The 55453-nt window shown below is 60.0% G+C and carries 55 protein-coding genes, 1 tRNA gene, 1 pseudogene and 1 riboswitch (2 of these 58 cut by a window edge); of the genes and pseudogenes, 32 read left to right on the top strand and 25 right to left on the bottom strand.

Annotation, left to right across the window (positions count from 1 at the left end; all coding sequences use genetic code 11):
* The 3 genes from ACTG27_RS18525 to ACTG27_RS18515 all read left to right on the top strand — a co-directional run.
* Positions 1 to 653: the 3' portion of a DgaE family pyridoxal phosphate-dependent ammonia lyase gene (locus ACTG27_RS18525; protein WP_439980154.1), read on the top strand. It extends 463 nt beyond the left edge of the window; only the last 653 of its 1116 coding nucleotides appear in the window; its start codon lies off the left edge, out of view; it ends in the stop codon at positions 651 to 653.
* Positions 653 to 1393 carry a 2-dehydro-3-deoxy-phosphogluconate aldolase gene (gene dagF / locus ACTG27_RS18520; RefSeq protein WP_330124684.1) on the top strand — a complete coding sequence of 247 codons (741 nt, stop codon included), beginning with the start codon at positions 653 to 655 and terminating at the stop codon, positions 1391 to 1393. The genes ACTG27_RS18525 and dagF overlap by 1 nt, the downstream gene beginning before the upstream one ends.
* Positions 1394 to 1500: 107 nt before the next feature.
* Entirely contained in the window at positions 1501 to 3405 is a 1905-nt protein-coding gene (locus ACTG27_RS18515; RefSeq protein ID WP_439980153.1) for a BglG family transcription antiterminator, read from the top strand.
* Positions 3406 to 3422: 17 nt separating this feature from the next.
* Here the strand turns inward: ACTG27_RS18515 and npr are convergent, their stop codons facing one another.
* The 10 genes from npr to ACTG27_RS18465 form a co-directional block, all read right to left on the bottom strand.
* Positions 3423 to 3695: a PTS phosphocarrier protein NPr gene (npr, locus tag ACTG27_RS18510; RefSeq protein WP_005336318.1), complete on the bottom strand. Its 273-nt coding sequence runs from the start codon at positions 3693 to 3695 to the stop codon at positions 3423 to 3425.
* 20 nt (positions 3696 to 3715) lie between these two features.
* Positions 3716 to 4582: an RNase adapter RapZ gene (gene rapZ / locus ACTG27_RS18505; RefSeq protein ID WP_005336320.1), complete on the bottom strand. Its 867-nt coding sequence runs from the start codon at positions 4580 to 4582 to the stop codon at positions 3716 to 3718.
* 45 nt (positions 4583 to 4627) lie between these two features.
* A complete protein-coding gene (gene ptsN, locus ACTG27_RS18500; RefSeq protein ID WP_005336322.1) occupies positions 4628 to 5074 on the bottom strand; it encodes a PTS IIA-like nitrogen regulatory protein PtsN in 447 nt (148 codons plus the stop codon).
* A 2-nt stretch (positions 5075 to 5076) separates the two neighbouring features.
* Positions 5077 to 5364 (bottom strand): ribosome hibernation promoting factor, encoded by a 288-nt coding sequence (gene hpf / locus ACTG27_RS18495; protein ID WP_005336323.1) that lies wholly within the window; start codon positions 5362 to 5364, stop codon positions 5077 to 5079.
* Positions 5365 to 5384: 20 nt separating this feature from the next.
* Positions 5385 to 6824: an RNA polymerase factor sigma-54 gene (locus ACTG27_RS18490; RefSeq protein WP_005336331.1), complete on the bottom strand. Its 1440-nt coding sequence runs from the start codon at positions 6822 to 6824 to the stop codon at positions 5385 to 5387.
* Positions 6825 to 6889: 65 nt separating this feature from the next.
* Positions 6890 to 7615: an LPS export ABC transporter ATP-binding protein gene (lptB, locus tag ACTG27_RS18485; RefSeq protein ID WP_005336333.1), complete on the bottom strand. Its 726-nt coding sequence runs from the start codon at positions 7613 to 7615 to the stop codon at positions 6890 to 6892.
* Between the two features lie 3 nt (positions 7616 to 7618).
* The gene (gene lptA / locus ACTG27_RS18480) at positions 7619 to 8146 is read right to left on the bottom strand and encodes a lipopolysaccharide transport periplasmic protein LptA (RefSeq protein WP_040068817.1); all 528 of its coding nucleotides are present in this window, start codon (positions 8144 to 8146) and stop codon (positions 7619 to 7621) included.
* The gene (lptC, locus tag ACTG27_RS18475; protein WP_005336338.1) at positions 8133 to 8693 is read right to left on the bottom strand and encodes an LPS export ABC transporter periplasmic protein LptC; all 561 of its coding nucleotides are present in this window, start codon (positions 8691 to 8693) and stop codon (positions 8133 to 8135) included. The genes lptA and lptC overlap by 14 nt, the downstream gene beginning before the upstream one ends.
* Complete coding sequence (gene kdsC / locus ACTG27_RS18470) at positions 8690 to 9244, bottom strand: 3-deoxy-manno-octulosonate-8-phosphatase KdsC (protein ID WP_088868289.1); 555 nt, start codon at positions 9242 to 9244, stop codon at positions 8690 to 8692. The genes lptC and kdsC overlap by 4 nt, the downstream gene beginning before the upstream one ends.
* Positions 9244 to 10239, bottom strand: coding sequence for a KpsF/GutQ family sugar-phosphate isomerase (locus ACTG27_RS18465; RefSeq protein WP_439980151.1), 996 nt, complete (start codon positions 10237 to 10239; stop codon positions 9244 to 9246). The genes kdsC and ACTG27_RS18465 overlap by 1 nt, the downstream gene beginning before the upstream one ends.
* Before the next feature lie 207 nt (positions 10240 to 10446).
* Between ACTG27_RS18465 and mlaF the strand changes: the two genes are divergently transcribed.
* Genes mlaF through murA form a run of 7 tightly spaced genes read left to right on the top strand, consistent with a single transcriptional unit; the run spans position 10447 to position 14967 of the window.
* The gene (gene mlaF, locus ACTG27_RS18460; RefSeq protein ID WP_005336343.1) at positions 10447 to 11247 is read left to right on the top strand and encodes a phospholipid ABC transporter ATP-binding protein MlaF; all 801 of its coding nucleotides are present in this window, start codon (positions 10447 to 10449) and stop codon (positions 11245 to 11247) included.
* Positions 11247 to 12026, top strand: a complete 780-nt coding sequence (gene mlaE, locus ACTG27_RS18455; RefSeq protein WP_005355158.1) for a lipid asymmetry maintenance ABC transporter permease subunit MlaE — start codon at positions 11247 to 11249, stop codon at positions 12024 to 12026. The genes mlaF and mlaE overlap by 1 nt, the downstream gene beginning before the upstream one ends.
* 7 nt (positions 12027 to 12033) lie before the next feature.
* Positions 12034 to 12531, top strand: coding sequence for an outer membrane lipid asymmetry maintenance protein MlaD (gene mlaD, locus ACTG27_RS18450; RefSeq protein ID WP_005336348.1), 498 nt, complete (start codon positions 12034 to 12036; stop codon positions 12529 to 12531).
* A gap of 2 nt (positions 12532 to 12533) precedes the next feature.
* On the top strand, positions 12534 to 13166 hold the full coding sequence (locus tag ACTG27_RS18445; protein ID WP_439980149.1) for an ABC transporter substrate-binding protein: 633 nt from the start codon (positions 12534 to 12536) through the stop codon (positions 13164 to 13166).
* On the top strand, positions 13163 to 13435 hold the full coding sequence (locus ACTG27_RS18440) for an STAS domain-containing protein (RefSeq protein WP_005336352.1): 273 nt from the start codon (positions 13163 to 13165) through the stop codon (positions 13433 to 13435). The genes ACTG27_RS18445 and ACTG27_RS18440 overlap by 4 nt, the downstream gene beginning before the upstream one ends.
* Positions 13435 to 13692, top strand: coding sequence for a BolA family iron metabolism protein IbaG (ibaG, locus tag ACTG27_RS18435; protein WP_005306001.1), 258 nt, complete (start codon positions 13435 to 13437; stop codon positions 13690 to 13692). The genes ACTG27_RS18440 and ibaG overlap by 1 nt, the downstream gene beginning before the upstream one ends.
* Positions 13693 to 13710: 18 nt before the next feature.
* Positions 13711 to 14967, top strand: a complete 1257-nt coding sequence (murA, locus tag ACTG27_RS18430) for a UDP-N-acetylglucosamine 1-carboxyvinyltransferase (protein ID WP_416032823.1) — start codon at positions 13711 to 13713, stop codon at positions 14965 to 14967.
* An 88-nt stretch (positions 14968 to 15055) separates the two neighbouring features.
* Here the strand turns inward: murA and pmbA are convergent, their stop codons facing one another.
* Positions 15056 to 16399, bottom strand: coding sequence for a metalloprotease PmbA (gene pmbA, locus ACTG27_RS18425; RefSeq protein WP_439980147.1), 1344 nt, complete (start codon positions 16397 to 16399; stop codon positions 15056 to 15058).
* Between the two features lie 114 nt (positions 16400 to 16513).
* Between pmbA and yjgA the strand changes: the two genes are divergently transcribed.
* Positions 16514 to 17038, top strand: coding sequence for a ribosome biogenesis factor YjgA (gene yjgA / locus ACTG27_RS18420; RefSeq protein WP_005336359.1), 525 nt, complete (start codon positions 16514 to 16516; stop codon positions 17036 to 17038).
* A 395-nt stretch (positions 17039 to 17433) separates the two neighbouring features.
* A complete protein-coding gene (locus tag ACTG27_RS18415; RefSeq protein WP_139435114.1) occupies positions 17434 to 18216 on the top strand; it encodes a gamma-glutamyl-gamma-aminobutyrate hydrolase family protein in 783 nt (260 codons plus the stop codon).
* A 12-nt stretch (positions 18217 to 18228) separates the two neighbouring features.
* Here the strand turns inward: ACTG27_RS18415 and ACTG27_RS18410 are convergent, their stop codons facing one another.
* A complete protein-coding gene (locus ACTG27_RS18410) occupies positions 18229 to 18612 on the bottom strand; it encodes a hypothetical protein (protein WP_040069030.1) in 384 nt (127 codons plus the stop codon).
* Positions 18613 to 18757: 145 nt separating this feature from the next.
* Here ACTG27_RS18410 and ACTG27_RS18405 point away from each other — a divergent pair, with 145 nt between their 5' ends.
* Together ACTG27_RS18405 and ACTG27_RS18400 are read left to right on the top strand one after the other, a co-directional pair.
* Positions 18758 to 20284, top strand: coding sequence for a mechanosensitive ion channel family protein (locus ACTG27_RS18405; RefSeq protein ID WP_064339228.1), 1527 nt, complete (start codon positions 18758 to 18760; stop codon positions 20282 to 20284).
* Positions 20285 to 20329: 45 nt separating this feature from the next.
* On the top strand, positions 20330 to 20728 hold the full coding sequence (locus tag ACTG27_RS18400; RefSeq protein WP_439980146.1) for an STY0301 family protein: 399 nt from the start codon (positions 20330 to 20332) through the stop codon (positions 20726 to 20728).
* A 76-nt stretch (positions 20729 to 20804) separates the two neighbouring features.
* Here the strand turns inward: ACTG27_RS18400 and ACTG27_RS18395 are convergent, their stop codons facing one another.
* From ACTG27_RS18395 to lptM, 6 genes are all read right to left on the bottom strand, one after another.
* The gene (locus ACTG27_RS18395; RefSeq protein WP_439980144.1) at positions 20805 to 21515 is read right to left on the bottom strand and encodes an HAD-IA family hydrolase; all 711 of its coding nucleotides are present in this window, start codon (positions 21513 to 21515) and stop codon (positions 20805 to 20807) included.
* Between the two features lie 32 nt (positions 21516 to 21547).
* The gene (gene xerC, locus ACTG27_RS18390) at positions 21548 to 22525 is read right to left on the bottom strand and encodes a tyrosine recombinase XerC (RefSeq protein ID WP_043821861.1); all 978 of its coding nucleotides are present in this window, start codon (positions 22523 to 22525) and stop codon (positions 21548 to 21550) included.
* On the bottom strand, positions 22518 to 23198 hold the full coding sequence (locus ACTG27_RS18385) for a DUF484 family protein (RefSeq protein ID WP_179214359.1): 681 nt from the start codon (positions 23196 to 23198) through the stop codon (positions 22518 to 22520). The genes xerC and ACTG27_RS18385 overlap by 8 nt, the downstream gene beginning before the upstream one ends.
* Before the next feature lie 91 nt (positions 23199 to 23289).
* Positions 23290 to 24120 (bottom strand): diaminopimelate epimerase, encoded by an 831-nt coding sequence (dapF, locus tag ACTG27_RS18380; RefSeq protein ID WP_005336371.1) that lies wholly within the window; start codon positions 24118 to 24120, stop codon positions 23290 to 23292.
* A 262-nt stretch (positions 24121 to 24382) separates the two neighbouring features.
* The gene (gene lysA / locus ACTG27_RS18375; RefSeq protein WP_439980143.1) at positions 24383 to 25633 is read right to left on the bottom strand and encodes a diaminopimelate decarboxylase; all 1251 of its coding nucleotides are present in this window, start codon (positions 25631 to 25633) and stop codon (positions 24383 to 24385) included.
* 32 nt (positions 25634 to 25665) lie between these two features.
* A complete protein-coding gene (gene lptM / locus ACTG27_RS18370; RefSeq protein ID WP_201947173.1) occupies positions 25666 to 25842 on the bottom strand; it encodes an LPS translocon maturation chaperone LptM in 177 nt (58 codons plus the stop codon).
* Between the two features lie 73 nt (positions 25843 to 25915).
* On the opposite strand from lptM, the gene cyaY reads away from it, so the two are divergent.
* Both cyaY and ACTG27_RS18360 read left to right on the top strand, forming a co-directional pair.
* Positions 25916 to 26230, top strand: coding sequence for an iron donor protein CyaY (cyaY, locus tag ACTG27_RS18365; RefSeq protein WP_069554181.1), 315 nt, complete (start codon positions 25916 to 25918; stop codon positions 26228 to 26230).
* A complete protein-coding gene (locus ACTG27_RS18360) occupies positions 26227 to 26880 on the top strand; it encodes an alpha/beta hydrolase (protein WP_439980142.1) in 654 nt (217 codons plus the stop codon). The genes cyaY and ACTG27_RS18360 overlap by 4 nt, the downstream gene beginning before the upstream one ends.
* Before the next feature lie 66 nt (positions 26881 to 26946).
* Here the strand turns inward: ACTG27_RS18360 and ACTG27_RS18355 are convergent, their stop codons facing one another.
* Positions 26947 to 29466 (bottom strand): class I adenylate cyclase, encoded by a 2520-nt coding sequence (locus ACTG27_RS18355; protein ID WP_021231823.1) that lies wholly within the window; start codon positions 29464 to 29466, stop codon positions 26947 to 26949.
* Between the two features lie 323 nt (positions 29467 to 29789).
* On the opposite strand from ACTG27_RS18355, the gene hemC reads away from it, so the two are divergent.
* From hemC to ACTG27_RS18335, 4 genes are read left to right on the top strand one after another with little or no spacing between them, the layout of a single operon-like run.
* Positions 29790 to 30719, top strand: coding sequence for a hydroxymethylbilane synthase (hemC, locus tag ACTG27_RS18350; protein WP_162628450.1), 930 nt, complete (start codon positions 29790 to 29792; stop codon positions 30717 to 30719).
* Positions 30716 to 31450: a uroporphyrinogen-III synthase gene (locus ACTG27_RS18345; RefSeq protein ID WP_439980140.1), complete on the top strand. Its 735-nt coding sequence runs from the start codon at positions 30716 to 30718 to the stop codon at positions 31448 to 31450. Before hemC ends, ACTG27_RS18345 begins: the two co-directional genes overlap by 4 nt.
* Positions 31447 to 32496: a uroporphyrinogen-III C-methyltransferase gene (locus ACTG27_RS18340; protein WP_005336380.1), complete on the top strand. Its 1050-nt coding sequence runs from the start codon at positions 31447 to 31449 to the stop codon at positions 32494 to 32496. The genes ACTG27_RS18345 and ACTG27_RS18340 overlap by 4 nt, the downstream gene beginning before the upstream one ends.
* Positions 32497 to 32506: 10 nt before the next feature.
* Positions 32507 to 33670, top strand: coding sequence for a heme biosynthesis HemY N-terminal domain-containing protein (locus ACTG27_RS18335; protein WP_439980138.1), 1164 nt, complete (start codon positions 32507 to 32509; stop codon positions 33668 to 33670).
* 70 nt (positions 33671 to 33740) lie between these two features.
* On the opposite strand, the gene ACTG27_RS18330 is transcribed toward ACTG27_RS18335, so the two are convergent.
* Together ACTG27_RS18330 and glpX are read right to left on the bottom strand one after the other, a co-directional pair.
* Positions 33741 to 33992 (bottom strand): YkgJ family cysteine cluster protein, encoded by a 252-nt coding sequence (locus ACTG27_RS18330; protein WP_005336384.1) that lies wholly within the window; start codon positions 33990 to 33992, stop codon positions 33741 to 33743.
* Between the two features lie 134 nt (positions 33993 to 34126).
* The gene (gene glpX, locus ACTG27_RS18325; RefSeq protein ID WP_005336386.1) at positions 34127 to 35137 is read right to left on the bottom strand and encodes a class II fructose-bisphosphatase; all 1011 of its coding nucleotides are present in this window, start codon (positions 35135 to 35137) and stop codon (positions 34127 to 34129) included.
* A 221-nt stretch (positions 35138 to 35358) separates the two neighbouring features.
* Between glpX and ACTG27_RS18320 the strand changes: the two genes are divergently transcribed.
* From ACTG27_RS18320 to ACTG27_RS18285, 8 genes are all read left to right on the top strand, one after another.
* Positions 35359 to 36414 carry a porin gene (locus ACTG27_RS18320; RefSeq protein ID WP_021231817.1) on the top strand — a complete coding sequence of 352 codons (1056 nt, stop codon included), beginning with the start codon at positions 35359 to 35361 and terminating at the stop codon, positions 36412 to 36414.
* Between the two features lie 120 nt (positions 36415 to 36534).
* Complete coding sequence (locus ACTG27_RS18315; RefSeq protein ID WP_101530548.1) at positions 36535 to 37455, top strand: ABC transporter substrate-binding protein; 921 nt, start codon at positions 36535 to 36537, stop codon at positions 37453 to 37455.
* A gap of 33 nt (positions 37456 to 37488) precedes the next feature.
* The gene (locus ACTG27_RS18310; protein WP_416245413.1) at positions 37489 to 38367 is read left to right on the top strand and encodes an EamA family transporter; all 879 of its coding nucleotides are present in this window, start codon (positions 37489 to 37491) and stop codon (positions 38365 to 38367) included.
* Between the two features lie 435 nt (positions 38368 to 38802).
* Positions 38803 to 40269, top strand: coding sequence for a glutamate/gamma-aminobutyrate family transporter YjeM (gene yjeM, locus ACTG27_RS18305; protein WP_439980136.1), 1467 nt, complete (start codon positions 38803 to 38805; stop codon positions 40267 to 40269).
* A 260-nt stretch (positions 40270 to 40529) separates the two neighbouring features.
* Positions 40530 to 41441: a D-alanyl-D-alanine endopeptidase gene (pbpG, locus tag ACTG27_RS18300; RefSeq protein ID WP_224969311.1), complete on the top strand. Its 912-nt coding sequence runs from the start codon at positions 40530 to 40532 to the stop codon at positions 41439 to 41441.
* Between the two features lie 223 nt (positions 41442 to 41664).
* Positions 41665 to 42702 carry an acyltransferase family protein gene (locus tag ACTG27_RS18295; RefSeq protein WP_439980135.1) on the top strand — a complete coding sequence of 346 codons (1038 nt, stop codon included), beginning with the start codon at positions 41665 to 41667 and terminating at the stop codon, positions 42700 to 42702.
* A gap of 293 nt (positions 42703 to 42995) precedes the next feature.
* Positions 42996 to 45038, top strand: a complete 2043-nt coding sequence (locus ACTG27_RS18290) for a TonB-dependent receptor (RefSeq protein WP_439980134.1) — start codon at positions 42996 to 42998, stop codon at positions 45036 to 45038.
* Positions 45039 to 45102: 64 nt separating this feature from the next.
* Positions 45103 to 45726, top strand: a complete 624-nt coding sequence (locus tag ACTG27_RS18285) for a PepSY-associated TM helix domain-containing protein (RefSeq protein ID WP_439980132.1) — start codon at positions 45103 to 45105, stop codon at positions 45724 to 45726.
* Between the two features lie 239 nt (positions 45727 to 45965).
* Here ACTG27_RS18285 and ACTG27_RS18280 read toward each other — a convergent pair.
* Positions 45966 to 46051, bottom strand: a tRNA-Leu gene (locus ACTG27_RS18280).
* A 143-nt stretch (positions 46052 to 46194) separates the two neighbouring features.
* On the opposite strand from ACTG27_RS18280, the gene ACTG27_RS18275 reads away from it, so the two are divergent.
* Positions 46195 to 46728 (top strand): RDD family protein, encoded by a 534-nt coding sequence (locus ACTG27_RS18275; protein ID WP_199258924.1) that lies wholly within the window; start codon positions 46195 to 46197, stop codon positions 46726 to 46728.
* 74 nt (positions 46729 to 46802) lie between these two features.
* Here the strand turns inward: ACTG27_RS18275 and lptG are convergent, their stop codons facing one another.
* A complete protein-coding gene (lptG, locus tag ACTG27_RS18270; protein ID WP_201943768.1) occupies positions 46803 to 47873 on the bottom strand; it encodes an LPS export ABC transporter permease LptG in 1071 nt (356 codons plus the stop codon).
* A gap of 25 nt (positions 47874 to 47898) precedes the next feature.
* A pseudogene (gene lptF, locus ACTG27_RS18265) lies at positions 47899 to 49009 on the bottom strand (LPS export ABC transporter permease LptF).
* Between the two features lie 172 nt (positions 49010 to 49181).
* On the opposite strand from lptF, the gene pepA reads away from it, so the two are divergent.
* The 3 genes from pepA (at position 49182) to ACTG27_RS18250 (ending at position 54237) form a co-directional block, all read left to right on the top strand.
* Positions 49182 to 50690, top strand: a complete 1509-nt coding sequence (pepA, locus tag ACTG27_RS18260) for a leucyl aminopeptidase (RefSeq protein ID WP_439980130.1) — start codon at positions 49182 to 49184, stop codon at positions 50688 to 50690.
* 174 nt (positions 50691 to 50864) lie between these two features.
* Complete coding sequence (locus ACTG27_RS18255) at positions 50865 to 51320, top strand: DNA polymerase III subunit chi (protein ID WP_439980129.1); 456 nt, start codon at positions 50865 to 50867, stop codon at positions 51318 to 51320.
* Positions 51321 to 51384: 64 nt separating this feature from the next.
* Positions 51385 to 54237 carry a valine--tRNA ligase gene (locus ACTG27_RS18250; RefSeq protein WP_368195940.1) on the top strand — a complete coding sequence of 951 codons (2853 nt, stop codon included), beginning with the start codon at positions 51385 to 51387 and terminating at the stop codon, positions 54235 to 54237.
* Positions 54238 to 54304: 67 nt separating this feature from the next.
* On the opposite strand, the gene ACTG27_RS18245 is transcribed toward ACTG27_RS18250, so the two are convergent.
* Positions 54305 to 55291, bottom strand: a complete 987-nt coding sequence (locus ACTG27_RS18245; protein WP_368195939.1) for a sodium:calcium antiporter — start codon at positions 55289 to 55291, stop codon at positions 54305 to 54307.
* Positions 55292 to 55378: 87 nt separating this feature from the next.
* A riboswitch (yybP-ykoY riboswitch) is annotated at positions 55379 to 55453 on the bottom strand; it runs 33 nt beyond the window's last position.

The following is a 55453-nucleotide window of genomic DNA, read 5'->3' as shown; positions in this document are numbered from 1 at the left end:
CCATCCTCTACATCAAATCCCACCACTGCGTGCAGAAGAGCATTCTGTCGGTGGCCGAGGCAGCCGAGGTGGCCAAGGCCCACGGACTCCCGCTCATCGTTGATGCGGCAGCCGAGGAGGATCTGCGCCTCTACTACAGCCAGGGGGCAGATCTGGTCATCTACAGCGGCGCCAAGGCCATTGAAGGGCCCACCAGCGGGCTGGTAGTTGGCAAGCGTCAGTACGTGGAGTGGGTCAAGCAGCAAGCCAACGGCATCGGCCGCGCCATGAAGGTGGGCAAGGAGGGGATCCTCGGCCTGACCCACGCCATCGAGCGCTATCTGGCCAAAGAGAAAGAGAGCGGCGCCGCCATGGTCTCCAAGATGGCCCCCTTCATCGAGCGCCTCAATCAGCTGCCCGGCGTTACCGCCAAAGTGGTGTGGGACAGCGCTGGGCGCGACATCGCCCGCACCGATATCGCCTTCGACCACCAGCAGGTCGGCATGACCACAGTGCAGGTCGTCAGCCGTCTGCAACAGGGCACACCTGCCATCTACTGCCGTGGCTACAAGGCCAACGAGGGGCACATCGAGATCGATGTGCGCAGCGTCACCGTGCCCCAGCTCGACCAAATCCACTCCGCCATTGCCAACCTCGTTCAGGAGAATCGCTGATGTCCCTTACCCCCAACTACTATCGTGATCGGGTCTGTCTCAACGTGTTGGCCGGTTCCAAAGAGAATGCCGTCGAGGTGTACGACGCAGCCGAAGGCCACGTGCTGGTCGGTGTGCTCTCCAAAAACTACCCGGATATTCCTTCAGCAGTTGCTGATATGAAGGAGTACGCCAAGCTTATCGATAACGCCCTCTCCATCGGACTGGGCGCCGGTGATCCGCGCCAATCCGCCATGGTGGCCGAGCTGGCCTGCCAGCTGCAGCCCCAGCACGTCAATCAGGTGTTCACTGGCGTTGGCGCCAGCCGGGCGCTGCTCGGCCAATCACAAACGCTGGTGAATGGGCTGATCTCCCCTACCGGCATGTCGGGCATGGTAAAGATCTCCACCGGTCCACTCAGCGCCGGGCAGCCGGATGGCATAGTGCCCATCGATACCGCCATTGCCTTGCTCAAGGACATGGGCGGCAGCTCGGTCAAGTTCTTCCCCATGGGCGGGCTGGCCTGCCGCGACGAGTATCAGGCAGTGGCCGAGGCTTGTGCCCGCAACAACTTCTGGCTGGAGCCCACCGGTGGCATCGATCTGGAGAACTTCGAGGAGATAGTGAGGATTGCGCTGGACGCCGGAGTCGAGAAGGTGATCCCGCACGTCTACAGCTCCATCATCGACAGCGCGAGCGGGCACACTCGCCCCGAGGATGTGCGCACTCTGCTGGCCATAGTGAAACGACTGTTGGCCTGATGGCAGTCACGGGCGCCGGTTCAATCACTGACCGGTGCCTGGCTTGTTGATGACCCACTTGTTAACATCGACCCTTTATCTCGCAACAGGAGTCTTGCATACCCCCTATGATCAAGCTGCCACACCCCAGGCTCCATCAACTGCTGATCCAGCTCCACGCCGAACCGCTGCCACAGGAGGAGCTGGCTCGCCGCCTCAATGTCTCCACCCGCACGGTGCGCACCGATGTGGCGACCCTCAACGAACTGATTGCCACCCACGGCGCTCACCTGATCCACCAGCGTGGTAGCGGCTACCAGCTGAAAATCTACAATCAGGGACTGTTCGAGGCTCTGCTGGCGGCCCAGGGTCAGGATAGCAGCCTGCCACGCACCAGCCGGGAGCGGGTGCTGCACCTGCAGATCCTGTTATTGACGGCAGAGCAGGGGATCAAGCTCGATGAGCTGGCTGATACCTGGTATCTGAGCCGGGCGGCACTGCAGGGGGATATGGCGGAAGTCCGTGAGCAACTCAGCCACTTCAGGCTCAGCGTCGAGAGCAAACCCCGCCTGGGGATGCGCATTCAGGGGGAGGAGACGGCGATCCGGGCCTGTCTGACCCAGCTGCTCTATCAGGAGTTGCTGCACAACAACCAGTTGCAAACCTTGCTGCCCAACCTCTGCCCCAGCAAGACGATGGAGGTAGTGGGCAATCACATCCATGCCCAGCTTGCCCGACATCAGCTGCGTCTCGCTGACGAGAGCTTGCAGCAACTCGCCATCTACTGCGCCGTTGCCCTGCTGCGTCAGGCATCCGGTCACGAGTTGCGCCACTTCGCCAGCGAGGATCTGACTCTGCCGCTGCTGGCAGTATCTCGCGATATTTATGCGGTATTGCCAACCCTGACGCCCCCCGTAGAGGATGAGATCGCCGGTCTCGCCATCCAGATCCAGGCGCGCCTGATTGCCGATACTCCCCAGCTCAGCCCGGCGATGGCCGCCGAGAGCGAACAGCTGGTGGAGCATCTGCTGGCCTACATTCATCAACACTACCCTTACGACCTGCGAGGCGACCAACAGCTGCGGGCCGACCTGCAAACCCATATCAGCGCCATGCTGCTACGGGTTAAATACCAGATTGGCAACCACAACCCGCTGGCCGATCACATCAAGCAGTACTACCCCCTCGCCTACGACATCACGCTGGCGGCCATTTCGGAGTGGATCAAGCAGACCCCCTACCGATTGACCCACCACGAGATCGGCTATCTGGTGATCCATATCGGGGTCGGGTTGGAGCGCCATTACGACATCGGCTATACCCGCCGCCCGCAGGCATTGCTGCTGTGCGATGCGGGTAACGCCACCTTCCGGGTGCTGGAGGCGCGCATCAAGCGGGAGTATCCCCAGTTACAGCTGACCACGCTGGAGTCGGTGCGGGATTACGAAGGGCTGGCGCAGATCGCACAGGACTTTGTCATTAGTACCGTCAAGGTGAACGAAAAAAACGCCCCCGTGGTACTCGTTGCCCCCTTCCCGACCCAATACCAGCTGGAGCAGCTTGGCAAGCTGGTGCTGATCGACCGCACCCGCCCCTACATGCTCGACAAATATTTCGATGCCGACCACTTCATGGTGGTCAACGGCCCCCTCAGCCAGGCCGAACTGTTTGCCCGTATCTGTGATCAGCTGGAGGCGGAAGATCTGGTGGAGAGCGGCTTCAGAGCCTCACTGCAGGAGCGGGAGCGGATCGTCTCCACCATGCTGGGAGAAGGGATCGCCCTGCCCCACTCCCTCGGTCTGCTGGCGCGCCGCACTCTGGTTTACACCGTACTGGCCCCGCAGGGGATCGACTGGGGCAACGGAGAAATCGCGACGCTCATCTTCGTGCTAGCCATCAGCAAGGCCGACTACGAGGAGGCGATGGGTCTCTACGACCTGTTTCTGGCACTGATGAACGAAAAAGCCAGCAGGAATCTGCTGGCTTGTCGGGATTTTGCCAGCTTCAAAGCGCTGGCGCGTACCGGTTCATAACATATAACGAGGAGTGACTACTCCTCGTTGAAGCCGGAGGTGAACAGCTCCACCACGGCGGCCAGGGCCTCGACCTCTTCGGGGCCCTCAACCTGTACTTCCACCTGCCGCCCTTGCGCGGAATCCAGCATCAACAGGCCGATGATGCTGTCAGCATCGGCCTCCACACCATCTTCATTGCGCAGCAGCACGTGAGCATCGAAACCCTGCACCAGCTCGAACAGCATCATGGCTGGTCTGGCATGAATACCCAGCTTGTTTTTCACTTCAACCGAGGCGGAAACAGTCATCGGGTCGTCCTATTGGTCCGTCAGGATTGGGGGGCACTCTTGTCGAGAGTGCGGTGGCGGATCTGCACGTTCTTGCCAAGCAAACGGAATGCACTGGCCAGCCGCTCTGCAATAAAGACCGAGCGGTGCTGACCACCGGTGCAACCGATGCCGACCGTGAGGTAGCTGCGATTGTTGCGCTCCAGATGGGGCAACCAGGTCGCCAGCATATTTTCGATCTGCTGGGTAAACAGCATCACGTCGGCTTGCGCCGAGAGGTAGTTGGCGACCGGCTCATCCTTGCCAGTAAACGGCTTGAGCTCGGGGATCCAGTGCGGATTGGGCAGGAAGCGGGCATCGAACACGAAGTCGGCATCCTTGGGAATGCCGTACTTGAAGCCGAACGACTCGAACACCAGCACCAGCTCGTTCTCTTTCTTCCCAAGCACCCTGGTCTTGATGAGCTCGCTCAGGTCGTGAATGCTGAGGGTAGTGGTGTCGATGCGCAGGTCAGCGGTCGAGGAGATGGGCGCCAGCAGGTGGGTCTCCTCCCGAATCGCCTCATCCAGCGACAGCTTGTTGCGTGAGAGGGGGTGCAGGCGGCGGCTCTCGCCATAGCGCTTGAGCAGGGTGCCGTTGTCGGCATCGAAGAAAAAGCTGGAGAACTCTACCCGCCCCTCATTGCGCACCTGAGCCAGCAGATTTTCCAGTTTCTCCGGATCGCTCGGCAGGTTGCGCACATCGATGCTGACCGCCAGCTTGTCGTACTGGCTCTCCACCGAGACAATCAGCTGGGGCAGCAGATTGACCGGCAGGTTGTCCACACAGTAGTAACCCAGATCTTCCAGCACTCGCAGGGCTACCGTTTTACCGGAGCCCGAACGTCCACTTACCACGATTAACTGCATCTTGTTCCCTCACGCCAAAACGGGTGTCTCATCCTTGGCCTGCTGTCAGGCCGAGGTCATGATCTGATAGAGCTCTTCGTCGCTGGTTGCCTGACGCAACTGGCGGCACACCGCCTTGTCACCCAGCTTGGAAGCCATCAGAGAAAGGGTCTTGAGATGCTGCTTGCACTCGCTTTCCGGCACCAGCAAGGCAAACAGCAGGTCAACCGGTTGATTGTCGATGGAGTCGAAAGGAATAGGGTCGGCAAAGGTCATCAGGATCGCGGTTGGCGGGAACTCATCGTCAATGCGACCGTGGGGGATCGCAATACCGGCACCGATCCCGGTACTACCCATTTTTTCGCGGGCCAGCAAGCATTCAAACAGCGCCTGACGGGAAGTGCCAAGGCGTTCGGCGGCCAGCTCGCTGATGATTTCGAGGGCGCGTTTCTTGCTGGTACAAGGGACTGCACTCTTGGTGCAGTCCCGACTCAGTATGTGTTCAAGTTGCATGGTTATTTTTTATTTAACTTATCTTTGTGCTTGATGATCTGCCTGTCCAGCTTGTCGAGCAAGGTGTCTATCGCAGCATACATATCGGCATGTTCAGAGTTGGCAAACACTTCGCCACCGCTGACGTGCAATTTGGCTTCCGCTATCTGGTTCAGTTTTTCCACGCTAAGCACCACATGAACATTGTTGATGTGGTCGAAGTGACGCTCGAGTTTGGCAAATTTGTTATTCACATAATCACGCAGAGCTTCGGTGATCTCGACATGGTGTCCGGTCAGGTTAATTTGCATAACATCATCCTTTTGTTTGCCTAAACCAGGCGTTTGCGCTGATTGGAAGGTGGGATAAACAAGGATTCGCGATACTTAGCGATCGTGCGTCTCGCCACCATAATACCCTGTTCGGCCAGCAAATCCGCGATCTTGCTATCACTTAACGGCTTGGCAGGATTCTCTGCCGTGACCAGCTTCTTGATGAGCGCGCGAATTGCGGTCGATGAGCACTCTCCTCCTCCTTCGGTGTTCACATGGCTGGAGAAAAAAAACTTCAATTCGAAGATACCACGGGGGGTATGCATGTACTTCTGGGTCGTCACCCGGGAGATGGTCGACTCATGCATCTCTACCGCTTCGGCGATGTCATTGAGCACCATCGGCTTCATCGCCTCTTCACCATACTCGAAAAAGCCCTGTTGCTGCTCGACAATGCAACTGGCCACTTTCAGCAGGGTGTCATTGCGACTTTCCAGGCTCTTGATGAACCACTTGGCTTCCTGCAAATGGGAGCGAATAAACTGGGTGTCTGTGCTGCTGCGGGCGTTACGTGCCATGGCGGCATAGGTCTCGTTGACCCGGATGCGGGGGGCGGAGTCGGGATTGAGCTCGACCACCCACTTGCTGCCCTTCTTGACCACGGAGACGTCGGGGATCACGTACTGGGAGTCGCTCTGGATGATGCCGTTACCGGGACGCGGCTCCAGCAGCTGGATCAGATCCAGCACCTCCTTGAGGTCGCTCTCTTTGAGTTTTGTCTTGCGGGCGAGGGTGCGGTAATCCCGGTTGCCGAGCAGCTCCATGTGCTCGAGGATCACCTCCTTGGCCTCGTTGAGCCAGGGGGTCTGCGGGTCATACTGATCCAGCTGGATCAGCAAACACTCCTGCACAGAACGTGCAGCAATGCCGACCGGATCGAAGTGCTGCACCCGCTTGAGTACCGCCTCGACCTCATCGAGTTCCACCTCTACGTCATCGCTGGTGACGGCAGCCTGAATATCCTCCAGCGCAACGGTCAGATAACCGGATTCGTCGATGGCATCGATGATGGCGAGCGCGATGGCGGCATCCACATCGCTGAAAGGTGTGAGCCGCATCTGCCACAGCAGATAATCCTGCAGGTTTTCGGTAGTTTCACCCTGATAGACGCTATCTTCCCCATCGTGGATGGGGCCCGCACTTTGGGCCGTGCCGGCAGAGTAAACCTCGTCCCAGGTGGTATCCACCGGCAACTCGTCCGGCATCTGCTCCTGAGCCATGGCATCGCTGGAGTCCAGCTGGCTGGCATCGACCGGCGCTTCCGGACTAGTCTCTTGCGCCTCGCTCTCTTCCTGCTCCAGCAGAGGGTTGTTTTCGAGCGCTTGCTGAATTTCCTGCTGAAGTTCCAGAGTGGAGAGCTGGAGCAGACGAATCGCTTGTTGTAATTGCGGCGTCATGGTCAGGGACTGACCGAGACGCAACTGTAATGTCGGCTTCATCTACGTCGGGATATCCTTATGTTCAGCGAGGCACTCGTCAAAGGAAATGAAGGCATGCCCCCTTACTATAGACTGAATTGATCGCCCAAATAGACGCGCTTGACCTGCTCATCGGCAAGGATGTCAGCCGGTGCACCTTCGGCAATCATCTTGCCGTGGCTGACGATATAGGCCTTCTCACATACGTCCAGAGTCTCTCTGACGTTGTGGTCGGTAATCAAGACGCCAAGGCCTCTATCTTTCAGATGCTGAATGATCTTCTTGATGTCTATCACAGAAATCGGGTCAACCCCTGCAAAGGGTTCATCCAGCAGAATAAAACGCGGCTCGGCCGCCAGCGCACGGGCGATCTCGACCCGACGGCGCTCACCGCCGGAGAGGCTCTGACCCAGGTTGTCGCGAATGTGGGTGATGTTGAACTCTTCCAGCAGTTGCTGAACCTTGTCCTCACGCTCCTCGCGACTCAACCCCTTGCGGGTCTGCATCACGCCCATCAGGTTGTCGAACACCGACAGGCGACGGAAGATTGAGGCCTCCTGCGGCAGGTAACCGATGCCGTTACGCGCTCGCACATGCATGGGCTGCAGGCTGATGTCCTGATCGTCGATAGTGATGAGACCTGCATCGCGCTGCACCAGCCCCACGATCATGTAGAAGGAGGTGGTCTTGCCCGCCCCGTTGGGGCCGAGCAGGCCGACAATCTGGCCGGTGCCCACTTCAAGACTGACGTCACTCACCACCATGCGGCGCTTGTAGCTCTTCTGCAGGCCCACTGCTTTTAACACTGCCATGGCTTATTTTCCCTGCTTCTTCTGGTCGGCGGGCTTGTCGAAATTCTCTACCTGATCAGGCAGGAACACGGTTTTGACCCGCTGGCTCGGGCTCTTGCTCTCGGCAATCATCTTCTGTTTGACGATGTCGTAGCGGATCAGATCGCCATTGACCTGGCTATCTTCCTGCTTGAGCTGACCGTTGCCGGTGATGGTCACCAGACGGTTCTTCAGCTCGTAGCGGATGGTATTGCCGTGGGCATTGACCGGCTTGCCGTTATCCAGGATCTGGAAGAAGGTGGCGGGCTTGCCGTAGGCAGTCATCACCTCCGCCCCTTTCTCGCCGGAGCGGGTCACTACCACCTTGTCAGCCTTGATCCGGATGGTGCCCTGATTGATGGTCACATCCTCTTCGAAGGTGATGCGGTTGTCCTGCATCTCGGCCACCTGTTTGACGGCATCGACGTAGACCTTCTCGGCAAAGTCGGACTCTTTGGCGGTCACCGCACCACACAACAACAGGGCTGCGAGGGCCAGATTAGCGTTTTTCATTGAAATAGATGGCATGGCCTTGATCCAGTAACTCAAAATATTTGCGGTCCAGATGGCCCTTGAGGCCAACCCCTTGGGTCTGGAAATCCCGACCCAGAATGTTCACTTCCCGGTTGCTGCGCACATCCTGTGTCACCAGATCCAGCTCCAGATAGGGAGTATCCAGTGTGGAGATGAAAGAGGTGGGCAGCAGACCATCCAGATGCACCTTGTCCCGCAGGATGACGTTGTCGCCCGTGTTGAGCACGCCGGTTTCGGCGGTCACCTTCCACTCGGCGGCACCCTGATCGTCATACATGTAGACCACCGGCTTGTCGAAGGTGGCCTGCTCGAGGATTTGATAATACTCGGCGTAGGTCGACTCCAGCCGCTCGGTGCGCTTGCCGTTGATATCAAAACGGGTGGTCACCAGATCTTTGGCGACAAAATCCGGCTGATAGTTTTCGATTTTGACGGCGCTCTCCGGCACCAGCTCAACCTTGCCCAGCTGCCAGGCAACCAGCGCGACCAGAAACAGCAGGGCAAACAACAGGGTCTGTCTGCTCATACCGAGGCCTCGGGCTGATAATCGTCGTGGCCCTGCGCCTGCAAAATGAGGTCACACACCTCGCGCACCGCGCCCATGCCACCGCCAAGCCGGGTCACCATATCGGCACGACTCAGCACCAGCGGATGGGCATCGGCCACCGCGATACCCAGGCCGCAGGCGGCCATCACCGGCAGATCGATGGTGTCATCGCCCATATAGGCAGCCTGTTCCGGGGTCAGTCCCAGCTTGGCAAGCAGCGCTTCGAAGTGAGGCAGCTTTTTATCAGCCCCCTGCACCACATGAGCCACACCCAGGCTTTTCATCCGATCGCTGACGATACGGGAGTTGCGCCCTGTGATGATGGCGATCTCGATCCCGGCATTGAGCAACGCTCGCATGCCCGCGCCATCGCGGGTACAGAAGGTTTTCAGCTCTTCGCCGTTGTTTCCCATGTAGATGAGGCCGTTGGAGAGCACCCCGTCCACATCGCACACCAGCAGGCGGATTTGCGCCGCCTTGTCGAACTGGCTGCGCGTCACCGGACCATAGAGGGTCGGTACGTTTTGCATCAAATTACTCCGGCTTTCAGCAGGTCGTGCATGTTGAAGGCGCCGAGCGGGCGCTTGTCACCATCCACCACCAGTAATCCGTTGATTTTTCTCGTTTCCATCAGCTTGACGGCTTCTGCAGCCATCATCTCTGGACCTACGGTAACACAGTTGGCCGTCATCACACGGCTGATGGGGGTGTGATGGATATCGATCTGCTGGTCAAGAATGCGGCGCAGGTCGCCATCGGTAAAGAGCCCGGCCAGCAGGCCATTGCCATCGACCACTGCCGTCATACCGAGCCCCTTGCGGCTCACTTCCAGCAGCGCCTGGCTGATGGTGGCATCTATCCCTACCCGGGGCAACAGCTCACCGCTGTGCATCAGATCGCCGACCCGCAGCAATAGACGCTTGCCAAGGGAACCGCCCGGGTGAGAGAGGGCGAAGTCATCGGCGGTAAAACCGCGCGCTTCCAGCAGAGCCACCGCCAGGGCATCGCCCATCACCAGGGTTGCCGTGGTACTGGAAGTGGGTGCCAGACCCAACGGGCAGGCCTCTTTCTCCACCTTGATGCACAGGTGCACATTGGCCTCTGTGGCCATGGTGGAGGCGGGATTGCCAGTCATGCAGATGAGCGGAATGCCGCGGCGCTTGAGTACCGGCAGCAGGGCCAGGATTTCGTCGCTCTCGCCGGAGTTGGAGATAGCGATGATAAGGTCGCCACTGGAGATCATCCCCAGATCGCCGTGACTCGCTTCTCCCGGGTGAAGGAAGAAGGCAGGTGTGCCGGTGCTGGCGAGGGTGGCGGCGATCTTGCTGCCGATATGGCCCGATTTGCCCATGCCGGTGACCACTATCTTGCCACCGCAGCGCAGCACCATTTCGCACGCCTTGTCGAAGGCGTCGTTCAGATACTGATAGAGTCCATCAATGGCTTGCTTTTCTGTGTCCAGCACCGCGCGGGCACTGCGACGAAAATCGAACAGTTCAGACACTTTCTCAGGCTTTACAGACATAAAGACACAGCTCCGGGCCGAAATTAGCTGCGGGATTATAAAAAAGTCTGCCCGGATAAGCGAATCGGATGGCAAGTCCCACTCTCGATGACGCACTTTGTTACAGAAAACTGTCGTGCAAATGGGCTTGCAGCCTGTTCAATAGTTGTTCCTTGCTGTTGCTTAGACCTAGACTACCCCATAAAATTCGCACCTCATTTACACCGGATGGACAATTGTTTGAACAATGACCTGATCACCATCTCCGACCTGACCTTCAGTCACGGAGATCGGCTGTTGTATGACGGGATCAACCTGACCATTCCTCGTGGCAAGGTAACCGCCGTCATGGGCCCGAGCGGCATCGGTAAAACCACCCTGCTGCGGCTGATCGGTGGCCAGCTCAAGCCGGAGTCCGGTCACATTCTGTTTGACGGGGAAGATATCCCCACCCTCTCCCGTTCGCGCCTCTATGAAGTGCGCAAGCGGATGAGCATGCTGTTCCAGAGCGGCGCCCTGTTTACCGGCATGACGGTCTACGACAACGTGGCCTTCCCGCTGCGGGAACACTCCGGCCTGCCGGAGGAGCTGATCCACACCATCGTCATGATGAAGCTGCAGGCAGTGGGCTTGCGCGGCGCGGCGAAACTGATGCCCTCCGAGCTCTCCGGCGGCATGGCGCGCCGGGCGGCGCTGGCACGGGCCATTGCCCTTGACCCCGACCTCATCATGTATGACGAGCCGTTCGTCGGGCAGGACCCCATCACCATGGCGGTGCTGGTCAAGCTGATCAAGGAGCTGAACGATGCCCTCGGTATCACCTCCGTCATCGTCACCCACGACGTGAAAGAGGTGCTGAGCATCGCCGATTACGCCTACATCATTGCCAATCGCAAGGTGGTGGCGCACGGCACGCCGGACCAGTTGCGCGAGGAGCACAATCCCGAAGTCGAGCAGTTCCTCAAAGGATTGCCCGATGGTCCTGTTCCGTTTCATTTTCCGGCAGGCGATCTGCTACAGGATCTCTGATGTTGATAAGTCAAATAAGCAAGCTGGGGCGGGTCGGAGTGCGGTTTATCAGCTCTGTCGGTCGCGCCACCATCATGTTGTTCCATGCGCTGGCGGGCAAACCCGAGCCGCGCAAGCACTTCCCACTGCTGATCCAGCAGTTGTATGTGGTGGGCGTACAGTCGGTGGCCATCATTCTGGTCTCCGGCCTGTTCATCGGCATGGTGCTCTCGCTGCAGGGTTACAACGTATTGAAGGATTTCGGCGCCGAGCAGAGCCTGGGGCCGCTGGTCTCCCTCTCCCTGCTGCGGGAGCTGGGTCCTGTGGTCACGGCGCTGCTGTTTGCCGGCCGTGCCGGTTCGGCCCTGACCGCTGAAATTGGCCTGATGAAGGCCACCGAGCAACTTTCAAGCCTCGAGATGATGGCGGTCGACCCACTGCGCCGGGTGGTCGCCCCCCGCTTCTGGGCTGGCGTCATCAGCATGCCGCTGCTGGCCTTTATGTTCAGCCTGATCGGTATCTTCGGCGGCAAGCTGGTTGGCGTGGACTGGCTCGGCGTGGACGAAGGGGGCTTCTGGTCTGCCATGCAGGCCTCCGTCGACTGGCATGAAGACATCATGCAGGGCGCCATCAAGAGCCTGATTTTCGCCCTGGTGGTCACCTGGATTGCGCTCTTTAACGGCTATGATGCCAAGCCGACCTCGGCCGGGATCAGTCAGGCCACGACCCGAACTGTGGTCCACTCATCCCTCGCCGTGCTCGGCCTGGATTTTATACTCACTGCAGTCATGTTTGGATAAGGTAAAGATGAAGTTCAGCAAAGTAGAATTCCTGGTCGGCACCTTCATGCTGGCTGGCATCGGTGCCATTCTGGCACTGGCCCTGCAAGTGGCCGGTTTGAGCTTCAAACCGGAAGGAGAAACCTATACCCTGCGCGCGCATTTCGATAATATCGGCGGCCTGAAAGTCCGTTCGCCGGTCAAGGTCGGCGGCGTGGTGGTCGGTCGGGTCAGCGACATCGTACTGGACCCGAAAACCCAGGTGCCCGAAGTCACCCTGATGATGCAAAAGAGCGCTGGCGAGTTCGCCGATACCAGCTCCCTCTCCATCCTCACCTCCGGTCTGCTCGGCGAGCAGTACATCGGTCTGGCCCCCGGTTTCAGCGATGAGGAGATGGGCACAGAGATGCTCAAGGATGGCGACCTGATTGAAGACACCAAATCCGCCATCGTGCTGGAAGATCTGATTGGCAAGTTCCTCTACAGCCAATCCTCCGACAGCAAATCAGACAGCAAGAAGGAGTAATCATGTTCAAGAAAATCGCCCTGCTGCTGGGTCTGATGACCAGCATGCTCATTTCCCTGTCTGCCCAGGCCGCAGTCGATGCCACCGACCCCAACGCGCTGGTGGATCAGGCTGCCAAGCAGACCTTTGCCCGCCTGAAGGCCGATCAGGCCCAGGTGAAAAGCAATCCGGATCACCTGCGGGTGATCATCCGCGAAGAGCTGCTGCCCTATGTGGACAACCGCTTCGCCGCCTACAAGGTGCTTGGCAACCAGATTAAAGAGACCACCGAAGCGCAGCGCAATGCCTTCGTCGAAGTGTTCACCGAGTACATGGTGAGCTCCTACGCCGATGCGCTGGCCCATTTTGACAAGCAGACCGTCAAGGTCGAGCCGGGCAAAGCTCCCAGCGGCAACATCACCGCAGTCAACGTCAGCGTGAAAGAGGCCGGCAAGCCGGACATCTTCCTCGAGTTCAAGCTGCGCAAGAACAACAAGACCGGAGAGTGGAAAGCCTTTGACATGGTAGCCGAGGGGATCAGCCTGCTCTCCGCCAAACAGAGCGAGCTCGGCGGTTTGATCCGCCAGAACGGCATCGATGCGGTGATCGCCCAGTTGCGCGAGCACAACGCCAAGCCGCTGGTACTCAAACCATGACTCTCAGCGGTGAGCTGCAGGCGCCACAGGTCAATGACCTGTGGCAACGCCGTGCCGAATGGTGGCAGGACGACCAGCTCGAGCTCGGCGGCGTCACCACCCTCGACTCTGCCGGACTGGCCCTGCTGGTCAAATGGGCCAAAGCCGTATTAGCGCGAGGCGCCACACCGCAACTGGTGGGCGCCTCCAGTGATTTCTATACCCTGGCCAACCTCTACGGGGTGGCCGGGCTGTTTCAGTCAACCCCGCTCACAACTGAGGACGCATAATGCAAGTCTCTGAAATTGAAGCGATACTCCTTGAGGCTCTGCCATTGTCCGAAGTCCATGTCAAAGGGGACGGTAGTCACTACCAAGTGATCGCCGTCGGTGACATGTTTGACGGCATGAGCCGGGTCAAGAAGCAGCAGGCCATCTATGCCCCGCTGATGGACAAGATCGCCAGCAACGCCATTCACGCCCTCTCCATCAAAGCGTTCACCGACGCCGAGTGGAAACGCGAACGTAAATTCCTATTGCCCTCCTGATTTGGTAACGAAGTAAAAATGGACAAATTCAAAATCGATGGTCGTTGTACTCTCAACGGCGAAGTGACCATCTCCGGCGCCAAAAACGCCGCGCTGCCGATCCTGTTCGCGACCCTGCTCTGTGATGAAGAGGTACACCTCTCCAACGTGCCGCGCCTGAAAGATGTGGGCACCACCATCAAGCTGCTGGAGATGCTGGGTGCAACCACCAAGGTCAACGGCAACGTCACCGTGCTGACCGGTGCGGTGAACAACCATATCGCTCCCTACGAGCTGGTGAAGACCATGCGCGCCTCCATTCTGGCGCTGGGCCCGCTGGCTGCCCGTTTCGGTGCCGCTGATGTCTCCCTGCCAGGCGGCTGCGCCATCGGTGCCCGTCCGGTCAACCTGCACGTCCACGGCCTGGAGCTGATGGGTGCCAAGATCACCATCGAAGATGGTTACATCAAGGCCCGTGTCGATGGCCGCCTGAAAGGCGCCCACATCCTGATGGATATGGTCTCCGTGACCGGTACCGAAAACCTGATGATGGCTGCGACCCTGGCTGATGGTCGCACCGTGATCGAAAACGCCGCACGTGAGCCGGAAGTGGTCGATCTGGCCAACTTCCTCAATACCCTGGGCGCCAAGATCCAGGGCGCGGGTACCGACACCCTGACCATCGACGGTGTCGAGCGTCTGCACGGCGGCAACTACAGCGTGCAGCCTGACCGCATCGAAACCGGAACCTTCCTGGTGGGCGCAGCGGTCACCGGCGGCAAGATCACCTGCCGCAAGACCGACCCGACCCTGCTGGAAGCGGTACTGGTCAAGCTGGAAGAGGCTGGCGCCCTGATTGAGAAGGGTGAAGACTGGATCACCCTCGACATGACTGGCCGCACCCTCAAGCCGGTCACCATCAAGACCGCCCCCTACCCGGCCTTCCCGACCGACATGCAGGCACAGTTCACCGTGCTGAACGCCGTCGCCAAAGGCACCGGCATGGTCACCGAGACCATCTTCGAGAACCGCTTCATGCACGTTCCCGAACTGGTACGGATGGGCGCAGACATCGAACTGCAGGGCAATGTGGCCATCTGCCGTGACACCGAGCAGCTCAAGGGTGCCCAGGTGATGGCGACCGATCTGCGCGCCTCCGCCAGTCTGGTGCTGGCCGGCTTCGTTGCTGAAGGCTCCACCATCGTCGACCGTATCTATCACATCGACCGTGGCTACGAAGACATCGAGCAGAAGCTGCAGGGTCTGGGCGGCCGCATCGAGCGCATCAAGGGCTGATAACCCCCCTGATCGCTGGCCGATAAAAAGGCCCCCTCGCGTTGGCGAGGGGGCCTTTTTCATGGTTTCGGTTCTGTTGAAACCGGGATCAGTGACCCGCCAGCTTCATATTCTCTACCAGCACCGAGCCGGTCTTGAGACTGGAGCGTTCATCCTCGTCACGACCTACCGCCACGATATGGCTGAACATCTCGGCCAGATTGCCGGCGATGGTGATCTCCTCGACCGGATAGGCTATCTCGCCATTCTCGACCCAGAAACCGGCGGCGCCGCGGGAGTAGTCGCCATTGACGATATTGACCCCCTGCCCCATCAGCTCTGTCACCAGCAGGCCGGTGCCCATCTCTCTCAGCATGCCCGGAAAATCCTGGCCGGTATTGGAGACCTGCCAGTTGTGGATGCCACCGGCGTGACCCGTGGTGGTCAACCCCAGCTTGCGCGCAGAGTAGGAGGTAAGCAGCCAGCTCATCAGCTCGCCGTTGCGGATGATATCCATGTCGCGGGTACGCACCCCTTCCCCATCGAACGGGGTACTGGCGAGCCCGCCCAACAGGTGGGGGAACTCCTGAATAGTGAGCCACTCGGGCAGGATCTGCTTGCCCAACTTGTCGAGCAGGAAGCTCGACTTGCGATAGAGGTTGCCACCACTGATGGCCATTACCAGATGGCCCCACAGGCCGGAGGCAGTGTCCGGGTGGAACAGCACAGGGGCATGGCGGGTAGAGATCTTGCGGGCGCCGAGGCGGGAGACGGTACGCTCAACGGCTTCGTCGGCGATGCGCTGCGGGCTCCAGAGCCCGTCGAGGGAACGGCTGGAGGAGTAGCCGTAATCACGCTGCATATCGCCATCCTGCTCGCCGATCAGCACGCAGCTCAGTGAGTTGCGTGACGCCGCGTAGCCTTTGACGAAGCCGTGGCTGTTGCCATAGACCTTGATGCCGAGATGGCTGGAGAAACCGGCGCCGTCGGAGTGCTTGATACGGGCATCGCGACCAAGCGCCAGCCGCTCGCACTCGATGGCCAGTTCGATACCGCGCTGGGGATCCAGCTCGATTTGGTGGCACAGTTGTAGATCGGGGGCATCCCAGGCCAGTAGCTCGGCGTCCGCCAGACCGGCGCAATCATCGGCCGAGGTGTGGCGGGCAATCTCGATGGCCGCTTCAACGGCGGCACGAATGGCGGGTTTGCTCAGATCGGTGGTCGAGGAGGATCCCTTGCAACCATCGCGATAGACGGCGATGCCGAGGGCGCCATCCTTATTGAATTCAATGCTTTCCAGTTCACAACCCCGGGTGTTCACCGATAACCCGGTCTGCTTGCTGATGGAGACTTCGGCCAGCGAGGCGCCCAGTCCTTTGGCTATCTCCAAGGCTTCGGCAACCACGGCCTCGAGATGGGCTTGATCCTGGCGGATTTGGTCTTGCTGATCCATAACTCACATCTGTATGAAAGAAGGAAAGGGGGGTAAGCATATCAGACCCCTGCGCCCAGCGGGAGAAGCTGGTAACATATCCGCCAAACGTGAATGACAGGAATCAAGAGACCGATGAGTCAATATCAAGACGACAACGAGTTCGAAGACTGGGGCCCCAGCAAGAGCCAGCTCAAGCGCGATGCCGAAGCATTGCAGAAAATGGGGGAAGAGATCGTCTCCCTCAGCCACAGCGAGCTGGAAAAAATCCCGTTGGATGAAGAACTTGCAGAAGCGGTCGAACTGGGTCGCAAACTCAAGCCGAAGAAGGATGAGTCCTTCCGTCGCCATCTGCAGTTCATCGGCCGCCTGATGCGCAGCCGCGATATCGAGCCGATTGCCGAAGCGCTCTCCATCATCAAGAACCGTCACTCCACCGTGAATGCGCGCCTGCATCGCCTGGAGCAGTGGCGCGAGCGCCTGATCACCGAAGGTGACAGCGCCCTCAACGAGCTGATGTCCCAGTTCCACGAGCTGGATCGCCAGAAGCTGCGCCAGCTGATCCGCTCCGCCAACAAGGAGCGGGAGCTGAACAAACCGCCGGTCGCCTATCGCGAGATGTACCAGTATCTGCGCGGCGAGATCGAAGACCTGCTGTGATCCCCGAAACACGCCTCCCCTTGCGGAGGCGTGCTTCTATTGATGCCTTTTCCTCTCCACATCCCCCGCCATCCCTGCACGTTTAATATATCCACCACTTTGCTACCCAAGCCATAACGGCCCATCTCAACAGCCCCGTTAAATCGCAGCTTCAGAGCAGCCCAAGACAAACCCGTTAACAATTTCGCATCATTTTGTTTGACATATTGAACGGCCTTGGCAGACTGAAGGAGGATCCATGCCGTCGCTGCCCAGGCTGACCAACGATTCTGCCACCCGGCCCGACGCGGGATCCCATGACCATGCCTTGAGGCATGCCCTTGCCCTAGCGGTTTGCAAGGGCCTGCCCAAGGCGCAGGATGAGACTTCAACGCCAAGGATAATCAAGGTGCCCTATGCCAAATCCCCAGCCTCCCGCCACCCGTAAACCTGTCGTGCTGATGACCATGGGCGCCCAGCCCCGCAACGGCCACGCCTATCAGGTGATGACCCACAAATACATCATGCCGCTGGTGGAGATAAGCGGCTGCGTCCCGCTGCTGGTACCCACCTGCTGCGGCACCGCCGATCTGGAGCAGTATCTGGATCTCGCCGATGGGGTCTATCTGAGTGGTGCAGGTTCCAATATCGATCCGGCCCTCTACGGCCAGGAGAACCTCACGCCGGAAAAACAGCAAGACAGGGATCGCGATTTGTTCGACCTGCCCCTCATCAAGGGAGCGCTCGCCCGTGGCTTGCCGATCCTCGGGATCTGCCGCGGCATGCAGGAGATCAACGTGGCGCTGGGGGGAGACATCCATCAGAAGGTCTATAACGAGCCGGGTTATGACGATCACCGGGAGGATGCCGACGATCCGGTCGACGAGCAGTATGGACCCAGCCATCAGATCAAACTGCTGCCGGGCAGCTGGTTTGCCGAACTGATGGGGGAAGAACAGATTCCGGTCAACTCCCTGCATGGACAGGGCATCAACCGGTTGGGGAAGGGTCTGGAGCCGTTGGCCCACGCCGAAGATGGGCTGATCGAGGCACTTCATGCCCCCGCACTGTCACCCTTTTTGCTGGCAGTGCAGTGGCATCCGGAGTGGAAGGCCAATGAAAACCCCCACTCCATCAAGATATTTCAAGCCTTTGGCGATGCCTGCCGCCAACGCTGTGCATTGATGGCAGCGAGTTAACCCCTCATCGATTCAGTCGCCAAACCCGCGCGCCTTGAGCTTGGGCAGTCCGCCCCGCTCGGGGCGCAAGGTGCGGCAGATATCCATCCCCTTGAGCCCGCGCTGGATATGGTCAGGCGAATGGCCAAACACCATGCCGTTGCTGCGGTAGAGGTTGTTGTCATCCAGCTCGAACTTCTCGCCGCCAATCAGCAACTGCTCGCGGCCATTGACCGTGTCACCCCGCTTGATGGGCACCTTCATATCACTCAGCACCTCGCCGGTGGCACACCCCTCGCGCCAGCGCGCCTCGCTGGAGAAGGGGGTAATGGCTATTTCACGCCAGGAGCCATCCCGGAATTCGACCCGATACTTCTCGGCCAACAGGTCGCAGCCCGCCAATGGCAACAGGGCCATCAAACAGATGATTTTCTTTGAAAATTTCACTCAATCGCACTCCTTTGCCCGGTTCTGCACAGGATAAATAAATTGCCGCCCCAACGCACCATTTCCCCGCGCCGCAGCAGCTATGCTGGAAATAAAACCACAATAAGGTGCTGCTATGGCTGGCGAAAACCTCACCGCGCTACCGACGCTGATCTGGATTGGCGAACACCCGTTCTGGACCCTGCTCACCCTCTCCCTGATGCTGCTCCACTTCTGGCGCCGTCCGGGACAGCGACGGGAGCTGCTCTCCGAGCTCAGTTTCGTGATGATTAGCGCGGTGGTGATCCTGCTGATCCAGCTGGAAGGGGGCTGGTTCAAACTGCCGCTGCCCCATCAATTGCTGATCGAGATCTCCACCCTCTTGGCCGGCCTGATACTGGTCAAGATATGGGGGATCCTGCTGTTCGAGTTTCTGCTCCCTCTCTGCCATGTGCGGATCCCGCGGATCATCGCCGATATCGTCATCACCATCGGCTATATCGGCTGGGGTCTGTTTCGCCTCTACGCCTCCGGCATGGCGCTCGGAGAGATTGTCACTACCTCGGCGGTGATCACCGCGGTCATCGCCTTCGCCATGCAGGACACCCTGGGCAACCTGCTGGCCGGGGTCTCCATTCAGCTCGACAACTCCATCGCCATCGGTGACTGGCTGCAGGTGGATACCACCCAGGGCCGGGTAGTGGAGATCAACTGGCGTGCCACCACCATCGAGACCCGCAACTGGGAGACTGTGGTCATCCCCAACAGCCACCTGCTCAAACAGCGCTTCACCGTGCTCGGGCGCCGCCGTGGCGAACCCTTGCAGTGGCGGCGCTGGGTCTGGTTCGATCTGACCCTGGATACCTTGCCGACCCAGATCATCGCGCTGATCGAGAAATCCCTGCGGGAGACCAAGCTCCCCTGCGTCGCCAAGCACCCGCAACCGGACTGCCTGCTGATGAATGTCGAGGGGGGCATCGCCCGCTATGCGGTGCGCTACTGGCTGACCGATCTGGCTCGCGACGATCCGACCGACTCCATGGTGCGCAGCCTGATCGATGCCGCCCTGCGCCGCAACGATCGCCGCCTCACCCCGCCGATCTTCAACGTCTTTATGGCCAAGGAGAAGCAGCATCTGGATGCCCGCCACAAGCGCCACACCGCCGAACGAACCGATACCCTGCGCAAGCTGCCGCTGTTTGCCATGTTGCAGGAGAACGAGCTACTCCAGCTGGCCGATCAGGTGAAGTTCGCCCCCTTCGTCAGCGGCGACATCATGCTGGAGCAGGGGGATGTCTCCAGCTGGCTGTTCGTACTGGTCAAAGGGGAAGCCGAGATGGTGGTCAATGTCGAAGGGCGAGAGCTGAAGCTTGGTACGCTCAACGCGGGAGACTTTTTTGGCGAACTGAGCCTGCTCACCGGCGAGCCCAGCTCCTTCACGGTACGGGCGGTGGCCACCGTCGAAACCTATCGCATCAATCAGGCAATGTTTCAGGAACTGGTGATGCAGCGTGAGGCGCTGGTCGAGCCCCTCTACCGGGTGCTGAGCGACCGCCAGCAGGAGCAGCAGGCACTGCTGGAGCGTGAAGCGGAAGCCATGAAACAGCCACCACAACAGCTTGATCTGCTTGATAAGCTGATGAAGCTGTTCGGCGGAAGATGACGTAGCATGGCATCGTATTGAGGACGTGAAGAGAGAACCGCAGCCATGTTACTGACCACCCTGGCCCTTGCCGCCAGCCTGCAATTTGATTGTCCCGCCACCATCGAGACTCGCCAGCAGCTGCTGACCCCGCAGCAGGGCTGGCAGGCGTTTACCCGCAATGACGATGGCAAACAAGACGAAACCCTCAGCCACCAGCTCGATAATCTGGCCCTGTTCGACGGAAATCCTGCCGAGCTGGCCCAACTCAAACCGGATAATGGCGACAGCGACGAAATCCACTACTGGAGCCAGCTCGATAGCAGCCTGCGCCCGCTCCATCTGGTCTGCCGCTATCAGAACAGCGCCATCACCCTGCAGCAGGCGCTGCCCGTCGGCATCAGCTACTGCCGCGTCAACCAGCGCGATCGCAACACCCTGCTCGGGTTGATTTGTCGCAAATAGCGGGCGTAACCCCTTGCCATATATCGCTATTCGCTGACAGCCATTACCGCCTGAGCGTGGCCACCCGCCAGCGCCATCAGAGCAGCAGCTCGGCCAGCTCCTCCAATGCCGTCAGCTCAACGTCCGGCAACAGTTGCAGCTGTTGCCACGGTTGTTGCCGCTCGTTGAGCCAGGCAGCGCGAAAGCCGTGCAAGCGGGCACCCAGTACATCGGTCTCGGGATGATCCCCCACATGGAGGATCCGCTCTGCTGGCAGCTTGAGGGCACTGCGGGTCTGCTTAAACATATCCGGCGCCGGTTTCATTCTGGCGCCTGCCCCCGCCTTGCAGACCAGTGTGAAGTAGCGATCCAGCCCGGCCTGAACCAGATCCAGATTACCGTTGGTGATCACCACCAGCGGATAGCGTTCGGCCAGTCTGGCCAGCAGCTGATGAGTGGACTCGCTCACCTCGATCTTCGAGCGCTCTGCCAGAAACGCAGCAAAGACCTGCTCCGCCTCGCGGCTGGCCTGCTGGTCGGCCATCCCCCCCTCGACCATGGCGGTACGGATGGTCTGCTGGCGCGCCAGGCTGACATCGTGGCGCAGCCCGGGGTTGGCCAGCAACACGGCGCGTTTTAACTCCAGCCAGCGCGGCTTGTCGAGCATGGCGGTGGCCAGATATTCGCTGCGCAGATGGCTCAGCATCCACTGCTCGGCCCGCACGATGGCGGGGCCGTTGTCATAGAGGGTGTCATCGAGGTCAAACGAGATAGCAGCAACCGGCTGCCAGCGGCGATAGAAGTGCATGGACTCTCCTCTGCAACTGGGCTCAGGGCCCGTTATTCATCGTCCTGTGCATCCGGGTCACGCTTGGCCCTTGGGTGAGCGCTGTCATAGACCTTGGCCAGATGCTGGAAGTCGAGGTGGGTATAGATCTGGGTGGTGGAGAGGTCGGCATGTCCCAGCAGCTCCTGAACCGCCCGGAGATCGCCGGAAGACTCCAGCATATGGGTGGCAAAGCTGTGGCGCAGCTTGTGGGGATGGACGTGGGCGTTGAGCGCCTGCTTGTTGCCCCAGCCATCGAGGCGGGCCTGCACCGAGCGGGCCGACAGCCGCTGCTTGCGGCTGGAGACAAACAGCGCCTCGCTCTCATCCCCGGCCAGCAGCGGGCGCACCTTGAGCCACTTCTGCAGCCACTCGACCGCCATCCGGCCGATGGGCAGCACCCGCTCCCGCGAGCCCTTGCCGGTCACCTTGAGCTGGCGGTCGTCGAGCTTCAGATCCACCAGATTGATCCCCACCAGCTCGGCCAGACGCAGCCCTGAGGAGTACATCAGCTCCATGATGGCGCGATCCCGCACCGCCAGCGGATCCTGCTCGTCGGTGATGTTGAGCAGCTGGTGCATCTCGTCCACATCGAGGTTTTTCGGCAGCGGCCGCCCCTGTTTCGGGGTGACGATGCCACGGGCCGGATTGGCGGTCAGTCGCCCCTGCCGCACCTGCCAGTCGCAAAAGCTGCGCAGGGCCGAGACCTTGGTGGAAAGGGAACGAGGAGCAAGGCCCCCCTTGTGCATCCGGGTCACCAGAGTGCGCACCTGACTCGCCTCGAGCCGACCCCAGTCAGTGAGCCCGAGGGCCACCAGCTCGGCGGTCATCGCCTCCAGATGGGCTTGATAGTTATTGCGGGTATGAGGGCTGAGCTGACGCTCGACCCTCAGGTATTCGATAAAGGCCGCCAGCTCGTCCGCCAGTGCCGCAGGCAGTGGCGGTGCGACGACGGGAGCTTTGGCGGGTGCCCTGGCCGGTGTTCTAGCCATGAGTCAACTCGGGCAGACGCAGTTGCAGCAGGCGCCCCAGTTGGCCCAGCAGCAGGGTGTCGTTGTGGGGAGTAAAGTGACCGGGATCCGAGCTGGCGAAGGCCAGCACACCGAGATCGCCGAGCCGCATCAGGGCCACCGAGTTGACCAGCACATCGTGGCCAAACAGCGCCTGCTTCTCGCTCTGGCTCAGGCGGCCAAAGTAGTAATCCTGCCCTGGCAAACGCTGACCCAGCAGGGATTCGAGCTGCTTGCCCTGTGCCAGAAAACGCTGCTCGGGCCCGCTCAGGGCAAACTTCTTGGGGTTGAGCCAGAGTCGCAACCCGGTCAGGCGCAGCCGCTGGACAAAGGCCTTGCCCATCACGGCACTCACTTCGAACAGGGTCTGGCAACCGTACAGCTCGCCGTAGAGATCGGCATAGACCCGGAAGATCCGTTCGTTCTCGCTGGCGATTCCCATCAATTCGGTGATCTCCTGCTCCAGCTGTTCGATCCGCTCGCGCTGACGCTCCAGCTGGCGCTCGACCAGCGAGACCGACCCTTTGCGTTCATGGGGAATGCGGATCCGGTCCAGCACGGCGCCGTGGCGTTGGAAAAACTCGGGATAACGGGCCAGGTACTCCAGCACAGTGGCTTCATCCACCGATTGCTCCTGCCGTTTGAGTTCGCTCATAAATTGGTTGATCCATCAGAGAAATGGGGCTCGCTGCCCCGACATCATGGGCAAAGGGGGCCAACGCCCCCCGTACCTGAACCTTTATCGGCTAAACCTCTATCTGGCCGTCAAACACATGCTCGGCGGGACCGGTCATATAGACCGGCTGGCCCGGCCCCTTCCAGGCGATGGTCAGCTTGCCGCCCGGCAGGCTGACGGTGACCCGCTCCTTGAGCTTGCCCTGACTGATGCCAATCACCGCCGCCGCACAGGCACCGGTGCCGCAGGCCAGGGTCTCGCCACAGCCCCGCTCGAATACACGCAGCTTGATCTCGGTGGCATTGACCATCTCCATGAATCCAACGTTGACCCGCTCGGGAAAACGCTCGTGGCGCTCCATGATGGCACCCAGCGTTTCGACCGGCGCATCGGCGACCGAAGGCACCTCGATGACGCAGTGGGGATTGCCCATGGAGACCACGCCACACATCACGGTATGCTCCTGCGCCCGCAGCAGATAGGTTTTCTCTGCCTTCTGGGCCCGGAACGGGATCTTGCCCGGCTCAAACTGGGGCACCCCCATGTTGACCGTGACCTGATTCTCCCCCTCCAGCTGCAATACGATGCGACCCCGGGCGGTACTGACCGCGATGCGATCCCGGTTGATCAGCCCTTTGAGACGCACGAAACGGGCAAAACAGCGGGCACCGTTGCCACACTGCTCCACTTCGCTGCCATCGGCATTGAAAATGCGATAGTGAAAGTCGAGTTCAGGGTCATAGGGCGGCTCTACCAGCAGCAGCTGGTCAAAGCCGATCCCGAAGTGGCGATCTGCCAGCTTCTTGATGACATCATTGCTGAAAAATACCTTCTGGGTGACGCCATCCACCACCATGAAGTCGTTGCCCAAGCCATGCATCTTGGAAAAATCTATCAACATCGTGCATTCCTGTGCTGTTAGGGCTGTAAAAATTCACCGAACCAAGGGTCGCCAAGCGCCATGAAGTCGTTGTCCAAAGCCACATGCATCCTGGAACAATCTGTCAACATCGTGCATTCCTGTGCTGTTAGGGCTGTAAATACTCACCATCAACCACTATGAAGTCATTGGCCACAGCCCCATGCATCCTGGAACAATCTGTACACATCGCGCACTCCTGTGCTGTCAGGGCTGTAAAATTCTGTCATCTCTATCTACTGCATCAGGGCAGCAGGTGCTCACCGCGCCAGAGATCGGCCAACTGCTCACGCTCGCGGATCAGGTGCGCCTCGGCACCATCCACCAGCACTTCGGCAGCGCGCGGACGGGTGTTGTAGTTGGATGACATGGTAAAGCCGTAGGCACCGGCCGAACGCACTGCCAGCAGCGACCCCTCGGCAATCGCCAGTGTGCGCTCCTTGCCGAGGAAGTCGCCGGTCTCGCACACCGGGCCCACCACGTCATAGATCGCGGGAGCATGGCTGGCACGGCTATCCACCTCGATGATGTTCATCCAGGCGCCGTAGAGCGAGGGGCGCAGCATGTCGTTCATGCCGGCATCGATCAACGCGAAGTTGCGGGTCTCGCCCGGCTTCAGGTACTCGACCCGGGTCAGCAGCACGCCGGCATTGGCGACGATGGCGCGGCCCGGCTCGAACAGCAGGGTCAGATCCCGGCCCGCCAGCTTCTGCTTCAGCGCTTCGGCATACTCGGTCGGATGGGGTGGCTGCTCGGAACCATAGTTGACCCCAAGGCCGCCCCCCACGTCCAGATGATGGATATGAATGCCTTCCGCCGCCAGACCATCGATCAGCCGCAGCAACTTGTCAGCCGCTTCCATAAAGGGATTCAATTCAGTGAGTTGCGAGCCGATATGGCAATCGACCCCGACGATCTCGATGTTCGCCATCGCGGCCGCCTTGCGATAGATGGCTGGCGCCAGCTCGATGGGAATGCCGAACTTGTTCTGTTTGAGGCCAGTGGAAATATAGGGGTGAGTACCGGCATCGATATCCGGATTGACCCGCACCGAGACGCGAGCCTTCTTGCCCATGCTGCCCGCCACCCGATTGAGGCGCTCCAGCTCGGCTTCCGACTCCAGATTGAAACAGAGGATCTCTTTATCCAGCGCCAGGCGCATCTCCGCTTCACTCTTGGCCACCCCGGAGAAGACCACCTTGGCCGGATCACCGCCCGCCGCCAGTACCCGCGACAGCTCGCCACCGGAGACGATGTCAAACCCCGAGCCCAGTCGGGCCAGCAGGTTGAGCAGCGCCAGATTGGAGTTGGCCTTCACCGCATAGCAGATCAGATGGGGAATATCGCCAGCGGCCTTGTCGAAGGCATGCCAGTGGCGCTCGAGGGTCGCACGGGAGTAGACGTAAAGCGGGGTACCGTACTGCTCGGCAAGCTGTTGCAGCGAGGTTTGCTCGGCCTGAAGCTGGCCGTCGGCGTCGTAGTTAAAGTGATCCAAGGGGGCGGTTCCTTCCTAGAATGGGTGCGGCATTAGTGCGGCGCGGCCTCGGTGGCAGCCTCGGAGGTCGCAGGCGGTACTGCTTGCGGTGTACTCTGGTTCTGTGGCTGCTCGGGGGGCGGCATATAGAGCGGCCCCTTCAGACCGCACGCGGCCAACCCGAGGGACAGAAGAGTGGCAAGCAGACACTTGGTGAACTGGGTGATCATAATGGTTCGCTGCGAAAAAATTTTTGGCCCTCTATAATCGCACTCACATTGTTAAAAGCAACAGGATAAACCGATGAAGGATCACGAGTATCACGCCCTGACCGACGCCTTTTTCCAATATGTGGAAGACACGCTCGACGAGGGGTATCCGGATATCGACTGCGAACGCAACGGCGGCGTATTGACCCTCTCTTTCGAGAACAAGACCAAGGTCATCATCAACAAGCAGGAGCCACTGCACCAGATTTGGGTCGCCACCCGCGAGAACGGCTTCCACTTCGAACTGCAGGGTGACACCTGGATCGACAACCGCTTCGGCCACGAACTCAAGGCGCTGCTGAGCCAATCCTGCACCGCCCAGGCGGGCGAAGAGGTGGTGTTCCCATGATCGACCTGCACCCGCAGGGCGCCCGTCACGCGGTGATCTGGTTGCATGGGCTGGGTGATTCCGGCGCCGGTCTCGCCCCGCTGGTGGACGCGCTGGATCTGCCCGCCGAGCTACCGGTGCGTCACCTGCTGCCGGATGCCCCCGAGCGCCCCATCACTATCAACATGGGCTACAAGATGCGCGGCTGGTACGACATAAAGAGCTTCGAGGATCCCGCCGAGCGGGCCGTGGAGTCCCATGTCCGTGAATCAGCCGACCAGATTGCCGCATTGCTCGATCAGCTGGTGGCCGACGGGTTTGCCCCCGAGCATATCGTGCTGGCAGGTTTCTCTCAGGGCGGGGTGATTGCCTCCTTCACCGCGCTGCGCTATCAGGCACAGCTGGCGGGCTTGCTCTGCATGTCCACCTATCTGGCTGCCCCAGACAAGCTGCTCGGCGAGATGAGCGAGGCTGCTCGCACTCTGCCCATCTGCTATATGCACGGCATCTATGACGATGTGGTGAGCCTGTCGCTCGGTTGGGATGCCAAGAACCGGCTGGAAAGCGCCGGACTCATCCCCGAGTGGCACGAGTACCCGATGCGTCACGAGATCTGCCGCCCGCAGCTGGGCGACATTCGCAGCTGGCTGCTGGCACGCCTCGGCGCGTGAGCCCTTCCGGCAAAGCAAACGGCCTGCATCTGCAGGCCGTTTTTTATGGCGATTCCAACTGACGGGTCAGCCCACTTCTCGAGCGGGCGGCACCTGTTCGCGCAGAGTGCCCTGACTGCGATAGGGGATCACATCCAGCTCGCCATTCACTTGTACTATCTCGTAGTACTGCGGCAGGTTGAAGTTGATGAACTGCCCATCATCGCTGAACCGCTCGTGATTGGAGGTGTAGAAGCGGTTGACCCCCGCTACCAGCTCATCCTTGTTGCCGGCAAAGTGCTGGTAGATCTCCACCCGGTTCGCCTCATCGAGGATATAGATGTTGGTGCCCGCATCCCGGGTATCGAAGAAGAACTGCACCAACCCTTCGCTGGCGTAGGCATCGACGATGCTCGGCAGATGCTGGCTGTGGGTCTTGTCGAGCCGCAGCGGCAGATGATCCAGCTTGTTGTGGGAGATGTGACGGTAAAAATCGATGGCGTTTTCCAGCTTCTTCACCGATACCCCGCGCCGCTCGAAGAAGATGCCGTACTTCTCGCGGCCAAGGGCCATGGTCTTGACCAGCTGCTGCTTGTCGCGGGCAAGGCGCAGGTCGATACACTCCGCCACCAGGGTCTGGAAGCGGGAGCGCACCAGAGAGCGGAAGTGCTGGCTGTAGCAGAATACCTCGATCATCTCGGGGGCGGCAGCATCCTGATGCATCTTGCCGAGGATGGTGGTGAGGGCATCGACCACGGCCTCATCCCCCTGGAAGTGCAGGGTACGGATCTCGCTCCAGGAGTTGCGGTAGACCAGATCCACAGATCCCACCAGACACTCCTGATTACGACCGAACGAGAAGACATCCACGGTATTGGCGTCAAATTCGATCACCTGACCGACCCAGTGACTGGTCGGGTCCATCTCCAGATTGAGGAAGATGGAGAGCTGACGGATCTCGCATGGTCGGCTGAGGGCCAGGTTGGTGGCCAGCGGGTACTTCTCGGGGAAGCAGCCGGAGAGATCGCGGCAGAACTGGTGCAGATTGTCGATGTGCAGATCCGAGCCCTGATTAAACAGGTGCACCCGCGACTGGGGGGTCAGCAGATCGTTGAAGTAGGCCCAGGAGACCAGCTTGCTGATGTAACCGTTGAACTCCAGCGGCGCGCGACCAATGATGTCCACCGGCTCCAGCGAATGTTTGTAGAGATACCAGCCGGCGCGGTTGAGGCGACCGTGGGGCACCTGCACGAAGCTGAGATCCGGCTCGCTGAGATCCGGCGCGATCTTGAGGTTGATGCGCTGCACCTTGCCCGGCAGGCTCTCGAACGCGGCGTAGAGTTTGCGCGACAGAATGCCGATATCTTCCGGGTTGATCGACTCGCTGATGTTGTTGCGGCGAGCGAACTGGATCAGGTTGCGGTAGCTCTGCATCAGGGCTTCCAGCAGCTCGGCGTGGGCGATCTTCACCTCTTCGATCTTCCACTCGTGGCGATGATCGAGCTGATAGAGTTTGTCCTGACTCCAGCCCCAGTAGGAGACCAGCTGGCTCATCTGCTCGCGGCGCCACTCGGGGGAGTGATCATCCTTGGGATGGCTGAGACCGTCGCACACTTTGAGGTAGAAGCAGCGGCGCACCAGATCGAGCCGCGCCATGTCGCCGATGGACTTGAGGTAGTTGGTCACCTTGTCCAGCATCAGACAGTAGTTGTCGAGCCGGTAGTGCATCCCCTCGTTGTGCTGGAACCAGTCGCGACCAATCATCGACAGCAGGCGGGTGTTGGGATACTCGTGGGAGTAGGCCTCCATCAGCACCGACTTGAGCACCGCCTTGTAGGGAGAGTCGATCCCCTTATAGAGCTGCCACAGGGCGGAACCGAAATACTCTTCAGCCGGAATACGGTCAAAACTGCCGAGATCGAGCCAGTCGTCCTGCTTGAGCTTGCCGCTCTCGAACAGCTCGTTCACATACTCATCGTAGTGATCATCACATTCGGTGGGCACCAGATACCAGATCAAGCGTTTGCCCGCGATACGCATGGCACTGCGGTAGAACTCGTCGAGCAACAGCAGGTGTTGGGCACTGCCGCAGCTCTCCCCCTGCATCTGGGCATCGTTGGTCTGGCGGAACTTGTCTTCCGGGATCAGGAAGAAGTTGAGATCGACCCCGCGCTGTTCGGCCCACTTGGAGAGTTGCTGGCATTTCAGCTCCAGCAGATCGAGCCGCTCCTGTGACAAACCGGCCACGTGGCAGACCCAGATATCGAGATCGGAGTGACAGCACTGACCGATGGAGGAGGTGCTGCCCATGGAGTAGAGCCCCTGAATGGCTCGATCATGGGTGGCAAGACCACTCTGGCAGTTGGCGTTGCGGCAGAGGTCATCGATAAAGGCTTGCTGCTCGGCGGTGGCACTGAAGCTCCAGATGCCATGAGGGACATCACCGGAGACATAACCGGGCAGCAGGGGATGATTGAAGTGCAGCATGACAGGCAGCAGTTGGAATACCTGCTGCCCATAGCGACTCATGAGGCCTAACGCCCGTTGCGTCTTGAGACGGGTAATATCGTCATAACGCGCAACCAGCGTATCGATGTGTTCCTGCAATGCCCTGCCTATCACCTAAGTGAAAATGACGCACCAAAAGGGGGATACGTCAAAAAAGTGTGATCATGTTAACAATGCAAACAGCGGTGGTAAACAAGCCTTCAGCTAAACACCAGATTATTTCTGGTATGACCACATCAAGTATCAGGGGAAATCATTAAATTCCAATACATTCAATGAATTAATCAACACAACTTGCTTAATGAAAATCATTTTCAGCATGCATTTTTGAGCTTGGCCCCGCTTTTGCCGGCTCCGCCATGAAAGCCCGGGCAAAGGGTGGTAATATCGATTTCCTTCTAAAAATGAAACAACTGATTGATATGGCAGCCCGAACCCTGAAAATTGCCACTCGCAAGAGCCCGCTGGCCCTGTGGCAGGCCAACTTTGTCAAAGACCGGCTCGAAGCCCTGCACCCGCAGTTGCAGGTCGAACTGGTGCCCATGAGCACTCAGGGTGACAAGATCCTCGATACCCCGCTGGCCAAGGTCGGTGGCAAGGGGTTGTTCGTCAAGGAGCTGGAGACCGCCATGCTGGAAGGGCGGGCCGATATCGCCGTTCACTCCATGAAAGATGTGCCGGTGGAGTTCCCCGAGGGGCTCGGCCTGCACACCATCTGCGAGCGGGAAGATCCCCGCGATGCCTTCGTCTCCAACCGTTTCAAGGCCATTGCCGAACTGCCGCAAGGGGCCGTGGTCGGCACCTCCAGCCTGCGCCGCCAGTGCCAGCTGCGCGCCGCCCGCCCAGATCTGGTGATCCGCGACCTGCGTGGCAACGTCAACACCCGCCTCGCCAAGCTGGATGCCGGTGAGTACGACGCCATCATCCTCGCCGCCGCCGGTCTGAAACGACTGGAGATGGCGCACCGCATCACCGCCTTTATCGAGCCGGAGCAGAGTCTGCCCGCCAACGGTCAGGGGGCTGTCGGCATCGAATGCCGCCTCGACGATACTGAGCTGCACGCTCTGCTGGCGCCGCTGGAGCACGCCGAGACCCGCGCCCGGGTGCTGACCGAGCGCGCCATGAATCGCGCCCTGCAAGGGGGATGTCAGGTGCCTATCGGTGCCTACGCACTGGTCGAGGGCGAGCAGATCTGGCTGCGTGGTCTGGTGGGCAGTCCCGATGGCACCCAGGTGATCCGCGACGAGATCCGCGGTCCGCTGGCCGATGGAGAGGCCCTCGGCGAGCAACTGGCCCAGCGCCTGCTGGCCGCCGGTGCCGACGAGATCCTGGCCGAGGTCTACCGCGCATGACCCCGCTGGTGGTGCGTCCGGCCATTCAGGCCGCCGAGCTGGTGCAGTTGCTGCGCCAGCTCGGCCATGCACCACTCTGCTGCCCGCTGCTGGAAACCGTGGCGGGCAGCGAACTCCCTCTCCTGCCCGACCTGCTGCGCAGTGCTGACGCGGTTATCGCCGTCAGCATCCATGCCGTTCATTTTGCACACGATTTTCTGTTGCAAACTGGTCAGACCTGGCCACATATTGAGTACTTTGCGGTGGGTCAGGCCAGCGCAGATGCGTTTGCCGCCATCGGCATCGCGGCGATCTGCCCGGATGACCCGCGCAGCGAAGGGCTGCTGGCCCTGCCCGCCCTGCAGCAGGTAGCAGGCAAACGGGTACTGATCCTGCGCGGCAATGGCGGGCGGGATCTCATCGCCAGCACACTGGCCTCACGCGGTGCTCTGGTGCACTATTGTGCGGCCTATGAGCGCCATTACCCCGAGCTAGACGGGGACAGATTGACCCGCCACTGGCAGGCAGCAGGGCTGGACAGCCTGCTCATTACCAGTGGTGAACTGCTGCAACGGCTGCTGGAGCTGGTTCCCGACCACCAGCGGCCCTGGCTTTTTGACCGCCTGCTGGTGGTCCCCAGCCCGCGCGTGGCCGAGATGGCCCACTCCGCGGGCTTTATCCATATCACGATTGCCCAAGGTGCATCCAACCAGGCCCTGACGGCCGCACTGGAACTGAGGAAGATGGAATGACAGAACAACAAGAATCCCAGGTCAAACCCCAGCCGACCGCTGCGGTCAATGGCAGCAAGAGCCGCTCCGGTGCCGTACTGGGAGGGGTCGCCATCCTGCTGGCCCTTGGCCTGACCGGCGGTCTCTATCTGCACGGTCACAAGAATGCGGTAGCCCAGCAGGCCGAACTGGCCCAACTCAAGCAGCAGCTGGCGAGCGCCCTGAGCAAGATCGACCAGACCAGCAGCAAGGATGCCGAGCAGCTGGCTGCGCTGGATCAAACCCAGCAGCGGCTGCAGGGGGAGATGCAGGGTCTGCAGAACCGGGTACTGGACCTGAATGACAAGCGCCCCAACGACTGGATGCTGGCCGAATCCGAATATCTGGTACGGATGGCGGGCCGCAAACTGTGGCTGGAGCATGACCTTGTCTCCGCCATCACCCTGCTCGGCAATGCCGACGAGCGGATCGCCGCCCTCAACGACCCCAGCCTGATGCCAATCCGCAAGGCACTGGCCGAAGATATCGCCAAGCTCAAGGGGATGCCGCGCATCGACCGCGAGGGGCTGACCCTCAAGCTGGCTGCACTGTCCGACCAGATCGAGCTGCTGCCCCTCTCCACCGTCAGCATGCCGGAAGCCAAGGCCGAGCCGGATCAGGCGGTCAGCACCAATCCCGACGAGTGGGAGAGCAACCTGAAGAAGAACTGGGTCAAGTTCACCGAGAACTTCGTCACCATCCGTCGCCGCGATGGCGCGGTCGAGGCGCTGCTCTCGCCGCAGCAGGAGATCTTCCTGCGTGAAAACCTCAAGACCAAGCTGTTGCAGGCCCAGCTCTCCGTCTACCGCGAGCAGCAGGCACTCTACGAAGACAGCCTGGACAAGGCCCAGCGCTGGCTGACCCAATATTTCGACACCGACAACAGCGCCACCCGCTACATGCAGGGCGAGATCGACAAGCTAAAGGGTGAGCAGATCCAGATTGACTATCCGGCCCAGTTCAAGACCCAGGCCATGCTGGAGCAGGTACTGACCGAACGCCTGCAACGCATTCTGGCCAGCAGCTGAGGAGGGGACCATGATCCGTATAATCATTCTGGTCGCCGTGATGGTCGCAGGGCTGATCTTTGGCCCGCAAGCCTCCGGTAACAAGGGCTATGTGCTGATTGCCCTTGGCAATTACACCATCGAATCCTCCGTCACCAGCGCGGTGATCCTGGCCGTGCTGTTCTACGGTGCCCTGCTGATCATCGAGTGGCTGCTGGGACGGGTATTCGGCCTACGCCGCAAGACCCTCGGCTGGTACGGCTCGCGCCGCCGCCGCAAGGCCAATCAACAGACCGTCGCCGCCACCCTGGCAATGGCCGAAGGCCACTACAGTCAGGCTGAAAAGCTGATGATCAAGGGAGCCAGCAACAGCGACACCCCGCTGCTCAACTACCTGAGCGCCGCCAAGGCGGCACAGGCCCGTGGTGACGACGCCCGCCGGGATCAATACCTGCAAAAAGCGCAGGAGGAGAACCCCAAGGCCGAGCTGGCGCTCACCCTGACCCAGACCCAGTTGCAGATCGAGCAGGGCCAGTACGATACCGCACTGGCGATGCTGGAGTCGGTCTACGCCCTCAACCCGCGCCACCCCATGGTGCTGGATCAGCTGCGTCAGGTACATCTGGCCCGTCAGGACTGGAGCGCCCTGTGCGACCTGATCCCGGCACTGCACAAGGTGGGCAAGCTGACCCCGAAACAGGAAGAAGAGCTGCTGCAACAGGCCTGGTCTGGTCGCCTGCGACAAGCTGCCGGCAGCCTCGAGACCCTCAAAGCCGTGTGGCAGGATCTGCCGCGCAAGCTGCGCCTCGAGCCAGAGCTGCTGGCCTGCTACGGCGATCTGCTGCGCCAGCTGGGCGCCGACGGCGAAGCCGCCACCCTGTGGCAGGAGGCGCTGCGCAAACAGCCGATGCCCCAATTGCTGACTCGCCTGCCCAAGCTGAAACTCGACAGCTACCAGCCGCTGCTGGCGCTGCTGCAAAAACAGCAGGGGCAACCGGAGGTGGACACCGCACTGGCCCAGCTCTATCTGCTGGCCGGTCAGCTGGACGATGCCCAGAAGCTGCTGGAGCAGGAGGTGGAGCGGGCGCCGAGCGCCGCCGCCTATCACGCTCTCGGCCAGCTGATGGACAAACGCCGCCTCACCAACAAGGCCAACGAGTACTATCGTCAGGCACTGGAACTGGCGGGAGTCTGATCCCCGGCAAACAGAAACGCGAGAGGCCGCATGATGCGGCCTCTTTTTTTATCTCTTCGCCCTGCCCTCGTCAGGTAGTGAGCCGCTCCAGCTCGCCGATCAGCCAGATGGCCTCGGCACGGTGGCTGCCGCACACATCCATCATGGGGCGAAAACCGCCGCACACCGCCGGCCGCTCCGGTTGACCGAAGATCTTGCAGCCAAGGGCGCTATCGAGCTGGATACAGGGGACGCCAGCCGGTTTGCCATCTGGCATACCGGGAATGGCACTGCTGATACTGGGGGCGATGCAACAGGCAGCGCAGCCACTACGACACTCCATAGACTCCACTCCTTTGGGACGGTCTGAGCCACCATAGCCGAAGCGGCGGCACAAACGTAGCTGGCGCACAAGAAAAGGCCCGACCGCACGGGCGATCGGGCTTCAGACAACACAGCCGGTTCAGCGAGCCATCATCACAGGATGATATCGCGTACCACGCTGTCTTTGCGCTCAAGGTAATGGATCGACTTGATACGACGGATGGTACGGGATTTACCACGGATCAGCAGGGTCTCGGTGGTCGCCATCACGCCATCGCTGGTGATGCCATCCAGCAGATCACCCTTGGTGATGCCGGTGGCGGAGAAGATGACGTTGTCATTCTTCGCCATGTCTTCCAGCTTGAGCACCTTGTTGACATCGATGCCCAGCGCTTCGCAGCGGGCAATTTCCTGCTCGCCCAGCGCACGCACTTCCGGGCTGTCGCCCTTGACCCGGTGACGCGGCACCAAACGGGCCTGCATGTCACCATCCAGCGCGCGGATCACCGCCGCGGAGATCACCCCTTCCGGTGCGCCGCCAATGCCATACAGCATGTCGACTTCGCTGTCCGGCAGACAGGTGAGGATGGAGGCAGCAACGTCACCATCAGGAATGGCGAACACCCGCACGCCCAGACCCTGCATCTCCTTGATTGCCTTGTCATGACGCGGCTTGGCCAGGGTAATGACGGTCAGACGGGAGAGCGGCTTGCCCAGCGCCTTGGCCACGGACTTCAGGTTCAGCTCGAGAGCCTGATCCAGGTCGATGGCGCCTTTGGCCTTGGGCCCGACGATCAGCTTTTCCATGTACATGTCAGGCGCTTTCAGGAAAGAACCCTTGTCGCCCACCGCCAGCACGGCCAGCGCGTTGGCCTGACCCATGGCGGTCATGCGGGTACCCTCGATGGGATCGACCGCGATATCCACCGCGTCGCCGTGTCCGGTACCGACCTTCTCGCCGATATAGAGCATCGGCGCTTCATCAATTTCACCTTCGCCGATCACAATCTCACCATCGATCTCGATCTGGTTGAGAATGTGGCGCATGGCCGCTACGGCCGCCCCATCAGCGATATTCTTGTCACCACGTCCGAGCCACTTGTAGCCAGCCAGTGCAGCCGCTTCCGTCACTCGGGAAAACTCGATTGCCAGTTCACGTCTCATCGCATATCCAACCTATGGAGCTCGAAAACGGGCGGCATTCTACCACAAGGGCAAACCTTTGCGCACAAAAGTAGCCGCTGTGAGCAAGAATGTAGCCAATTCATCCAATTGCAACCCAATTGCCATCGACTCTTCATCCAACTGTCACCCCACTGTCATCCCTGCTGCCTAGCATGACCCCGTTTTCAAAACAAAAGCTTGCAACACCACAAGGGATTAAGATGAAAAAGCTGACTGTAGTGGCACTGGCTCTCACCGCAGCCTTCCAGGCTCAAGCCGTTGAAGTGTACAAAAATGACACCTCCATGCTGGATCTCTATGGCCGTATCTACGCTGGCCACTTCTTTGGTGACAAGAAGGAACTGGATGCCAGCGGCAAACCGAAAAGCGAATACAGCGACAAGCAGGGTGCCAACCAGTTTGTCCGTTTCGGCGCCAAGGCCGAGACCCAGATCCAGAGCGGCCTGAAGGCTCTGGCTCAGTACGAAGTACAGATGTATATCAATGACAGCGAGAAGACCATCAGCGAGAACTCCGACAACCTGCGCACCCGTCTGGCGTTCGCCGGTGTCGGCGCTGACTGGGGCACCGTGACCTTCGGTCGCCAGAAAGGGGCCCCGGGTTTCCTGGCCGACTGGACTGATGTCTCCCTCTCCGACGGCTACGGCAACGACGCGCTGGGCGCCAAGACCGACACCTTCGCCACCAACCGCGCCGGTTCCGTGCTGAAATACTCCGGCCTGTTCAATGGCTTCCAGCTCGACACCAGCTACAAGTTCGACGGTGGTGACACCGAAGAGACCACCAGCAAGGATAGCGACGCCGCCTACGGTGCTGCCGTGGCCTATACCTTCCCGTTCAACCTGTCTCTGGGTACCGCTTACAACGTCGGTATCCGCGACAAGAGCGGTGAAGAAGATGCCAAGCTGTGGCTGATCTCCGCCAAGTTCGACAACAAGGCCGCCTACGCTGCCCTGAGCTATGCCGATGGCAGCGACTTCCTGGCGACCGGCACCGATCACACCGGTTGGGAAGCCGCGCTGGGCTACAACTTCGAGAACGGCTTCGGTCTGATGGCCCTGTGGAACAAACAGGAGCAGGACAAGGCTGGCATCAAGAAAGACAACGTGGATTACTACACCCTGGGTGCCCAGTACAAATTCAACAAGAACCTGCGGGTAATTGGCGAGTACCGTATCAACAATCTGGACAGCAAGGAGAGCGGCAAGCTCAACGTCAAGGATGACTTCCAGCTGGCTGCCCGCTACGACTTCTAATCGAGGTTTTGCGGATCCCCAAAGCGCGATGGCTTGCCATCGCGCTTTTTGCTGGGCGTCGCTCACGACCGGAGAAAGTGGCCTAGGCTCAACAGTAGATGTATCGCCGGAGAGATGATCATGGTCAGGCTACCTTTCGTCCTGCTGTTACTGCTGGCTCTTCCCGCTCACGCCCTCTCTATCGCCATGGTGCTGTGGCGCGGTGAAACCGCAGCCGAAGCTGGCTTTCGGGCAGAGCTGACCCGCCTTGGCTATCAGGCCACCATCACCACCTATAACGCCGATCAGGATCGTACGGCGCTGGCAACCATGCTGCGCCAGCAGATGCTGCCGAAACTGGCCGAATACGACTACATCTACACCTTTGGCACCACCGCCACCACCATGACCAAGAGTCTGGTGGCCAACCGCAAGCCTCTGATTTTCAATGTGGTTTCCGATCCGGTCGGGGCAGACATCCTCTCGGAAGACAAAGCCCAGAACAGCATGGTAGCCGGGGTAAGCAACATGGTGCCGATGGCACTGCAACTGGCCAACGCCAGCGAGCATCTGGCCACCGGAAAACGGCTGCTGCTACCCTTCAACCCCCGTGAGCAGAACACCCTGCTGGTGGCCGATATGCTGCTCAATGAAGCGAAACGCTATCAGTGGCAGATGGTCACCTGGCGAATGGCCCCTGACCCACGGCGGCTGGACAACGAACTGAAGCGGCTGCAACAGGATGCCAAAAACGACATCGTCTTTCTGGCCGCAGACAGCTATCTGCTCTCCATCGCCCCCCGCCTGCTGAATGCGCTCAACGCAGCTGCCATCCCTACCATCTGCAGTGCCGAGCTGTTCGTCGAGCACGGCTGCAGCGTTGGCACCATCAGCAGCTACGAGGCGCTGGGCAAGATGGCCGCCGGGATCATCCATCGCCATCAGCAGGGAACAGAGTTGCAGGATATTCCGCTGCAGACCGACCCCCATCCCAAACTGGTGCTGGGGCAGCTGGGTAACGCCACCACGCAGGAGGCGAGCCCCGCAAAGCCGAAGCCTTGATAAAGATCTCGGCCAATCAGGCTCCGGGCGGGTATGCTGTTGACCCCCATCGCCCGAGAGTCCTTTCCCATGAGCACCACCGTCTTTTTTGCCGTTCTGCTGGCAGCCCTGCTTCACGCCAGCTGGAATGCGCTAGTCAAAATTGGCGAAGAGCGGCTGGTGGGGGTGTCACTGGTGGCGATCTTCTCAGGGCTTATCGCCGCCGTGGCGCTGCTGCCCATGGGGCTTCCCTCTGCTGCCGAGCTGCCCTGGCTCGGCCTCTCAGTCCTGCTCCATATCGGTTACTGCCTGTTTCTCAGTCATGCCTACAATCAGGGCGATTTTGGCCAGATCTATCCGCTGGCCCGTGGCAGTGCCCCGCTGCTCGCCATGGCGTTAAGTGCCATATTGCTGGGGGACTACCCCGGTTACGGCGGCATCATCGGCGCCTGCGTGCTGATCATGGGGGTCTTGCTGATGGCCTGGCGAGGTGGGCAGCAGCGCCTTGCCAGCAAAGCGGTTCGGGCAGCACTGATCACGGCCATGTTCACAGCGACCTATACCCTCTCGGATGGAGCCGGCGCCCGCGCAGGGGGTGAACCGGTACGCTACACCCTCTGGCTCTTTGCCAGTACCGGGCTGGCGATGCTGCTGGTGCTGATCGTCCACCAGAAACGCAACGCATGGCGCCAGATCCGTCGCCATGCGATGGCGGGAATGGCAGGAGGTGCCATGTCACTGCTCGCCTATGGGATTGTTATCTGGGCCATGACCCAAGCCCCCATTGGCGTGGTCGCGGCTCTGCGCGAAAGCAGTGTGCTGTTTGCCATGCTGCTCTCGGTCTGGCTGCTGAAAGAGCCGCTCGGGCGCATGCGGCTGACGGCGGCGGCCATTATCACTGGCGGTGTGCTGCTGACCCGGCTGGGAGGATAAGCCCTGTCGCCATTGGTGCGTATTTATCAGGCAGGATGGCGTAATTCACTCCGCCAAATATGCCGAATACCAATAATGGAAATAAGTGTCGGCACGGGCGTAAATGTTTACATCCGCAACGTATCAATTAACTGGCAGGTCTGTTTATTTCAACCACAGCTTCATTCGGGAAACTTACCTGCCCAGCAGCATTAATGATAAAATCGTTCACAGTTAATTTTCGGCAACGCTGACCAATAGCGCGCATGGCACAGACCATGCCGCTGCGCCCATACATTCATTGACCGCCTGACGGGTAAGCCAGCCCGGTCAGAGATGACCCGATCGCGCCCGCCAGAGCAGGATGGCATGGCGCTACCGCGTTATTAATGGGCCCAGTTTCGTCTGTTTAATTTTTGATTATTTTAAATCCAGCACCATCAGGGAGTTTTTAATATGTCAGCAAAAAAGCTGAAGTTGGGCGCCTTTATATTGATGATATTAACATCGGTATTTGGCGTCACTAATATCGGGATCGGTTTTTACCGAATGGGATATGCCGCCATTCCGATGTTCGTGATCGGCGGTCTGTTTTTCTTCATCCCGTTCATTTTGATGATGATCGAATTCGGCACCGGCTTTCGCAAAGAGGCGGGCGGTATCTTTACCTGGATGCGCCACTCGGTCTCGACCCGATTCGCCTTTATCGGTCTGACCATGTGGTTCGCCTCCTACGTCATCTGGATGTTTGGCAAGGCGCTCTCCATGTGGGTGCCCCTCTCCTTCATGCTGTTTGGCCGCGACATCACCGTCATCCCGGTCACCCTGGGCACCGGCATCGACTTCGGCCCCTTTATTCTGGGTGTGGTCGCCATCGCGCTGGTTGCCACCGTCACCAAGCTCATCACCCTGGGTAGCGCCCGCTTCGCCAAGGTGGCGGCCATCGGCGGCCTCTCCGTAGTGGCGCTCAACGTGTTGCTGCTGGTCGGTGGCGTCTTCACCTTCGCGGTGAGCGGCATGACTCTGCAGGAGCCCTTCACCCAGGCATCGCTGACGGCGTCTCCCAATGCCGCTTTCAACGACATCATCCCCTTCCTCGGCTTTATGGTGTTCGCCATCTTCGCCTACGGCGGGGTCGAGGCGATGGCCGGGGTGGCTGACGAGCTGGAAGACCCCGAGCGCGACCTCAAGCGCGGCATCTTCCTCTCCGGCGCCTTCATCGTGCTCTGCTACATCATCGGCTTTCTGGCGGTCGGCTCCATCATGCGCTGGAGCGACTTCCCGGCCGAGGGGATCACCTCTCTCTCCGCCCTCTTCATCATCATGCTGGAGCTGGGGCGCCATCTTGGTGGCGAGTGGCTGGGACAGGTGTTCATGCGCTTTGCCGGATTGGGCATGTTCCTGAGCTATCTGGGTGCCTTTATCGCCCTCTCCTACGCGCCGCTGCGCCAGTTCATCACCGGCACCCCGAGCTACTTCTGGCCGGAGCGTTTCCAGCGCGAGAACGAGAATGGCGTGCGCATTGAAGCCCTCAAGGTGCAAGCCTGGGTGGTCTGTCTGTTCATTGCCGCCAAATCCATCTTTACCCTGATCAACCCGGAAGGGGCCGCCGCCCTCTATGAGCTGATCATCACCATGACCAACGTCGGCATGACCCTGCCCTACATGTTCCTCATCTACGCCTGGTATCGCTATCGCAACAACCCGGCGCTGGGCAAGGACCTGATCTTCTTCAAGAGCACCGGCTCGGTACTGCTGGCCACCATCATCAGCCTGATCCTGGTCGCCTTCGGCAACGTCTTTACCGTGGTGGCCCCCTTTATCTCCGGCGATATCTCCACCGGCGTCTGGACCATCATTGGCCCGCTGCTGTTCGTGGTGATCGCTATGCGCTTCAAGATCAAGCAGGAAGATACCCACTAAACGGCAAGCAATGCTCCATGCCTATCGGGACCGTTCTGGTCCCGATTTTTTTAGCGCTGGCTTCCGCTCGCCATCACGGCCAGTCCATAGTTTCAATGCAAAAAAAAGACTCTATGGAGACCCCCTTTACGCTCTCCTCGCCGTCAGAGCACGCTCAACGCCGTAAATTATCAATATCAAGGTGAGAATGATTGTGAAGCGCCAGTTCACGACATATAACTTAGCGAGATATCCCTGTATTTCGTCCGGTAGAGCTGATCATGATGATGCGTTCCCTCCTTCCCCTGTTGCTTGGCGCAGTAATGCTGCCGGCCACTATAGACAGTGCCCATGCCAACCCCTTTTCCGCCAGCAGCAAGAGCAGCAGCGGCTTTCTCGAGCGACGGGATGTGCCTAACCTCAGCTCGGCCGCTTTCGTGGTGGCCAACCACAGAACCGGCGAGGTGATCTCCGAGCGCAACGGCAACCGGGTCATGCCCATCGCCTCACTCACCAAGCTGATGACGGCGCTGGTAGTGCTGGATGCCAACCTGCGCCTCAACGAAATGCTCACCGTGACCAATGCCGACATCGACCGCATCAAGGGAACCGGCTCGCGCCTGGCCATCGGTTCCAGGCTCAGTCGCGCCGAAATGCTCCATATCGCCCTGATGTCCTCTGAAAACCGCGCCGCCTCGGCGCTGGCCCGCCACTATCCCGGCGGCCAGCGTGCCTTTGTCGAGGCGATGAATGCCAAGGCCCGCATGCTGGGGATGTGGAATACCCGCTACGCCGACAGCACAGGGCTCAACCCGCGCAATGTCTCCACCGCGCAGGATCTCGCCAAACTCGCCGCCGCAGCGGCCTCCTATCCGCTGATCCGCCAGTACTCCACCGACGAGCAGAGTTATGTGCGCACCAACAAGCGTCAGCTGCACTACCTCAACTCCAACCGGTTGATCCGCGAAGGGCAATGGGAGTTCACCCTCTCCAAGACCGGCTATATCCGCGAAGCGGGCCGCTGTCTGGTGCTGGGCACCAAGGTCAATCGTGAGCCGGTGATCATGGTGCTGCTCAATGCCGAGACCACCAACGATAGGGTCGCCGATGCCAAGCGGATCAAAACCTGGCTGGAGAGCTCGGGCAGAACCACCCTGGCTGCCAACCAGAGCAGCATGCTGACTCACCAGTAAGCTCGAGATTCCCAACCAAGCGAGGCGCCAGCCTCGCTTTTTTTATCTGCATGAGCGCGCCCAAAAAACGGGAGCTTGCTCCCGTTACAGGTAACACCTTCCGCCATCCAGTTACAAAACGTAACTACTCAACAGCGTGAATCACACTAATAGAATCAATTGGTTGTAACCTAGCAGTAAGAATTTTAGCGTGCCATCACAACCCCTGTAACGACGAGCCACCATGCGTATTTCCAGTATCGAGTGCGGGCGGGTGCTGGCCATTCTGGCCGTGATGACCATTCACGTATCCCCCTTCGCCAATCCCTTCAATCCCGCCCTGTGGGGAAGTGGATCCTGGCTCTGGCTGAGCGGCACCATCAACCAGTTATGCCGCTTTGCCGTGCCACTGTTTTTCCTCTGTGCCGGTTATTTTCTGCAGCCGAGACTGAGTCGCGAGGCGCCACTGACCGTGGCCTGGCGCTACTGCCGCCCCTTGCTGCTGCTCTGGCTGGTGTGGAGCCTGGTCTACCTGCTGGTGCCGTTCAATCCGCTGGATGCCGTACAGCAAGGCTATCTGGCCTCCCTGCGCGGGCAGTGGCAATTCCAGCTCGGCGACCCCCTCAATGGCTGGCTGGTGGGCGGCATGATCCACCTCTGGTTCCTGCCAGCCCTGATCATGGCGGTGACCCTGCTGGCACTCTGCTACCGGCTTGGCAGACCAGCGCTCGCTCTCTGGCTGGGTCTTGGCCTTTACCTGCTGGCGCTGCTGGGGGGCTCCTATGCCAAGCCGCTGCTGGGCGCCGAGTGGCCACTGCTCACCCGTAACGGCCCCTTCTTCTCCCTGCTGTTTGTGGCGCTCGGGGCCCTGTTGCGCCAGCGTCAGTGGCAGCCCGATGCCCGCACCGGCTGGCAATTGCTGCTGGCGGGCGTGGTACTCTATGGCTGTGAAGCCTGGGCGCTGCAGCACTTCGCCGCAGTGCCGCTCACCCGCCACGACTTCCTGCTCGGTTCCCTTCCCTGGGCTCTCGGTCTGTTTGGCCTGCTGCTGGCCAACCCCGAGTGGGGCAAAGGCAGCTGGCTGGAGCGCCAGGCTCCCAAGGTGCTCGGGATCTACTGCCTGCACATGATGCTGGTGGTCTGGCTCTTCGTATTCGGCCCGCAGGGCGCATCCATCCTGTGGGAGATCGCCAAGGTACCGCTGCTGTTGGGAGCATCTCTGCTGGCCTATTGCCTGCTGGCGGCCCTGCCCCTCACCCATCGACTGCTGCGCACTCACTGAGTCCGATATCCGGCCCGTCCTATCAGGCCGGATGCCTCTTCACGTTTCGTCTCTTTCTCTTCCGCTACGCCCTTTTTCCCTCGCTTCGTTCGCGCGGTTTGCGGCAATGGCTCTGCTTTTCAGCCGAGCTCCCCCGACCGCACAACCCGCCTCCAATGCCCCCCTCCATTTTCACCTTGCCAGACAAATGAAAATCAATATCATTAGCACCCCGTTTAATCGGGTCAGGCTAATTATAATTAAATCAATATGTTCGAGCCGTCAGGTCGACATCCAAAGAGTCAATATTGAATATGCAGCACCCTCACTTTCGCAGAACGCTGGTCTCGCTGGCACTGCTGGGCACCGGCTTCACTGCCCAGGCCACCGATGAAACCATGACAGTGGTTGGCAAACGCTCTCAGCATCAAGAAGTTGCCACCGCAACCCGTACCAATACGCCAGCCAAGCTGGTTCCCCAGACCATCGACAGCGTCAAGGTCAGCGAGCTGACCGCCTTCGGCCAACCTACGCTGAGTGAAGCCCTGAGCGGCATTCCCGGGGTCAACGCAAGCGGTGATACCCGCTTCGACGGGGTCAATATCCGCGGCTTCAGCGCCAGCAACGACTTCTATCTCGACGGATTCCGCGACGACATGCAGTACACCCGGGATCTCGGCAACATCGAGCGGGTGGAAGTGCTCAAGGGCCCGGCTGCCGTGCTCTACGGCCGCGGTAGCACGGGGGGCATCGTCAACCGGGTCAGCAAGAAGCCGCAAAAAGGGCAGGAGTCCAGCGTCACCGCCCGGGTTGGCAGCTTTGACAGCCAGCGGCTAACCGCCGACCTCAATGGCGAGGCGAGTGAGCAGGTGCAACTGCGCCTCAACATGGCGCAAGAGGACAAAGATAGCTTCCGCAACGGCGTGAAGAGCAAGCGCACTCTGCTGGCCCCCTCCGCCAACTGGGAGATCAGCGACAACCTCAACTGGCTGGTGCAGTACGAGCGCAACGAACATGACCGCACCCCTGATCGCGGCATTCCCGGGGTCAATGGCCGTCCGGCCGATGTGCCGCGAGAGTATGTTTACAGCGATACCAGCCGCGACTTCATCGATGACGTGGCGCAATCCACCCGCTCCCGCCTCTCCTGGGATATCAACGATCAGTGGCAGTTGCGCCAGCAGCTCGGGTACTCCACCCTCGACAGCCAGTTTGACAACACCTATGTCACCAGCGTCAAAGGGGATCAGGTGACCCGCTCCCGCTGGCAGCAGGATCTGAAAGCGAAGAACCTGATCAGCAACACCGAGGCCGAAGGTCTGTTCCAGACCGGCCCGGTGGAGCATCGCCTGCTGGTCGGCTTCGAGCAGAACTGGCAGGAGCGCACACCCAAGCTCTACCAGAACGCCACCGCCATCCCGTCTGGCAATCTCTACGATCCGGGCTCGCTGCCCACCTACAATGGCGCCATGAAGCTCTCCAGCGACGCCAAACACAAGGTGCGCGGTAATGGCGTCTATCTTCAGGATCAGCTCAGCCTGGGTGACTGGCATCTGGTGGGCGGGCTGCGCCGTGACGACTTCACCGTCACCAGTCGCCGCTACGACCTCAACAAGGAGGAGAGCGTCTCGGTCAACAGCCTGAGCCCGCGCCTCGGTCTGGTGTGGAATCCCCTCGAGGATCACGCCTTCTACACCTCCTACAGCAAGACCTTCACTCCGGTGGGCGGCGAGCTGATCGGCATCACCCCGGGTGACAAGAACAACGGGCTGGAACCCCAGCACACCCGCCTCTACGAAGGAGGTGTGAAGAGTGACTGGCTGAACGGCAAGCTGGCGACCACTCTCTCCCTCTATCGACTGGAGATGTACAACAAGCGCACCAAGGATCCGCTGGATCCCACCAAGGTGATCCTTACCGGCCTGCAACGAACCGAAGGGATCGAGCTGAGCGCCCGTGCCGAGCTGACCGACGAGATCTACCTGCGTGGCGGCTTCGCCATTCAGGATGCGGAGCAGGTCAAGGCGGATGCGGATCTGCAGGGCAAGCGCCCGATGAACGTCTCCCGTCAGAATGGTCAGTTCTATCTCGGCTACAAGAGTGGCGAGCAGGGCTGGTTCGGTGAAACCGGCGTGACGGCGGTGGGCGATCGCTTCGCCGACAACGCCAACACCACCACACTGCCCGGTTACGCCCGCTTCGATGCGCGCGCCGGTTATCGCTGGCAGCAGTGGGAAGCCGAGCTGAGCGCCGAAAACCTGACCGACCACGAGTACTTTGTCAGCGCCACCAGTGCCAACCAGATCATGCCGGGTACGCCCCGTCAGCTGAGCCTGACCGGAACCTACCGCTTCTGATCTCTGTGACAACCACCCCGACTGGCCAGCCCTTGCTGGCCAGTTTTTTTATGAAGCAACCACGATGAAACGCAGAAGAGTTCCCCTTCACAACAACAAATGGGTACGCCGCCTCCATGCCTGGGCCGGTTTTTTTACCCTCGCCCTGATGCTGATGTACGGCATCACCGGCCTCTGGCTGCAACACCGTGCCGTGTTGCCCATTCCCGGCCCCCACACCGACAAATCGAGTGAAGAGATAGTGCTGGAGGCGCCACTCGCCAGCCCGGAGCAGCTGAAAAGCCTGCTGCAACAGCGCTATCCCGATACATTTGCCGACGGGCGAACCATGATCACCCCGGCCCAGACCCTGCCCACCCCACACGGTTCGCTCACCCTGCCCGCCAAGTGGGAGATGCGCGGTGTCACCCTCAGCCAAAGCGTGGCCGCCAGCTATGTTGAGGGTACCCTGCTGGTACGTACCGACCTGCAACTGGCCAACTTTGCCGCCAGCCTCAACCGGCTGCACCGCGGCATGGGCACCGGCCTCGGCTGGCAGCTGTTTGGCGATATCGCCGCCCTGGCTCTGCTGCTGCTGGCCCTCACCAGCCTGTTTATGTGGACCAAGCTGCACGGCACACCCAGAGCCATCATCGCGCTGACACTCGCTGGCAGCCTCGGCACCCTGCTGTTTGCCCTGCTGGGGTAACGCAGCAATCATGATCTGATGCCGCAAGGTTTGGAAAGAAAACCGCAATAGAAACAGGCCGCTGGCGGTGATGCCGTCAGCGGCTATATCAAGACAAGGAAATAACGGGGAGCGGAAAAAGAGAAGGGATACCAAGAGGTAACGGGAAGTACTGCCTGCTCAACAGTAACGCACCAATGCGCAGGAACGCCAAAAAACAAAAGGCCATCATTGCTGATGGCCTTTTGTCATGAATTTGATGGTGCCCGGGGTCGGACTCGAACCGACACGGTTATTCACCGGCGGATTTTGAATCCGCTGCGTCTACCGATTTCGCCACCCGGGCAACTGCGAGGGATTATACGAATGGCGCGATGCCATGCAAGGTGTTTTTCGATTGAACACTCCCGTTTGTTCATTTATTCAACGCCTTGCCGATGCGGGGCCAGTTACATAGAATGCCGCCATCATCTTAATGGAATAAAAACGATGGCCAAGCCTAAAAAAGTCCAACAAAAATCCCCCTCTCCCGCCACTCAGCCATACCCGTCAGCGGGTCTGCTGCGTCGCCTCGGCGCCCTCATCTATGATGCGCTGGTAGTGACTTCGCTGCTGATCATCGCCGGCTTTATCGGCATGGGTGTCGCCAAGCTGTTGCTGATCACCGGCATGGCAAGCGTACCGGCGGGTGAAGATACCGTCTGGTTGCTTACCCGCCACCACCTGAGCCTGATCTACACCCTGTGGCTCGCCTTCGTCATCTGTGGTTTCTACACTTGGTTCTGGACCCGTGCTGGCCAGACCGTCGGCATGCGCGCCTGGCGGCTGCGCATTCAGAACGAGGATGGCAGCCACATCCGCGTTACCCAGGCGCTGATCCGTCTCGCCACCGCCGCCTTTGGTCTGGGCAACCTGATGTGCCTGTTCAACCGCCAGCGTCCGCGGGCGTTTCAGGATATCTGGGCCGAGTGCGAAGTGATCGTGCTGAGCAAGCAGGAAAATCTGGAATTGCTTAACAAGTAATACCGAAGCAATGCAGCAACGAAAGAGGGCACCAACAGGTGCCCTCTTTGCATTTCCTCATAACCTCGTGCGGATTACTGCTTGCGGCTGAGGATGTAGAAGGAGATACCGCCAAACAGCAGGCTGGGCGCGATAGCCGCCAGAATCGGCGGTACCGCATAGACCAGACTGATGGGGCCAAACACCCGATCACTCACATAGACGGCAAAGCCGGTCATGATCCCCATCAGCATCCGAGCCCCCATGCTCACCGAGCGTAGCGGGCCAAAGATGAAGGAGGAGGCCAGCAGGATCATCGCCACCACCGAGAGCGGTGACAGCAATTTGCGCCACATCTCCAACTTGTAGCGACCGGCATCCTGCTTGTTGGCATCGAGATAGCCGATGTAATCGAGCAGACCGGAGACCGAGAGGTTCTCGGGGTCGATACTTACCACCCCCAGCTGTTTGGGCGTCAACTCTGAGCTCCACTCCATCTTGTCATGCTGCTCGCTGCGGATCTGCGTCGGGTCGTCGAAGCGGGTAACCTGGGTCTGCTTGAGCAGCCAGTGGTGACGCTCAAACACCCCCTCCTGCGCCTGCACCACGTCGATCAGCTTGCGCTCGGGGGTGAAGCGATAGAGGGTGATGCCGGTGAGGGCGCCATCGTTACGCACCCCGTTGATATTGACAAAGTTGTTGCCATCGCGAGCCCACACCCCGTAGGCGGAAACCGTCAGACGACCTTCGGACAGCGCGCCCGCCTTGATGTCATCGGCCATCCGCTTGGCGATGGGGGCCACATATTCCCCCATCAGCCCCACCATGATCATCAGCGGGATCGCCGTCTTGAGCGCCGCCATTACAATACTGATCTTGGATCGACCCGCCGCCTGCATCACCACCAGCTCGGAGCTGGTCGCCAGCTGACCCAGACCAATCAGGCCACCCAGCAGCGCGGCCAGCGGGAAGAAGAGCACCGCCTCCTTGGGCATGGAGAGCAGCACATAGTAGAGGGCGTTGATCATGTCGTAGTTGCCGTCACCGACCGACTTGAGCTGCTCCACATACTTGATGAGCCCCGCCAGACCAACCAGCGTGATTTCACACAGCAGGATCGACATAAAGATGACCCTACCGATATATCTATCGAGAATGCCAAACATCAGCAGAAGTTCCTATGTTGCAGCATCATGCTGATTTTCTGTTGAAATAGCGCCCTTTCACCCCGTTCCACCAGCTGGTGCCCTGCAGATTGAGGGGCAGGCCGATAAACAGCAGGTAACCGAGCGGCACCAGGAACATCCCCGGCCAGTAGGGCAGCCGACCGCTGTCGATGGCCGAACGGGCGGCGCTGAGCAGCAGGAAGTAGGAGAGATAGAGCATGATGGCCGGCAACAGCTTGGCGTAGCGCCCCTGACGGGGATTGACCCGCGCCAGCGGAACTACCAACAGGGTGAGCACCGGAATGGAGAGGGGCAGCGAGATACGCCACTGCAATTCCGCCATCATGGCGTTGTCCTGGGTACCGAACAGTTCCATGGTCGGCTTGGCCGCTGCCTTGCGGTTGGAACGTTCCATCTCCTGCTGGCGGATCACCAGACCATATTCGCGAAAATCGGAGATCTGGAACTGCTTGCCGGAGAAGTTCCCCTCGTAGCGGGAGCCATCCATCAGGGTCAGCCACTGCAGGCCGTTCTCATCGACCGTCACCACCCCTTCGGTCGCCACCACCACCGAGGGAGGATTGTTCCCCTCCGCCCGCTGCAGCACGAAGATCTTTTGCAGTTTTGAGCCGTTGTCGTTCAAATCTTGGATATAGGCAACCAGACGCCCCTTGTCGAGCTCCATAAAGCGGCCAGCCTGCAGGAAGGAGATACCCGGATCCGACTTGAACTCGTCGATCACCTGATACTCGCGCTCCTTGGCCTGCGGGGCGATCCAGCCAGTGTTGAACGCCGCAACCACCGCCGTCAGCAAGGCCAGCAACATGGCGCTGCGCATCACAAAACGGTGGCTGAAGCCGACCGCATGCATCACCGTCATCTCGCTTTCGGCGTAGAGGACCATGGGCAAACAAAATGGCTAAAAAGAGACTGATAGGCAGCATCAACAGCGCCATATTGGGCAAGTTGAGCAGCAGCAGGGTGGAGACCAGACGTGTCGGCACCTCGCCATCGGCGGCATCGCCGATGATCTTGATAAATTGTTGGCTGACAAAGATAAGCAGCAATACGAATAACACTGCCAGCTGGGTTTTCAGGGTTTCCCTGAACAAATATCGGAAAACGATCACAGTCATTCCCAAGTAAACTTGTGTTTTTAGTCGAATGCCTGAAAAATAGGGCCGTATATTGGATTTTTACCAGTTTGAACTGCGGAGCCTGTGGCTGTTCGCTCCGCCTCTGATACCCCAACAAGCACCGCATTATTCAATAAAAGGTGCCTTTTGTCTTTAGGATGTAGGAGATTCCATGGAGTTCAGTGTAAAGAGTGGCAGTCCAGAGAAGCAACGGAGCGCCTGCGTCGTAGTCGGCGTATTTGAGCCGCGTCGCCTCTCTCCGGTTGCCGAACAACTGGACAAGATCAGCGATGGCTATATCAGTTCGCTGCTGCGCCGTGGCGACCTGGAAGGGAAACCAGGCCAGATGCTGCTGCTGCATCAAGTACCGGGCGTGCTCAGCGAGCGCGTACTGCTGGTCGGATGCGGCAAGGAGCGGGAACTCGACGAACGCCAGTACAAGCAGATCATCAACAAGACCATCACCACCCTGAACGAAACCGGCTCCATGGAAGCGGTCTGCTTCCTCACCGAGCTGCACGTCAAGGGTCGGGATACCTATTGGAAGGTGCGCCAGGCGGTGGAAACCACCAAGGCGGGCCTCTACAGCTTTGATCAGTTCAAGACCAACAAGGCCGAGCCACGTCGCCCGCTGCGCAAGCTGGTATTCAACGTGCCGACGCGTCGGGAACTGACCATTGGTGAAAAAGCCATCGCTCACGGTCTGGCCGTGGCCAAGGGTGTGCGAGTCTGTCGCGACGTGGCGAACATGCCGCCCAATGTCTGCAACCCGGCCTATCTGGCCTCCCAGGCCCGTCGTCTGGCCGATGCCTACGACAACATCACCACCAAGGTGGTGGGCGAGCAGGAGATGGCCGAACTCGGCATGAACTCCTATCTGGCGGTGGCTCGCGGCTCCGACAACGAAGCCATGATGGCCATCATCGAATACAGGGGTCATCCGGATGCCAAGCCCATCGTGCTGGTCGGCAAGGGTCTGACCTTCGACTCCGGCGGCATCTCCATCAAACCGGCCGACGGCATGGACGAGATGAAGTACGACATGGGTGGCGCCGCCTCCGTGCTCGGTACCATGCATGCGCTGGCCCAGCTACAACTGCCGATCAACGTCATCGGCGTACTGGCTGGCTGTGAAAACATGCCGGGTGGCAACGCCTATCGCCCGGGTGACATCCTCACCTCCATGTCAGGCCAGACCATCGAAGTGCTCAACACCGATGCGGAAGGTCGTCTGGTGCTGTGTGATGCGCTGACCTATGTGGACCGCTTCGATCCGGAAACCGTGATTGACGTGGCGACCCTGACCGGTGCCTGCGTTATCGCGCTGGGCCACCACACCTCGGGTCTGCTGGCCAACCACAACCCGCTGGCCCACGAGCTGCTCAACGCCTCCGAACAGGCGGGTGATCGCGCCTGGCGTCTGCCGCTGTTTGACGAGTATCAGGAGCAGATCGACAGCCCGTTCGCCGACATGGCCAACATCGGTGGTCGTCCGGCCGGCACCATCACCGCGGCCGCCTTCCTGTCACGCTTCACTAAGAAGTACAACTGGGCCCACCTGGATATCGCCGGGACAGCCTGGAAGAGTGGCAAGGATAAAGGCTCCACCGGTCGTCCGGTGCCCCTGCTGACCCAGTTCCTGCTGAACCGGGCTGGCGTGGATATCGAAGAGAAAGAGTAACTTTTTCATCCCTTCTGATGCGTGCATCAAAAGGGATGGCGTTACCCTGAACCACAAGGAAGAGGCCCGCCTCTTCCTTGTTTCATTCTTGAATCAGTGAGCTGCGGACGGGAAACGCCCCGTCAGCCTCATGAGGCGGTCAACAGTCCGTCACCGCAAAACGGGATTAACCTGATGAGCCAAGTGACCTTTTACCTGATGAGCAAACAGGATGACGCGCAGGCCTCTGCGGTCGAGCGACTGGCCTGCACTCTTGCGGCCGAGTCGTGGGGCGCGGGCCATATCTACCTGTTCTGCGACGATGAGGCCCAGGCCCTGCGTCTGGACGAACTGTTGTGGCAATTGCCGCCGGAGCGCTTTGTGCCGCACCAGCTGCAAGGCGAAAGCGGCATGGCCCCGGTGGAGATCGGCTATCAGCCACCGAAACGGCGCTACGCCCGCCTCATCAATCTGGCCACTGCGACACCTTTGTTTGCAGGACACTTCGCTCAAGTGGTAGATTTTGTCCCCACTGACGAAACACAAAAGCAGCAAGCCCGCGAGCGCTACAAGCACTATCGCCAGGCAGGCCATACCCTCGAAATGAGGGATCAGCCCGTCCTTGCCGCACCGGATCCGGCGCAGCCCTGACTGCAACCAATTGATCCATAAAGAATCAACACCAGACTCCATCCATCCAGATTACGGCGAGACCATGGAAAAGACTTTTAATCACAACGCCATCGAACAGGCGCTCTATCAGCACTGGGAAGCCCAGGGTTACTTCAAGCCCCACGGCGATACCAGCAAAGACTCCTTCTGCATCATGATCCCGCCGCCGAACGTCACCGGCAGCCTGCACATGGGTCACGCCTTCCAACAAACCCTGATGGATACCCTGATCCGCTACAACCGCATGCAGGGCAAAAACACCCTGTGGCAGGCTGGTACCGACCACGCCGGTATCGCCACCCAGATGGTAGTTGAGCGCAAGATCGCCGCAGAAGAGGGCAAAACTCGCCACGATTACGGCCGTGATGCCTTCATCGACAAGATTTGGCAGTGGAAGGAAGAGTCCGGTGGCACCATCACCCGCCAGATGCGCCGTCTGGGCGACTCCGTGGATTGGGAGCGCGAGCGCTTCACCATGGATGAGGGTCTCTCCGCCGCCGTGCAGGAAGTGTTTGTTCGTCTCTACGAAGATGGCCTGATGTACCGCGGCAAGCGTCTGGTGAACTGGGATCCGAAACTCAACACCGCCATCTCCGATCTGGAAGTGGAAAACCGCGAGATCAAGGGCCACATGTGGCACCTGCGCTATCCGCTGGCCAACGGCGCCAAGACTGCCGAAGGCAAGGATTACCTGATCGTCGCCACCACCCGTCCGGAGACCATGCTGGGCGATACCGCCGTGGCCGTGAACCCGGAAGACCCGCGCTACAAGGCGCTGATCGGCCAGCACATCCTGCTGCCGCTGGTGAACCGTCTGATCCCCATCGTTGCCGATGAACACGCCGACATGGAGAAGGGCACAGGTTGCGTGAAGATCACCCCGGCCCACGACTTCAACGATAACGAAGTGGGCAAGCGCCACAGCCTGCCGATGATCAATATCTTCACTCTGGATGCCCACGTGCGTGCCGAGGCCGAAGTGGTCGACACCAACGGCAACCCGAGCACTGCCTACGATGCAGCCCTGCCGGCCGAGTTCGCCGGTCTGGAGCGCTTCGCTGCCCGTAAAGCGATTCTGGCCAAGCTCGAAGAGCTGGGTCTGCTGGACGAGATCAAGGATCACGTGCTGCAACAGCCTTACGGCGATCGCGGTGGCGTGCCCATCGAGCCGATGCTGACCGACCAGTGGTACGTGCGCGTCGCACCGATGGCCAAGACCGCCATCGAAGCGGTGGAAGATGGCCGTATCCAGTTCGTGCCGAAACAGTACGAAAACATGTACTTCTCCTGGATGCGCGACATTCAGGACTGGTGCGTCTCCCGTCAGCTGTGGTGGGGTCACCGCATCCCGGCATGGTATGACGACGCCGGCAACGTCTACGTTGGCCGCAGCGAAGACGAAGTGCGCGCCAAGCACAGCATCCCGGCCGTAACCGTGCTGCGTCAGGACGAAGACGTGCTCGACACCTGGTTCAGCTCCGCCCTGTGGACCTTCTCCACCCTGGGCTGGCCGAACAACACCGAGGCACTCAAGACCTTCCACCCGACCGACGTGCTGATGAGCGGCTTCGACATCATCTTCTTCTGGATTGCCCGGATGATCATGATGACCATGCACTTCATCAAGGACGAAAACGGCCAGCCACAAGTCCCGTTCAAGACCGTCTACATCACCGGCCTGATCCGTGACGAAGAGGGCCAGAAGATGTCCAAGTCCAAGGGCAACGTGCTGGACCCCCTCGACATGATCGACGGCATCTCGCTGGAAGATCTGCTGGAGAAGCGCACCGGCAACATGATGCAGCCGCAGATGGCCGAGAAGATCGCCAAGCGTACCGCCAAGCAATTCCCGGAAGGGATCGATGCCCACGGTACCGACGCCCTGCGCTTCACGCTGGCAGCGCTGGCCTCTACCGGTCGTGACATCAACTGGGACATGAAGCGCCTGGACGGCTACAACAACTTCTGCAACAAGCTGTGGAACGCCTCCCGCTATGTGCTGATGAACACCGAAGATCAGGATTGCGGTTTTGCCGGTGGCGAGATGCAGTTCAGTCTGGCGGATCGCTGGATCCAGTCCCAGCTGCAAGTGGCCATCCGTGACTTCCGTACCGCCCTCGATACCTATCGCTTCGACATCGCGGCCGGTGTGTTGTACGAATTTATCTGGAACCAGTTCTGTGACTGGTATCTGGAGCTGACCAAGCCGGTGCTGACCAAGGGTTCCGAGGCCGAGCAGCGCGCTGCCCGCCATACCTTGGTGACCGTGCTGGAAACCCTGCTGCGTCTGGCACACCCGATCATCCCGTTCATCACCGAGACCATCTGGAAATCGGTCGCGCCGCTGGCTGGCGTACACGCCGACACCATCATGATTCAGGCCTTCCCGGAATTCGACGCCGCCAAGGTGGACGACGCCGCGATGGCGGATCAGGAGTGGGTGAAGGAGTTCATCGTCAGCATCCGCAACATCCGCGCCGAGATGAACGTGGCACCGAGCGTGCCCCTCAACGTGCTGCTCCAGTGCGATGCCAAAGATGCCCAGCGCGCAGCCGACAACGAGGCCTTCCTCAAGTCGCTGGCCCGTCTGGAATCTATCCGCGTATTGGCGGACGGTGAAACCGCCCCGCTGTCAGTGAAGAAGCTGATCGGTGCCACCGAGCTGATGATCCCGATGGCCGGTCTCATCGACAAGGATGCCGAACTGGCCCGTCTGGCTAAAGAGGTTGCCCGTCTGGTGGGCGAGTGCGGCCGTATCGAAGGCAAACTCGGCAACGAAGCCTTCGTCGCCAAGGCGCCGGAAGCTGTCATCGCCAAAGAGCGCGAGAAGCTGGAAGATTACCGTCTCCAGCTGACCAAGCTGGAAGCCCAGCAGGCCGAGATCGCCGCGCTGTAAACACAGCCCCAACCGATACAACAAAGCCCCCTGCCAAGGGGGCTTTTTCATATCCGCGCTTCTCGCTTCAGCTCACCAGCAACCAGCCGCAAAAACCGAGATAGAGCAGACCGACCAGCCCCAGCCGCTCGGCGGTCATGGTTCCCTTTCTGAACCCCCACCAGAGCAACCCGACCGCCAACAGCGTCACCAGCGAGGAGGCCATCATTGCGCCATCCAGCAACCAAGGGGTAAAGAGCAAGCAGAACACCTTGGGGATAGTGCCCTGGATCATCATGGCCCCGGAGATATTGGCCAGCGCCAGCCGGTTCTTGCCCTGTCGCACCCAGATCAGCACGTTCATCAGCTCCGGCATTTCGGTCGCCACCGGACTCAGCAGCAGGGCCGCCAGCACCGGCGAGAGGCCAAACAGCTCGCCCATGCTCTCCAGCTGATGGACAAACAGCTGGGCCGCCAGCGCCACCACCACCAGTGCAGCCAACGTCTGCAGCAACACCTTGCCAAGGGGCGGGATCCCGGCATCTGGGGCCAGCTTGAGGGGCTCCGGCAATTCGACTTCGTGGCTGTCACTCTGTTTCAGCTCGCGCCTTACATAAACGAGGTAGACCAGCAGGAAGAGCGAGGCCAACCAGCTCTTGCCGGTGAAGGCGACCAGCCCCAGCGCGGTCGCCACCAGAAAGATACCCATAAACCAGCGCTGATCCCGGCCAATCTCGCGCTGCACCTCGCCATCGATGGCGCGCTCGGTACGCCCCATGCAAAGCAGCAGGGTGAGGCCGACTGCTGCATAGCCGATGGTCGCCAGCACCAGCGGTCCGCCGAGGGCGGCGCCAATGCCGATCTCTTGCTGGGCGGTCGTGTTGCCCATCAGCAGGGCGGTGAGGGTGACGATGCATTCGGGCAGGGCCGTACCCAATGCCGCCAGCAGGGAGCCTGTAGCGCTTTGGGAGAGCTTGAAGTGGTGGCCGGTCCACTCGATGCCGTTGACGAAGTATTCGCAGGCAAGGTAGATGGTGACCGCAGAGACAAGAAATAATAGCAGGGTAATAAACATAATAGATACCGCCAGGCGAGCAGAATAACCGATGGACCCGATATGGCTCGCCCGGCTGGCGTGCATATCGAGGCCAAAGGTCTTGCAGAGCGATAGTGCCTATCGCCGCCCATGCCATGGATACGAGGATCCAAGAGTGTTGACATGGGCCCGGCCCGGAAT

Origin of the sequence: Aeromonas sp. 97A, assembly GCF_051919185.1 — a bacterium.
Lineage (GTDB): Bacteria > Pseudomonadota > Gammaproteobacteria > Enterobacterales > Aeromonadaceae > Aeromonas > Aeromonas veronii.
Note: the sequence above shows the minus strand (reverse complement) of the source record. Positions and strands in the feature narration are given on the sequence as shown.

Bases quoted from the DNA above. Each gene is read 5' to 3' on its own strand.
- dagF (WP_330124684.1), top strand. From the start codon at position 653: ATGTCCCTTACCCCCAACTACTATCGTGATCGGGTCTGTCTCAACGTG.
- ACTG27_RS18515 (WP_439980153.1), top strand. From the start codon at position 1,501: ATGATCAAGCTGCCACACCCCAGGCTCCATCAACTGCTGATCCAGCTC.
- npr (WP_005336318.1), bottom strand. From the start codon at position 3,695: ATGACTGTTTCCGCCTCGGTTGAAGTGAAAAACAAGCTGGGTATTCAT.
- rapZ (WP_005336320.1), bottom strand. From the start codon at position 4,582: ATGCAGTTAATCGTGGTAAGTGGACGTTCGGGCTCCGGTAAAACGGTA.
- ptsN (WP_005336322.1), bottom strand. From the start codon at position 5,074: ATGCAACTTGAACACATACTGAGTCGGGACTGCACCAAGAGTGCAGTC.
- hpf (WP_005336323.1), bottom strand. From the start codon at position 5,364: ATGCAAATTAACCTGACCGGACACCATGTCGAGATCACCGAAGCTCTG.
- ACTG27_RS18490 (WP_005336331.1), bottom strand. From the start codon at position 6,824: ATGAAGCCGACATTACAGTTGCGTCTCGGTCAGTCCCTGACCATGACG.
- lptB (WP_005336333.1), bottom strand. From the start codon at position 7,615: ATGGCAGTGTTAAAAGCAGTGGGCCTGCAGAAGAGCTACAAGCGCCGC.
- lptA (WP_040068817.1), bottom strand. From the start codon at position 8,146: ATGAAAAACGCTAATCTGGCCCTCGCAGCCCTGTTGTTGTGTGGTGCG.
- lptC (WP_005336338.1), bottom strand. From the start codon at position 8,693: ATGAGCAGACAGACCCTGTTGTTTGCCCTGCTGTTTCTGGTCGCGCTG.
- kdsC (WP_088868289.1), bottom strand. From the start codon at position 9,244: ATGCAAAACGTACCGACCCTCTATGGTCCGGTGACGCGCAGCCAGTTC.
- ACTG27_RS18465 (WP_439980151.1), bottom strand. From the start codon at position 10,239: ATGTCTGTAAAGCCTGAGAAAGTGTCTGAACTGTTCGATTTTCGTCGC.
- mlaF (WP_005336343.1), top strand. From the start codon at position 10,447: ATGGACAATTGTTTGAACAATGACCTGATCACCATCTCCGACCTGACC.
- mlaE (WP_005355158.1), top strand. From the start codon at position 11,247: ATGTTGATAAGTCAAATAAGCAAGCTGGGGCGGGTCGGAGTGCGGTTT.
- mlaD (WP_005336348.1), top strand. From the start codon at position 12,034: ATGAAGTTCAGCAAAGTAGAATTCCTGGTCGGCACCTTCATGCTGGCT.
- ACTG27_RS18445 (WP_439980149.1), top strand. From the start codon at position 12,534: ATGTTCAAGAAAATCGCCCTGCTGCTGGGTCTGATGACCAGCATGCTC.
- ACTG27_RS18440 (WP_005336352.1), top strand. From the start codon at position 13,163: ATGACTCTCAGCGGTGAGCTGCAGGCGCCACAGGTCAATGACCTGTGG.
- ibaG (WP_005306001.1), top strand. From the start codon at position 13,435: ATGCAAGTCTCTGAAATTGAAGCGATACTCCTTGAGGCTCTGCCATTG.
- murA (WP_416032823.1), top strand. From the start codon at position 13,711: ATGGACAAATTCAAAATCGATGGTCGTTGTACTCTCAACGGCGAAGTG.
- pmbA (WP_439980147.1), bottom strand. From the start codon at position 16,399: ATGGATCAGCAAGACCAAATCCGCCAGGATCAAGCCCATCTCGAGGCC.
- yjgA (WP_005336359.1), top strand. From the start codon at position 16,514: ATGAGTCAATATCAAGACGACAACGAGTTCGAAGACTGGGGCCCCAGC.
- ACTG27_RS18415 (WP_139435114.1), top strand. From the start codon at position 17,434: ATGCCAAATCCCCAGCCTCCCGCCACCCGTAAACCTGTCGTGCTGATG.
- ACTG27_RS18410 (WP_040069030.1), bottom strand. From the start codon at position 18,612: ATGGCCCTGTTGCCATTGGCGGGCTGCGACCTGTTGGCCGAGAAGTAT.
- ACTG27_RS18405 (WP_064339228.1), top strand. From the start codon at position 18,758: ATGGCTGGCGAAAACCTCACCGCGCTACCGACGCTGATCTGGATTGGC.
- ACTG27_RS18400 (WP_439980146.1), top strand. From the start codon at position 20,330: ATGTTACTGACCACCCTGGCCCTTGCCGCCAGCCTGCAATTTGATTGT.
- ACTG27_RS18395 (WP_439980144.1), bottom strand. From the start codon at position 21,515: ATGCACTTCTATCGCCGCTGGCAGCCGGTTGCTGCTATCTCGTTTGAC.
- xerC (WP_043821861.1), bottom strand. From the start codon at position 22,525: ATGGCTAGAACACCGGCCAGGGCACCCGCCAAAGCTCCCGTCGTCGCA.
- ACTG27_RS18385 (WP_179214359.1), bottom strand. From the start codon at position 23,198: ATGAGCGAACTCAAACGGCAGGAGCAATCGGTGGATGAAGCCACTGTG.
- dapF (WP_005336371.1), bottom strand. From the start codon at position 24,120: ATGTTGATAGATTTTTCCAAGATGCATGGCTTGGGCAACGACTTCATG.
- lptM (WP_201947173.1), bottom strand. From the start codon at position 25,842: ATGATCACCCAGTTCACCAAGTGTCTGCTTGCCACTCTTCTGTCCCTC.
- cyaY (WP_069554181.1), top strand. From the start codon at position 25,916: ATGAAGGATCACGAGTATCACGCCCTGACCGACGCCTTTTTCCAATAT.
- ACTG27_RS18360 (WP_439980142.1), top strand. From the start codon at position 26,227: ATGATCGACCTGCACCCGCAGGGCGCCCGTCACGCGGTGATCTGGTTG.
- hemC (WP_162628450.1), top strand. From the start codon at position 29,790: ATGGCAGCCCGAACCCTGAAAATTGCCACTCGCAAGAGCCCGCTGGCC.
- ACTG27_RS18345 (WP_439980140.1), top strand. From the start codon at position 30,716: ATGACCCCGCTGGTGGTGCGTCCGGCCATTCAGGCCGCCGAGCTGGTG.
- ACTG27_RS18340 (WP_005336380.1), top strand. From the start codon at position 31,447: ATGACAGAACAACAAGAATCCCAGGTCAAACCCCAGCCGACCGCTGCG.
- ACTG27_RS18335 (WP_439980138.1), top strand. From the start codon at position 32,507: ATGATCCGTATAATCATTCTGGTCGCCGTGATGGTCGCAGGGCTGATC.
- ACTG27_RS18330 (WP_005336384.1), bottom strand. From the start codon at position 33,992: ATGGAGTGTCGTAGTGGCTGCGCTGCCTGTTGCATCGCCCCCAGTATC.
- glpX (WP_005336386.1), bottom strand. From the start codon at position 35,137: ATGAGACGTGAACTGGCAATCGAGTTTTCCCGAGTGACGGAAGCGGCT.
- ACTG27_RS18320 (WP_021231817.1), top strand. From the start codon at position 35,359: ATGAAAAAGCTGACTGTAGTGGCACTGGCTCTCACCGCAGCCTTCCAG.
- ACTG27_RS18315 (WP_101530548.1), top strand. From the start codon at position 36,535: ATGGTCAGGCTACCTTTCGTCCTGCTGTTACTGCTGGCTCTTCCCGCT.
- ACTG27_RS18310 (WP_416245413.1), top strand. From the start codon at position 37,489: ATGCTGTTGACCCCCATCGCCCGAGAGTCCTTTCCCATGAGCACCACC.
- yjeM (WP_439980136.1), top strand. From the start codon at position 38,803: ATGTCAGCAAAAAAGCTGAAGTTGGGCGCCTTTATATTGATGATATTA.
- pbpG (WP_224969311.1), top strand. From the start codon at position 40,530: ATGATGATGCGTTCCCTCCTTCCCCTGTTGCTTGGCGCAGTAATGCTG.
- ACTG27_RS18295 (WP_439980135.1), top strand. From the start codon at position 41,665: ATGCGTATTTCCAGTATCGAGTGCGGGCGGGTGCTGGCCATTCTGGCC.
- ACTG27_RS18290 (WP_439980134.1), top strand. From the start codon at position 42,996: ATGCAGCACCCTCACTTTCGCAGAACGCTGGTCTCGCTGGCACTGCTG.
- ACTG27_RS18285 (WP_439980132.1), top strand. From the start codon at position 45,103: ATGAAACGCAGAAGAGTTCCCCTTCACAACAACAAATGGGTACGCCGC.
- ACTG27_RS18275 (WP_199258924.1), top strand. From the start codon at position 46,195: ATGGCCAAGCCTAAAAAAGTCCAACAAAAATCCCCCTCTCCCGCCACT.
- lptG (WP_201943768.1), bottom strand. From the start codon at position 47,873: ATGTTTGGCATTCTCGATAGATATATCGGTAGGGTCATCTTTATGTCG.
- pepA (WP_439980130.1), top strand. From the start codon at position 49,182: ATGGAGTTCAGTGTAAAGAGTGGCAGTCCAGAGAAGCAACGGAGCGCC.
- ACTG27_RS18255 (WP_439980129.1), top strand. From the start codon at position 50,865: ATGAGCCAAGTGACCTTTTACCTGATGAGCAAACAGGATGACGCGCAG.
- ACTG27_RS18250 (WP_368195940.1), top strand. From the start codon at position 51,385: ATGGAAAAGACTTTTAATCACAACGCCATCGAACAGGCGCTCTATCAG.
- ACTG27_RS18245 (WP_368195939.1), bottom strand. From the start codon at position 55,291: ATGTTTATTACCCTGCTATTATTTCTTGTCTCTGCGGTCACCATCTAC.